Source organism: Alkalibacterium sp. 20, from assembly GCF_001885615.1.
Classification (GTDB): Bacteria; Bacillota; Bacilli; order Lactobacillales; family Carnobacteriaceae_A; genus Alkalibacterium.
Window position 1 is genome coordinate 57,672 of record NZ_LSRN01000056.1, and the last position, 55,058, is coordinate 112,729.

52 protein-coding genes (1 of these 52 only partly in view) are annotated in these 55,058 nt (G+C 38.1%); 10 read left to right on the forward strand and 42 right to left on the reverse strand.

Annotated features, from left to right (window positions below; all coding sequences use genetic code 11):
* The 13 genes from AX762_RS09540 to AX762_RS09600 all read right to left on the reverse strand — a co-directional run.
* A protein-coding gene (locus AX762_RS09540) for an LTA synthase family protein (RefSeq protein WP_071848904.1) crosses the window boundary here: on the reverse strand, positions 1 to 670 show its 5' end (the start). 1,484 nt of this gene lie to the left of the window's left edge; 670 of the gene's 2,154 nt are visible here — the first part of the coding sequence; it begins with the start codon at positions 668 to 670; its stop codon lies beyond the left edge, outside the window.
* Positions 671 to 854: 184 nt separating this feature from the next.
* On the reverse strand, positions 855 to 2,294 hold the full coding sequence (locus AX762_RS09545; RefSeq protein WP_256244696.1) for a HAMP domain-containing sensor histidine kinase: 1,440 nt from the start codon (positions 2,292 to 2,294) through the stop codon (positions 855 to 857).
* Positions 2,272 to 2,982, reverse strand: a complete 711-nt coding sequence (locus AX762_RS09550) for a response regulator transcription factor (RefSeq protein ID WP_071848905.1) — start codon at positions 2,980 to 2,982, stop codon at positions 2,272 to 2,274. The genes AX762_RS09545 and AX762_RS09550 overlap by 23 nt, the downstream gene beginning before the upstream one ends.
* A 235-nt stretch (positions 2,983 to 3,217) precedes the next feature.
* Positions 3,218 to 3,541 (reverse strand): single-stranded DNA-binding protein, encoded by a 324-nt coding sequence (locus tag AX762_RS09555; RefSeq protein ID WP_071848906.1) that lies wholly within the window; start codon positions 3,539 to 3,541, stop codon positions 3,218 to 3,220.
* 165 nt (positions 3,542 to 3,706) lie between these two features.
* Complete coding sequence (locus tag AX762_RS09560; RefSeq protein ID WP_071848907.1) at positions 3,707 to 3,895, reverse strand: DNA-directed RNA polymerase subunit beta; 189 nt, start codon at positions 3,893 to 3,895, stop codon at positions 3,707 to 3,709.
* Positions 3,896 to 3,940: 45 nt separating this feature from the next.
* A complete protein-coding gene (mreB, locus tag AX762_RS09565) occupies positions 3,941 to 4,924 on the reverse strand; it encodes a rod shape-determining protein MreB (protein WP_071848908.1) in 984 nt (327 codons plus the stop codon).
* Between the two features lie 231 nt (positions 4,925 to 5,155).
* Entirely contained in the window at positions 5,156 to 6,457 is a 1,302-nt protein-coding gene (murA, locus tag AX762_RS09570) for a UDP-N-acetylglucosamine 1-carboxyvinyltransferase (protein ID WP_071848909.1), read from the reverse strand.
* 214 nt (positions 6,458 to 6,671) lie between these two features.
* Entirely contained in the window at positions 6,672 to 6,902 is a 231-nt protein-coding gene (locus AX762_RS09575; RefSeq protein ID WP_071848910.1) for a DUF1146 family protein, read from the reverse strand.
* Between the two features lie 153 nt (positions 6,903 to 7,055).
* Positions 7,056 to 7,685 (reverse strand): uracil phosphoribosyltransferase, encoded by a 630-nt coding sequence (gene upp / locus AX762_RS09580; RefSeq protein ID WP_071848911.1) that lies wholly within the window; start codon positions 7,683 to 7,685, stop codon positions 7,056 to 7,058.
* Between the two features lie 93 nt (positions 7,686 to 7,778).
* On the reverse strand, positions 7,779 to 8,789 hold the full coding sequence (locus tag AX762_RS09585) for an L-threonylcarbamoyladenylate synthase (protein ID WP_071848912.1): 1,011 nt from the start codon (positions 8,787 to 8,789) through the stop codon (positions 7,779 to 7,781).
* Positions 8,770 to 9,672, reverse strand: a complete 903-nt coding sequence (gene prmC / locus AX762_RS09590) for a peptide chain release factor N(5)-glutamine methyltransferase (protein WP_071848913.1) — start codon at positions 9,670 to 9,672, stop codon at positions 8,770 to 8,772. Before prmC ends, AX762_RS09585 begins: the two co-directional genes overlap by 20 nt.
* Positions 9,662 to 10,738: a peptide chain release factor 1 gene (prfA, locus tag AX762_RS09595; RefSeq protein ID WP_071848956.1), complete on the reverse strand. Its 1,077-nt coding sequence runs from the start codon at positions 10,736 to 10,738 to the stop codon at positions 9,662 to 9,664. Before prfA ends, prmC begins: the two co-directional genes overlap by 11 nt.
* Before the next feature lie 8 nt (positions 10,739 to 10,746).
* Positions 10,747 to 11,343: a thymidine kinase gene (locus tag AX762_RS09600; RefSeq protein WP_071848914.1), complete on the reverse strand. Its 597-nt coding sequence runs from the start codon at positions 11,341 to 11,343 to the stop codon at positions 10,747 to 10,749.
* Between the two features lie 193 nt (positions 11,344 to 11,536).
* Between AX762_RS09600 and manA the strand changes: the two genes are divergently transcribed.
* Positions 11,537 to 12,487 carry a mannose-6-phosphate isomerase, class I gene (manA, locus tag AX762_RS09605; RefSeq protein ID WP_071848915.1) on the forward strand — a complete coding sequence of 317 codons (951 nt, stop codon included), beginning with the start codon at positions 11,537 to 11,539 and terminating at the stop codon, positions 12,485 to 12,487.
* A 443-nt stretch (positions 12,488 to 12,930) separates the two neighbouring features.
* Here manA and AX762_RS09610 read toward each other — a convergent pair whose 3' ends face one another.
* The 4 genes from AX762_RS09610 to AX762_RS09625 form a co-directional block, all read right to left on the reverse strand.
* On the reverse strand, positions 12,931 to 14,793 hold the full coding sequence (locus tag AX762_RS09610; protein WP_071848916.1) for an ABC transporter ATP-binding protein: 1,863 nt from the start codon (positions 14,791 to 14,793) through the stop codon (positions 12,931 to 12,933).
* The gene (locus AX762_RS09615; protein ID WP_071848917.1) at positions 14,793 to 16,514 is read right to left on the reverse strand and encodes an ABC transporter ATP-binding protein; all 1,722 of its coding nucleotides are present in this window, start codon (positions 16,512 to 16,514) and stop codon (positions 14,793 to 14,795) included. The genes AX762_RS09610 and AX762_RS09615 overlap by 1 nt, the downstream gene beginning before the upstream one ends.
* The gene (locus AX762_RS09620) at positions 16,511 to 17,152 is read right to left on the reverse strand and encodes a TetR/AcrR family transcriptional regulator (RefSeq protein WP_071848918.1); all 642 of its coding nucleotides are present in this window, start codon (positions 17,150 to 17,152) and stop codon (positions 16,511 to 16,513) included. Before AX762_RS09620 ends, AX762_RS09615 begins: the two co-directional genes overlap by 4 nt.
* 137 nt (positions 17,153 to 17,289) lie before the next feature.
* Positions 17,290 to 18,492 (reverse strand): AI-2E family transporter, encoded by a 1,203-nt coding sequence (locus AX762_RS09625; RefSeq protein WP_143139345.1) that lies wholly within the window; start codon positions 18,490 to 18,492, stop codon positions 17,290 to 17,292.
* Positions 18,493 to 18,662: 170 nt separating this feature from the next.
* Between AX762_RS09625 and AX762_RS09630 the strand changes: the two genes are divergently transcribed.
* A complete protein-coding gene (locus tag AX762_RS09630; RefSeq protein ID WP_071848919.1) occupies positions 18,663 to 19,700 on the forward strand; it encodes a lactonase family protein in 1,038 nt (345 codons plus the stop codon).
* A gap of 47 nt (positions 19,701 to 19,747) precedes the next feature.
* Entirely contained in the window at positions 19,748 to 20,371 is a 624-nt protein-coding gene (locus AX762_RS09635; RefSeq protein ID WP_071848920.1) for a flavin reductase family protein, read from the forward strand.
* A 50-nt stretch (positions 20,372 to 20,421) separates the two neighbouring features.
* Here the strand turns inward: AX762_RS09635 and AX762_RS09640 are convergent, their stop codons facing one another.
* The gene (locus tag AX762_RS09640) at positions 20,422 to 20,922 is read right to left on the reverse strand and encodes a PTS glucose transporter subunit IIA (RefSeq protein WP_071848921.1); all 501 of its coding nucleotides are present in this window, start codon (positions 20,920 to 20,922) and stop codon (positions 20,422 to 20,424) included.
* A 203-nt stretch (positions 20,923 to 21,125) separates the two neighbouring features.
* On the opposite strand from AX762_RS09640, the gene AX762_RS09645 reads away from it, so the two are divergent.
* Positions 21,126 to 21,947 (forward strand): undecaprenyl-diphosphate phosphatase, encoded by an 822-nt coding sequence (locus AX762_RS09645; RefSeq protein WP_071848922.1) that lies wholly within the window; start codon positions 21,126 to 21,128, stop codon positions 21,945 to 21,947.
* Positions 21,948 to 22,290: 343 nt separating this feature from the next.
* Here the strand turns inward: AX762_RS09645 and AX762_RS09650 are convergent, their stop codons facing one another.
* From AX762_RS09650 to glgB, 5 genes are all read right to left on the reverse strand, one after another.
* A complete protein-coding gene (locus AX762_RS09650; RefSeq protein ID WP_071848923.1) occupies positions 22,291 to 24,729 on the reverse strand; it encodes a glycogen/starch/alpha-glucan phosphorylase in 2,439 nt (812 codons plus the stop codon).
* Positions 24,730 to 24,955: 226 nt separating this feature from the next.
* Complete coding sequence (gene glgA, locus AX762_RS09655; RefSeq protein ID WP_071848958.1) at positions 24,956 to 26,395, reverse strand: glycogen synthase GlgA; 1,440 nt, start codon at positions 26,393 to 26,395, stop codon at positions 24,956 to 24,958.
* A gap of 8 nt (positions 26,396 to 26,403) precedes the next feature.
* Positions 26,404 to 27,579: a glucose-1-phosphate adenylyltransferase subunit GlgD gene (glgD, locus tag AX762_RS09660; RefSeq protein ID WP_071848924.1), complete on the reverse strand. Its 1,176-nt coding sequence runs from the start codon at positions 27,577 to 27,579 to the stop codon at positions 26,404 to 26,406.
* On the reverse strand, positions 27,569 to 28,714 hold the full coding sequence (locus AX762_RS09665; protein ID WP_071848925.1) for a glucose-1-phosphate adenylyltransferase: 1,146 nt from the start codon (positions 28,712 to 28,714) through the stop codon (positions 27,569 to 27,571). The genes glgD and AX762_RS09665 overlap by 11 nt, the downstream gene beginning before the upstream one ends.
* A 74-nt stretch (positions 28,715 to 28,788) precedes the next feature.
* A complete protein-coding gene (gene glgB / locus AX762_RS09670) occupies positions 28,789 to 30,705 on the reverse strand; it encodes a 1,4-alpha-glucan branching protein GlgB (RefSeq protein WP_071848926.1) in 1,917 nt (638 codons plus the stop codon).
* A gap of 247 nt (positions 30,706 to 30,952) precedes the next feature.
* Between glgB and AX762_RS09675 the strand changes: the two genes are divergently transcribed.
* The 3 genes from AX762_RS09675 to AX762_RS09685 are packed head-to-tail and all read left to right on the forward strand — an operon-like array spanning position 30,953 to position 32,982.
* Entirely contained in the window at positions 30,953 to 31,555 is a 603-nt protein-coding gene (locus AX762_RS09675) for an NfeD family protein (RefSeq protein WP_071848927.1), read from the forward strand.
* Positions 31,556 to 31,570: 15 nt separating this feature from the next.
* On the forward strand, positions 31,571 to 32,560 hold the full coding sequence (gene floA, locus AX762_RS09680; RefSeq protein WP_177244083.1) for a flotillin-like protein FloA: 990 nt from the start codon (positions 31,571 to 31,573) through the stop codon (positions 32,558 to 32,560).
* A 5-nt stretch (positions 32,561 to 32,565) separates the two neighbouring features.
* Positions 32,566 to 32,982 (forward strand): hypothetical protein, encoded by a 417-nt coding sequence (locus AX762_RS09685; protein WP_071848929.1) that lies wholly within the window; start codon positions 32,566 to 32,568, stop codon positions 32,980 to 32,982.
* A 70-nt stretch (positions 32,983 to 33,052) separates the two neighbouring features.
* On the opposite strand, the gene AX762_RS09690 is transcribed toward AX762_RS09685, so the two are convergent.
* The 4 genes from AX762_RS09690 to AX762_RS09705 all read right to left on the reverse strand — a co-directional run bounded on the left by AX762_RS09690 (position 33,053) and on the right by AX762_RS09705 (position 37,045).
* Complete coding sequence (locus AX762_RS09690; RefSeq protein WP_071848930.1) at positions 33,053 to 34,009, reverse strand: aromatic acid exporter family protein; 957 nt, start codon at positions 34,007 to 34,009, stop codon at positions 33,053 to 33,055.
* Positions 34,010 to 34,080: 71 nt separating this feature from the next.
* A complete protein-coding gene (locus AX762_RS09695) occupies positions 34,081 to 35,676 on the reverse strand; it encodes an AarF/ABC1/UbiB kinase family protein (protein WP_071848931.1) in 1,596 nt (531 codons plus the stop codon).
* 66 nt (positions 35,677 to 35,742) lie between these two features.
* Positions 35,743 to 36,045, reverse strand: coding sequence for a phasin family protein (locus AX762_RS09700; protein ID WP_083432913.1), 303 nt, complete (start codon positions 36,043 to 36,045; stop codon positions 35,743 to 35,745).
* Between the two features lie 88 nt (positions 36,046 to 36,133).
* A complete protein-coding gene (locus AX762_RS09705) occupies positions 36,134 to 37,045 on the reverse strand; it encodes an aldo/keto reductase family oxidoreductase (protein WP_071848932.1) in 912 nt (303 codons plus the stop codon).
* Positions 37,046 to 37,336: 291 nt separating this feature from the next.
* Here AX762_RS09705 and spx point away from each other — a divergent pair, with 291 nt between their 5' ends.
* Positions 37,337 to 37,747 (forward strand): transcriptional regulator Spx, encoded by a 411-nt coding sequence (spx, locus tag AX762_RS09710; protein ID WP_071848933.1) that lies wholly within the window; start codon positions 37,337 to 37,339, stop codon positions 37,745 to 37,747.
* A gap of 46 nt (positions 37,748 to 37,793) precedes the next feature.
* Here the strand turns inward: spx and AX762_RS09715 are convergent, their stop codons facing one another.
* The 15 genes from AX762_RS09715 to AX762_RS09785 form a co-directional block, all read right to left on the reverse strand.
* Entirely contained in the window at positions 37,794 to 38,258 is a 465-nt protein-coding gene (locus AX762_RS09715; RefSeq protein WP_071848934.1) for a YrhK family protein, read from the reverse strand.
* Between the two features lie 204 nt (positions 38,259 to 38,462).
* Entirely contained in the window at positions 38,463 to 39,404 is a 942-nt protein-coding gene (locus tag AX762_RS09720; protein ID WP_071848935.1) for a D-ribose ABC transporter substrate-binding protein, read from the reverse strand.
* Positions 39,405 to 39,464: 60 nt separating this feature from the next.
* Complete coding sequence (gene rbsC / locus AX762_RS09725) at positions 39,465 to 40,430, reverse strand: ribose ABC transporter permease (protein WP_071848936.1); 966 nt, start codon at positions 40,428 to 40,430, stop codon at positions 39,465 to 39,467.
* A complete protein-coding gene (locus tag AX762_RS09730) occupies positions 40,427 to 41,911 on the reverse strand; it encodes a sugar ABC transporter ATP-binding protein (protein WP_071848937.1) in 1,485 nt (494 codons plus the stop codon). Before AX762_RS09730 ends, rbsC begins: the two co-directional genes overlap by 4 nt.
* A 12-nt stretch (positions 41,912 to 41,923) precedes the next feature.
* Positions 41,924 to 42,319: a D-ribose pyranase gene (gene rbsD / locus AX762_RS09735; RefSeq protein ID WP_071848938.1), complete on the reverse strand. Its 396-nt coding sequence runs from the start codon at positions 42,317 to 42,319 to the stop codon at positions 41,924 to 41,926.
* Complete coding sequence (gene rbsK, locus AX762_RS09740; RefSeq protein ID WP_071848939.1) at positions 42,294 to 43,199, reverse strand: ribokinase; 906 nt, start codon at positions 43,197 to 43,199, stop codon at positions 42,294 to 42,296. The genes rbsD and rbsK overlap by 26 nt, the downstream gene beginning before the upstream one ends.
* Positions 43,200 to 43,202: 3 nt before the next feature.
* Complete coding sequence (locus AX762_RS09745) at positions 43,203 to 44,180, reverse strand: LacI family DNA-binding transcriptional regulator (RefSeq protein WP_071848940.1); 978 nt, start codon at positions 44,178 to 44,180, stop codon at positions 43,203 to 43,205.
* Positions 44,181 to 44,711: 531 nt separating this feature from the next.
* On the reverse strand, positions 44,712 to 46,037 hold the full coding sequence (locus AX762_RS09750; RefSeq protein WP_071848941.1) for a 6-phospho-alpha-glucosidase: 1,326 nt from the start codon (positions 46,035 to 46,037) through the stop codon (positions 44,712 to 44,714).
* Between the two features lie 31 nt (positions 46,038 to 46,068).
* Positions 46,069 to 47,658, reverse strand: a complete 1,590-nt coding sequence (locus AX762_RS09755) for a PTS transporter subunit EIIC (protein WP_071848942.1) — start codon at positions 47,656 to 47,658, stop codon at positions 46,069 to 46,071.
* A gap of 222 nt (positions 47,659 to 47,880) precedes the next feature.
* Positions 47,881 to 48,660 carry a MurR/RpiR family transcriptional regulator gene (locus AX762_RS09760; RefSeq protein ID WP_071848943.1) on the reverse strand — a complete coding sequence of 260 codons (780 nt, stop codon included), beginning with the start codon at positions 48,658 to 48,660 and terminating at the stop codon, positions 47,881 to 47,883.
* Between the two features lie 512 nt (positions 48,661 to 49,172).
* Entirely contained in the window at positions 49,173 to 49,820 is a 648-nt protein-coding gene (locus AX762_RS09765) for an SGNH/GDSL hydrolase family protein (protein ID WP_071848944.1), read from the reverse strand.
* Between the two features lie 39 nt (positions 49,821 to 49,859).
* Positions 49,860 to 50,759 (reverse strand): ROK family protein, encoded by a 900-nt coding sequence (locus AX762_RS09770; protein WP_071848945.1) that lies wholly within the window; start codon positions 50,757 to 50,759, stop codon positions 49,860 to 49,862.
* A gap of 39 nt (positions 50,760 to 50,798) precedes the next feature.
* Positions 50,799 to 52,415, reverse strand: coding sequence for a gamma-glutamyltransferase (ggt, locus tag AX762_RS09775; RefSeq protein ID WP_071848946.1), 1,617 nt, complete (start codon positions 52,413 to 52,415; stop codon positions 50,799 to 50,801).
* 56 nt (positions 52,416 to 52,471) lie between these two features.
* Entirely contained in the window at positions 52,472 to 52,852 is a 381-nt protein-coding gene (locus AX762_RS09780; protein WP_071848947.1) for a VOC family protein, read from the reverse strand.
* Between the two features lie 278 nt (positions 52,853 to 53,130).
* Positions 53,131 to 53,514, reverse strand: coding sequence for a VOC family protein (locus AX762_RS09785; protein WP_071848948.1), 384 nt, complete (start codon positions 53,512 to 53,514; stop codon positions 53,131 to 53,133).
* Positions 53,515 to 53,613: 99 nt separating this feature from the next.
* On the opposite strand from AX762_RS09785, the gene AX762_RS09790 reads away from it, so the two are divergent.
* Together AX762_RS09790 and AX762_RS09795 are read left to right on the forward strand one after the other, a co-directional pair.
* On the forward strand, positions 53,614 to 54,531 hold the full coding sequence (locus AX762_RS09790; protein ID WP_071848949.1) for an AEC family transporter: 918 nt from the start codon (positions 53,614 to 53,616) through the stop codon (positions 54,529 to 54,531).
* A gap of 33 nt (positions 54,532 to 54,564) precedes the next feature.
* Positions 54,565 to 54,936: an iron chaperone gene (locus AX762_RS09795; RefSeq protein WP_071848950.1), complete on the forward strand. Its 372-nt coding sequence runs from the start codon at positions 54,565 to 54,567 to the stop codon at positions 54,934 to 54,936.
* Positions 54,937 to 55,058: the final 122 nt, after the last annotated feature.

Genomic DNA, 55,058 nt, shown 5'->3' on the forward strand with positions numbered 1-55,058 from the left:
CAGCACTCGCTCGAATCTGATTATTTTGAACCGTTTGAACAATATCATAACCTGTAAAGAAGTTTAGCCCTAAATATTTTACGATATAATTTCTGTCAAACGTTCGTGTCAGCAGTTGAGGTCGATCTATTTCTGCTAACGTCAGATTTCCGACGAATAATGCCAATCCTAAAGCGGTAACTGCAAAAATATCGCGTTTTCTAGCTGGTTTGAAATAGTGTTTAGCTATCGTTTCACGCTTACGTATAGAAATAACCACTAGTAGGATAAAATCAAACCAGTAGAGTAAATCCCATGGTCGCATCATAGCAAACGTTGAGGCTATTAAGCCCGCGGATACATTGTTGGAACCAACCATGATATTCGTTGTAAGGAAATCCGAAAATTCTCTATTATACAAGATGTTGGAATAGAGAAGTAACGTAGTCACAAACAAAATTCCAATCAAAGCTATACTGGACGATTTTGATTTTTTAAAGTAAAGTGAAGCGGAAAAAAGTATCAGCGTGGCAGCTAGTGGATTAATAAACAATAAGAACTGCTGAATAACACCATTCACTCCTAAATCAAATTCTATCCAATAGGCCATATATGTTTTGAGCCAAAACATAACTGTTACCAATCCAAACAAAACATTTCTTTTATTGAAAATGTTTTTGATCTTAAACATAAATAGCCCTCCTTTTTCCATTTTTTTTTATTTTTTTATTTTATGATTAATTTTAAATCAATTTATTCTTCTCGCATATTCTAAGCGAAACTTTAGTATAAGGCAAATCAAACGTATTAAGCAATTAAAAAGTTCTCATAAAAGATTCTTTAAAGTATTAAACCTAAATACTTTAAAGAACCTTTTAATTTTTTGGTTTTTTTGGGAACATCATCTTAAAAGTCGTACCCTTGCCAATTTCACTCTTAACCGTAATCTCCGCTCCATGGAGTTCTACTAACTGTTGTACAATAGCCAGTCCAAGACCAGATTCACCGAATCTAGTCTTGGTTCGAGAGGCATCTGCCTTGTAGTAACGCTCCCAGATATTTTCCAATTGAGTTTCTGTCACCCCGATTCCTGTATCGCTAATGGTGATTTCTGTACCTTCTATAGTATTTCGACTTGATATGTCAATTTCGCCACTTTGAGTAAATTGCATGGCGTTTTTAATCAAGTTAACTAAAATTTGTTTTAGTCGGTCATAATCTGCATATACCGTGACATTATCGAGATCATGAACAATTAACTCGTTCGAAGACTCTTTGATTATCTCTTTCATTTGTTCACTTATTTCATCAACGATCTCTGATAAAGGTATCGCATGTTTCGTTAATACGATTCGATTAGAGCGAATGTTTTCATAATCCATATTCTCATTGACAAGTCGTATCAGTCGTCTTGTTTCTTTTCTCATCAGTTTTATACTTCGTAATTTTTGTGTTTCAGGAATGACATCGTGTTCTAGCCCTTCCAGCAAACCGTTTATAGTAGTTAAAGGTGTTCTCATTTCATGCGCTGCATCTTGCATAAAACTTTTTCCTCGCTCTTCTTGTTTTATGACCTCGTCTTGAGATTCTTTTAAAGCCATCACCATTCGGTTGAAATCCCTGGTCAAGTAATCTATTTCATCTCGTTCTTTATGCTCAAGTTGAATCGTATACTCACCTTCTGCTACTTTATGGGCAGCTTTTCGTAATCGATTCACACGCTTAACTTGATAGTGAGCAAAGACTAAGCTCAACAATATAGCAACAATCGTCGAGATAAGGAAGGCATTAAATAAATTGCCTTTTAAATCTTCCATTTGTTGATTGACATGGCTGATCGGTGCACTTAACGTAACAAACCCGGCATACTCCTTGTTGTTTTTCTGAAAATAAGGAAGATAGACGAGTGTGGTCTCTCTGGGATTTCCTAATAAATCTTCACGATTTGTTGTTAAAGATATGCGTTCGCCCGATTGCAGTTGTTTAATTTGATCAGGAACAATGTTTGCCCGCAGATTCAATGGTAACTCCGGATAGATTATATCTCCTTCTTCATCAAAAACAAAAAAGGAAACTTCCTGCGCCGTTAAAACGCGGTTGATCGTATCTAGTTGCGCCGGGTTCAAATCCTCATTCACTACAGATTCAGCATAACTAAACAATCTGTTTTCGGTTGCATTCAAGGCCGTTCTTCGACCAAAATGTACTAGCGAAAAGATGGTTACCGTCATTAAGATAATGATAACCGCTAAAAAACCCAAAAACTGTTGAAAGAAATACGGCAACTTCATTTTAGTCAATTTTTTCGGTATCATCGAACTTGTACCCTACTCCCCATACCGTCTTTATAACTTGCGGCCCATTTAAAAATACTTTTTGACGTAATTTTTTTATGTGCGCATCCACGGTTCGTTCATCACCAAAATACTCATAATCCCAAACTAATTGAAGCAGTTGCTCTCTTGAAAAAACACGTCTGGGACTATTTGCTAAAGTAAAGAGCAAGTCAAATTCTTTCGGTGTTAAATTATTGAGAGGTTGATCATACAAGACGACCTCTCGTGTCGTTCGGTCCATTTTCAAATGTTCTGTTTCAATGTCAAACGTCAATTCATCTGCATTAGCCGCGTCTTTACTGCTGGCTCTTCTAAACAATGATTTTATACGCGCAACTAAAGTGAGTGGACTGAAGGGTTTGGTTACATAGTCATCTGCACCTATTTCCAAACCAATCACTTCATCACTTTCTGAATCTTTAGCAGTCAACATTATGATGGGGGTCGATAAAGACTGTTTTCTTATTTCTTTACAAATCGTCATGCCGTCCATCCCAGGAAGCATGATATCCAATATAATGAGATCAAACTTATCTGGGGACTCTTTATACGTATCCAGCCCCTCTTTGCCATTGTGAACAAAGGTTGCCTCCCACTCTTCTTTCAAAAAGAACATTTCTATCATTTCACACACGGATTCATTATCTTCGATCATTAAAATATGCATGTTTAACCTTCTCCCTAGATTCATTCATTTTCATTATACACGCCATAGTTGAATTTTCTGTGTAAATCAATGCACTAAAACATGAAAACAGACTAATTGTGTCAACTTTGCAACCAAACAATAAACAGACCTTTTTAAGTTGAAAACTAAACGCAAAAAGACAGCACTTTATCCTTGTTCGTTAACAAACAAAAATAATGTGCTGCGTTTTTATTTTTTCACACTCTAAAATAGCCTATTCTTTTGGTTTTTTCTGGATAAATTCTATATCATCCACGAGCATTTCTACAACATACTTTGTTTCGTCTTCGTTGTTTTGATACGAACGCGATTGCATCTTACCATTTAACGCGATCAAATCTCCCTTGCTGCAATATTTTTCAATGAGTTCAGCTTTCTTACCCCAGGCAACAAACGGTATAAAATCAGCATCCGTCATACCTTCTTTTTTGAACGTCTTCTTTACCGCTAGAACGTTGTTGGTAACAAATCGACTCTCACCTATATCTCTTAACTCAACTTCTTTGACCATTCTCCCTATCAGCGATACTGTATTCATGCTATTCCTCTTTTCATCACATAGTAGGAAAGATTAACATCTCTCCTCTACCAATAATATTATGAAAAGAAATAATAACTCATGAATAAAGTTTTATCAAAAACGAAAAAACACTAAAGCGATAGAGAGAATCCCTATTACCTTAATGCTTTGACACCTCATTTATTAGAAAATATAGTCTAAAATATGCTGCCAGATTTCCGGATTAAATACATCCATTGGCTCTCCGGCCCCACCAACGACACTGTATCCAATCATTGTTCCTACTATAAAAGCCGCAGCAATTAACAGAATCGCAATCAGGACTTTTAATATATAAAAGATTATATCTTTAATTACCGTTTGCCATGTCATTAGTGAGCACCTCAGTCAATTTTCCAGGATCATCAGATCAACGTATTATCTTCGGTTTTTTAAATTTTCAAGCAAAATACCTGTGCCAAGAGCGACAGAGTCGAGCGGATTTTCCGCTTTGAATACAGGCACCTTCAACTCTTCGGCAAAGAGTAGTTCAATACCGTCAAGCATTGCTCCGCCACCTGTAAGAATGACACCGCGATCAATGATATCTGCTGATAATTCAGGCGGTGTTTGTTCTAAGACTGCTTTAGCTTGAACAACAACCATATCCATAGATTCCCGCGTTGCTTCCAGTACTTCCAGTGAAGTAATAGTAACGGTGCGAGGCAGACCGGAAACCATATCTCGTCCTCTTACGTCCATTTCATCATTTCTCCCATGATCAAACATGACGCCGATTTCTTTCTTGATTGTTTCTGCCGTACGTTCTCCTATGAGCAACTTATGTTTTTTCTTAACATATTGCGTGATGTCGTTATCCAGTGTATCGCCCGCTATTTTGATCGAGCGGCTGGTGACAATCCCACCCATAGATAAAACAGCAATATCGCTGGTGCCTCCACCGATATCGATAACCATATTACCACTTGGTTGAAATATATCCATACCTGCACCAATAGCAGCTACTTTAGGTTCTTCTTCTAAATAAATATTTTTACCGCCACTTTTTTCTGCCACTTCAATGATCGCTTTCTGTTCAATTGCAGTGATATTCGTAGGGCAACAAATAAGAATGTTAGGTTTAGATAAAAAGCCTTTTACGTTTAATTTATTAATAAAGTAAGTTAACATTGCTTCAGTTATATCAAAATCGGCAATAACGCCTCCTTGCAAGGGACGAATGGCTTTTATATTACCAGGTGTACGGCCCACCATCATGTAGGCGTCTACCCCTACTGCTAAGACTTCATTTGTTTTAGTATCTAATGCTACGACAGAAGGCTCGTTTAAGACAATACCTTTCCCTTTTACATGTACAAGTACATTCGCTGTACCTAAGTCGATGCCAATATCTCTAGCCATCGTGTTTCTCCTTTCAACTCTTCATTCTACTTTCACTATTTCGAGATGCATAAGTCTAAAAATGTTCTCACTTATTCTATGATACTTAACATAATAAAAAAGAGCAACACTAAATTGATATTCTTAATTATTTATTAAGTAATACTGAAGAGCATACGAAAAAAGAGAGGATCAAGAATGATGGCCTGCTTTATCCTGTTCATTCTGTTCTCTCTCTATAAAGGTTTTAATTTAAACAGATACGGTACTTGATTCTTGGGTTTTTATTGACTCTTCGTTTACTCGTTCAATATCGGCACCTAATTTTTTCATTTTAAGATGAAAATTAGAATATCCTCTATCTAAATGATTTAATTGAGTAACTTGTGTATGACCTTGGGAAACTAAACCAGCTAATATTAGTGAAGCTGCTGCACGCAAGTCTGTTGAAGCAACTTCAGCACCTTGAAGCACTCCCCCGCCTTGAATAATAATACTTTGCCCATCGATTTGAAAAGATGCATTCATCTTACGTAATTCTTCCATGTGCATGTATCTATTTTCAAATACTGTTTCACGCATAATACTTGTTCCCTCAGCAACAAGCTGTGCTATGGTCATCGGTGCCTGAAGGTCAGTAGGGAAACCTGGATAAGGCATGGTTTTAACATTCGTTGGTTTTAATTTTACAGGACCAGTAACTTTTAATCCTTCGCTGGTCTCAATAAATGTAACACCCATTTCACCTAGTTTAGAAATGAGCGGTTTGTTATGTTTACTTATAGCATTTTTTATTAAAATCTCTCCTTGTGTAATTGCAGCAGCAACCATAAAGGTCCCACTTTCAATACGATCAGGAATGATGGAATAATTTGTTCCTTCTAAAGCTTCCACACCCTCTATACGTATGGTCTCTGTCCCGGCTCCAATTATTTTAGCACCCATTTTATTTAAGAAGTTTGCCAAATCAACGATTTCAGGTTCTCTTGCAACGTTCTCAATGACACTGGTTCCTTCAGCTAATGTGGCTGCCATCATAAGGTTTTGAGTCGCTCCAACACTTGGAAAATCTAAATAAATATGAGCTGCCTTAAGTTTGTCTACAGAAGCTTCGATATAACCGTTACCAAATTTCACTTTGACACCCATCGCTTCGAAGCCTTTCAAGTGTAAATCTATGGGTCTAGACCCGATAGCACATCCGCCGGGTAAAGCAACTTTAGCATACCCAGTTCGAGCAAGCAGAGGCCCCATGACCACGATAGAAGCTCGCATTTTGCTCATAAAATCAAAATGTGTTTCATTGTTCAATTTAACTTCTGCATTTGTTCTGATCACTTGATTTTTTTCATCAAATTCAATCTCAACGTTTAAATGAGTCAATACTTCATTCATAGTGTAAATATCCGATAAAAGGGGCACGTTGTCTATGACATTCGTTCCCTTACTTGCTAAAACGGTGGCAGCTAGTATAGGAAGTGCAGCGTTTTTTGCTCCATCTATATCAACAGAACCTTTCAGCTGAGTTCCTCCGCCTACTATAATTTTCTCCATTCTATCTCCTCCATAATTCCTTTTCCAGTAATCATCAACTTATGTCTTGTATTCATACTAAATTCCTGATGTAGTTAAAAATAACGATCATTATATTTGAAACACACCCGACACAGTATATCAGAAAGCTTAACTTAGGAGAACACTATGTAATCCCTTCCTTGATGACATCTTTATAACAATACCAATTGACTTGTCACCGACATGAAATATATCAAATCAAATAAAATAAGTTCTGAATTGAAAGAATAAAATCTATGAAAAAACTACTTGCTGTATAACCGAGTGCAATTGAAATCAGTACATATAGGGTGCGTGCTTGTGGGATATGATATTTTCTTATTAACCTATCTGTTTTCAACGCCTGCATTGCCCAAAAAGCAACAAGTATAAAAAACATATGCGAGACAAGATTAACTATTGATTGTAGCATGACAAGTGGCATACGGTTCATCCTTTCGTAATTATACTAGCACAAACTTCGAAATATTTCATTTATTATGCATATTACATTCATATTACAGGTTTTTTTAAAAAGCCTAATAAAAAAGCTCCGATAAGAAATTTTTCTTATCGGAGCTTTTTTATTTTATCTCTCTTATAATGTTCCAAACAAACGATCGCCAGCATCGCCTAATCCAGGTAAAATGTAGCCTTTTTCGTTTAATTTTTCGTCTAATGAAGCAGTATAGATATCAACATCTGGGTGAGCATCCTGCAATACTTTTACGCCTTCAGGTGCTGCAACTAAACAAACAAATTTGATGTTGGTAGCGCCGCGTTTTTTCAATGCATCTATAGCAGCAACGGCTGACCCACCTGTTGCAAGCATTGGATCTACAACCAAAACTTCACGTTCTGATAATTCAGAAGGCAATTTGACAAAATATTCGACTGGTTGCATGGTATCATGATCACGGTACATTCCCACATGACCAACTTTAGCTGCTGGAATAAGATCTAACATCCCATCAACCATTCCTAAACCAGCTCTTAAAATAGGTACGATCACTACTTTTTTACCTGCCAACTGTTTTTGAACGGTTTTTACTAAAGGTGTTTCGATTTCAATATCCTGTAAAGGCATTTCTCTAGATACTTCATATGCTAGTAAGCGTGCAATTTCATTAACAACTTCTCTAAAATACTTTGTTCCAGTATTTTTATCTCTGATAATTGTTAATTTATGTTGTATAAGTGGATGATCTATAACTTGAAATTTTCCCATAATCCGTCTCCTTCAGTATTCTTTTTCACTTCTTATATTATTGTACATAAAGTAATCGCAAGTTTCCAGAAGAATCCATCTTTATCTTGATGTTCATAAGATTCGACTCGCCGCTTTTTCCAAGCGATTCATATATGCCGTCCCTATTCCTACTTTCAAGTAAGGTTCAACTAATATCAGTGAAATATCTTCATCATCCAATGCTCTTAAAGATGAAAATAATCGAGCAGCTGCCTGTTGGGGAGTTTTTTTCTCGCCCAGTGTTTGTCCCATTCTACTATCGTTACTTAACTGTTCAAACCATTCATCACTAACCAAGAATCCGATTTTTTTTCCAGATTTTTCCAGTTGATCCATTACTTTTATTGTCTGCTCCAGCGAAGCAGGTAAGACCCATACAGGCTTCTCAGGAGAATAATGTTTATATTTCATTCCGGGTGATTTAGGTGCAATCGATGCATCTGTTAAATGATCATCCGTCCAAACTTCCCCTAAAACGTGTTCCAGTTCCTCGAAAGTAACGCCACCTGGCCTTAATATCGTCGGTCTTTCAGGATTGGTGAGATCTAGCACTGTGGATTCAAGGCCTACACCCGTCGCCCCACCGTCGACTATTGCCTGAATTTTACCATTTAAATCTCTCGTAACATGCAGAGCTGTCGTTGGGCTCGGTTTTCCAGACGAATTCGCACTGGGTGCTGCTAAGGGAACACCTGCCTTCTCAATCAGTTCAAGCGCTACCGGATGATCCGGCATTCTTACACCAACGGTATCCAGCCCCCCAGTTACCGAGGGTGCAATAGACCCTTTTTTCCTTAAAATTAATGTGCACGGACCGGGCCAAAAATGATTTATCACTGTCCTGGCAACTTCCGGGACCGACTCAACATAGCGTTCTAACTGGTCTATATTCGAGATGTGAATGATTAATGGATTGTCATTCGGGCGACCTTTTGCTTCGAATATCTTTTTGACCGCTTCTTCGTTTGTCGCATCTGCCCCTAATCCATATACGGTTTCAGTTGGAAAAGCCACCACTTGGCCACTTTTCAAAAAAGCCACTGCTTGATCTATTTCCTTAGAATTAAGAAAGACTGTCTGCATTAACGACTCCTTCTTTCATTATTTTTGTATCCCATTTCAGATGTATTGTCCGGTCGTTATTATTGAAATCTTTTTCTATCTTGATGGCTGCATCTGGAAAGTGATTTCCGAAAATAGTTTTTATTGCAGCTGCCTGTTTATAGCCAAATTCTAAAATCATTTCTCCCTCTGGATTTAATCTTCCTGAAGATTCCACTGCAATTTTTTTGTAAAAATACAATCCCTCTTCTTCTGCAAACAAGGCAAGATGAGGTTCAAAATCAATAACTGATTCATCCATTTCATTTCGTTCGGATTGACTAATGTATGGCGGATTAGACAGGATCAAGTCGAATGTCCCAGTGACCTTCGCTAGCATATCACTCTCGATAAAAGTCACTTCCGCACCTAAAGTCCGAGCATTAGAACTGGCTACAGTGAGTGCCGCTTGACTTATGTCTACCCCAACAACTTCGTCTTGAGGCCTCTCAAGCTTATGACTGATTGCTAAAACACCGGATCCAGTTCCTAAGTCGATGACACGTAATGGTCGTTCTGGCAAGTGCTTGATGTACCGGTCGAACCATTCCTCCGTTTCAGGACGAGGAATCAGGGTTGCCTCTGTGATCTTGAATTGACGGTCATAAAACCACTCGTGTCCCACAATATGCTGGGGTGGTTTGCCCTGACTGGCTTCTGTCACGTCATTAATGAAAATCTCTTTATCGGTTTCATTCATCTCTTGCTTTTGATGCATAACTAGATTGGTCAAGGTTAGATTAAACCGTTCTTTCATCAGCCACTCGGCTATCTGTGGCTCCTTATGCTTCTGTTTTAAAAAAGAAGAAGCCCTGGAGAGGACTTCTGCATAGGTTGTTGCTTCTCGAATAAATTTAATAGTCATTCTTTAACTGCTCCATTTTTCGGGATTGTTCCCACATGAGTAAAGGTTCAATGATTTCATCTAATTTTCCAGCCAGAATTTGATCAAGTTTTTGAATGGTCAAATTGATACGGTGATCAGTAACACGACTCTGAGGGTAATTGTACGTACGGATACGTTCAGAACGGTCTCCTGTCCCTACGGCAGATTTTCTTTCAGCATCCACTTCAGCCTGTGCTTCCCCAGTAATTTTATCATAAACACGAGAGCGTAAAATTTTCATAGCCTTCTCTCTATTTTTAATTTGAGAGCGCTCGTCTTGCATCGCTACAACGATCCCTGTGGGTTCATGCGTTAACCGCACAGCTGAAGATACTTTGTTTACGTGCTGTCCGCCCGCACCACTGGCATGATAAATATCGACTCGAATATCATTTCCAGCGATATCTATTTCGAGATCTTCAGCTTCCGGCATAACAACGACGGTTGCTGTTGAAGTATGAATGCGTCCTTGTGATTCTGTCTGAGGTATTCGTTGCACTCGGTGCGCACCGTTCTCATATTTTAATTTAGAATACACATTCGTGCCTATTATCATCACCGTGATTTCCTTGAATCCACCGGCATTTCCGAAACTGGTACTCAGCACTTCTGTTTTCCAGCCTTGATTGTCTGCATATTTCTGATACATTTCAAATAAATCACTGGCAAAGAGCTGCGCTTCATCTCCACCGGCGGCTCCCCGTATTTCCATAATAATATTGCGTTCATCATTTTCATCTTTTGGTAGCAGCATGAATTTCAGTTCTTCTTCTAGCGTTTCTTTTTCTTCTCTAAGAGCATTACGTTCTTCTTTGGCTAATTCTTCCATTTCTTTGTCCAGAGAATCATTTAGCATTTCTTCGGTATCTTCCAATTCTGTCAAAAGATCTTTGTATTTTCTATATTTTGCGACTGTCTCTCTTAAGTCGGCTTCCTCTTTACTCAATTTCATAAGGCGATCCGTATCGTTGATCACTTCCGGATCACTAAGCAACTCATTCAGTTCATCGTAACGTATTTCTACCTCTACTAATCGATCCATCATACTACTCATTAATTATTACCTCTTTCTAGGTCGTGTTTTATCAAAGGGTTACTGTAGTGTTTTCTACATACCGGGTAATAGGACTCATTCCCACCTATGGCGATCTGCTCTCCCGTGTATATTGGTTCCCCGTCATGTACACGTAAATTCATAATTGCTTTTTTATGACAGAACCAGCAAATGGTTTTCATTTCTTCTATCTTGTCAGCTAAAAGTAGTAATTGCTCAGACCCTTCAAACAACTGATTTCTAAAATCATTTTTCAAGCCAAAAGCCATAACAGGAATAGACAGTTCATCTACTATTTGGGCTAATTGATTGACATGTGTTCTTTTTAAAAATTGCGCTTCGTCGATCAACACGCACGCAACAGGTTTTTCCATCTCTTTTACAATTGAAAAGATATCCGTCTCGTCTTCAACGGGTATGGCTTTCCGTTTCAATCCAATTCGACTCGAAATATAGCCTGATTCATCTCGAGTATCCAAAGCACTCGTAAACAAGACTACAGGCTTTTCCTGTTCTTCGTAATTATGTGCCACTTTCAAAATTTCAATCGATTTTCCACTGTTCATTGCTCCAAAACGAAAATACAATTGCGCCATGAATAATTGCCCACTTTCTTTAGTATACTTCAGTCATCTCTTTTTCGTCTATTTAAATAGACTCCAATCCTTATAAATTATAAGTGATGCTAGTAAAAAGTACAAGTCTACAATAGATACTGCTCTATTTTTTCTGCATGTTTTCCCTTTATATGCTAAACTAAAGAAAAAAAAGTGATAGGAGCATGTATGTATGTCAGAGCCTATATTTTTTAACGGTGAATTTAAAGAAAAATTATGGGGTGGAAAGAAATTAAATGAATTTTTTAATTATCCTATTCCAAGTGAGAAAACAGGAGAATTGTGGGCTATTAGTGCTCACAATAACGGACCAAGTACTGTAATCAACGGACCTTATAAAGGGAAAACCCTAAAAGATTTATGGGATGAACATAAAGAGTTATTTGACTATGCTGAAGGAGCTGTTTTTCCGCTCCTGACAAAAATATTAGATGCACAGACAGATCTATCGGTTCAAGTTCATCCTGATGATAACTACGGCATGGCACACGAAGGTGAATTAGGTAAAACAGAATGCTGGTATATTATTGATGCTGAAGAAGGCGCTGAGATTGTTTATGGCCATCACGCTCAATCAAAAAAAGAGTTAGAAGAACTTATTGAAACGGGACAATGGGATAAGCTGTTACGAAAAAAAGTAGTGAAACCCGGAGATTTCTTTTATGTTCCTAGCGGGACTATTCACGCTATTTGTGGTGGCATAATGATTCTAGAAACACAGCAATCGAGTGACACAACATACCGTGTTTATGACTACGACCGTGTTCAAGATAACGGAGAAAAAAGAGAATTGCATATCGAAGATTCTATTGCCGTCACAACTGTGCCACATATCGACCCAGAACTAGAATTGCAAACCATAAAAAAGGAAGACTCTACAGAAACTATTTTGGTTACAAATTCATTCTTTACTGTAAAAGAATGGAATATAGAAGGTAAAGCCACCTTCCATAAAGAAGCTCCTTATACATTAGTGAGCGTACTAGGCGGTCAAGGACAGTTGATAATCGAAAACACTATTTACAATTGCACTAAAGGTGATCATTTTATTCTTCCAGCATCTGTTAAAACCTGGACATTTGAGGGTACTCTGCACATGATTGCTTCACATCCAGGAAAATAACAATAAAAAGCACCCGGAGAATCAGTATGAAAACTGATTCTCCGGGTGCTTTTTATTGTTAATGACACATTCGGTCAGTTCAGCTGTTGTCACCCTTCCTAAGTGTCGAACCTGGTTCAACTTCGGTCGTTTCAATAAATTTAGTCGCTCCTAACTACCGAACCTGTGCTTATTCGGTAATTACTACAACACTTTCCATCCCTATGTGTCGAACCTGCCACAACTTCGGTCGTTTCAATAAGTTTAGCCGCTCCTAACTACCGAACCTGTGCTTATTCGGTAATTACTACAACACTTTCCATCCCTATGTGTCGAACCTGCTCACAGTAACGTTTTCAATTAAACGAAACACAACTAATATTGGAATTACAATACCTATTAAGTCTTGAGATTATAATTCCCTATACTAAAAAAAGCTGTCTCCTCATGAGACAGCTTTTTCTTTATACGGCTTTTAATTGTGCATCTGGCGTTTGGAATTGTGCGTTATATAAGTCGGCATAAAAGCCGTCTTGTTCCATTAATCCATCATGATCGCCTGTTTCCAGAACATCACCGTGATCCATAACGATAATTTTGTCTGCATCTCTGATTGTAGACAAACGGTGAGCTACCACAAAACTCGTTCTGTTTTCTAGCAGTTTAACCATTGCGCGTTGGATCAAAATTTCAGTACGCGTATCTACAGAAGACGTTGCTTCATCTAATATTAAAATTTCGGGATCGGCAAGGAATGCTCTGGCAATCGTTATGAGTTGCCTTTGTCCTTGAGAAATGTTTGTCCCTTCCTCATTTAATATCGTATCATAACCGTCCGGTAAACGTCTGACAAATTCATCAACGTGAGCAGCTATTGAGGCTTCGAGTATTGTATCTTCACTCGGCTCTTCATCGTGACTACCATATTTAAGGTTTTCCCAAATCGTTCCATTAAACAACCATGTATCCTGCAGAACCATTGAGAATTTTCTTCTCAAGTCATTTCGCTCAATATCTCTTGTATCGATACCTTCATAACGAATACTTCCACCTTTAACATCATAAAACCGCTCAAGTAAATTGATCAGCGTCGATTTCCCTGCTCCAGTTGGTCCTACCACAGCAATCATCTCACCTTCTTTAACGGTTAAATTGAAGTTTGTCATCAGTAATTCGTCATTGTCATAACCAAACTGAACATGTTCAAATTCAACCTTGTGTGGCGAACGTTTTTTGGGTTCCAGACCGGAATGTGTTTCTTCCATCGGCTCCTCATCAAGCACTTCAAAGACTCGCTCACATGAAGCGATGGTTACTTGAATGGTGTTGGCTAAGTTTGCAATCTGTCTGACGGGTTGTGAGAATTGGTTAACGTATTGAATGAAGGCCTGCACGTTACCTAAAGACACAGTCCCGTTAGCTACACCTATCCCACCGACAATAGCAACCCCAAAGTATCCCAAATCTCGTGAGAAGCTAACTAACGGCATCATTATGCCTGTCAGAAATTGCGCTTTCCATGAGGCATCATTTAATTTAGCACTCTGTACCATAAATTTTTCTATTTCAGCTTCTTCTCGATTGTTCGTTTTAACTATTGTATGTCCTGAATACGTTTCTTCTACCTGATCATTGAGTATACCCAATTCTTTTTGCTGTAGTCCGAATTGTTTCTGAGACTTTGGTGCAACATAAGCAATGAGTAAGAAACTTATAGGAACGGTTACGATTGTTACCAGGGACAGTCGAATATCGATAGCGAACATGATAACCAGGACAGTGACAAACTGGACCACACTTAAAATGAATTGTGTCAATGATTGCTGCAGCGTGTTCGCAATCTGATCCATATCGTTAACTGCGCGTGACATAATATCCCCGTTAGAATGGGTATCATAATAACGGATAGGTAATGTCGACATTTTTTCCTTCAAATCTTTTCGCATATCATAAACTGTTTTTTGAGCGATGCGGGCGGTAATGAATTGCTGGAAATATCGGAACACCGCTTCAATGATGTACACAACAGCAACGATATATAAGATGTTTCGAATAAAGTCGAAATCAATAGGGAGAGTTTCCGCTACCGTTCCAGCTTCTCTCAATGCTGTTCCTTCTTGAATGCCCTGATAAATTTCAGTTGTCGCTCGCCCTAAAATGTATGGTGCTATCGTAGCCATTACTGTTGAAGCAATAACCATCAGCAAGGTGCCCGCTAAAGCCCAAGAACGAGTGGACATGTACCGGACAAGTCTGTGAGTCGTTCCCCAGAAATCTTTTGCTTTTTCAGCTTTTAAGTGAGCCGCATTTTTTTCGCTATCTTTCATTAAATGTCCTCTCCTTTCAACTGAGACTCCATTATTTCCTGGTAAACCTTGTTCGTTGCTTTTAATTCTTCATGTGTACCCTTACCGGCTATAATGCCTTTATCCAGAACGATGATTTCATCAGCATCCACAACTGTACTGATTCGTTGAGCAATGATCACAACGGCTACCTCTTTTGTTTCTGGTGCCAATGCTTCTCTCAGCATAGCATCTGTCTTGAAATCAAGAGCTGAGAAAGAATCATCAAACACTAAAATATCAGCATCTGTTACCAGTGCTCTCGCAATACTTAATCGCTGTCTTTGACCGCCAGAGAAGTTTCCTCCTCCTTGTTCAACGCGGGAGTCTAAACCTTCTGATAAACCCGATACAAAGTCCTTGCCTTGAGCTATATTCAAAGCATGCCATATTTCTTCATCACTAGCATCCGGCTTACCGTATTTCAAATTATCTCGAATGGTTCCGGAAAACAAGACCGCTTTTTGAGGAGCAAAACCAATAAGTTGACGCAATTCTCCTTGTTTGACATTTTTAATGTCAATACCGTTAACTTCTACCGATCCACTTTCTACATCATAAAGACGTGGGATCAAATTGGCTAACGTTGTTTTTCCAGAACCGGTTCCTCCGATTATAGCTAATCGTTCACCTTTTTTCAGAGTGAAATCAATATCTTTTAGAGCCAGTTTTTCAGCTCCTGTATATCGATAATTAACATGATTGAAGTGTAATGAAGCATCTTGTTCTTTATTTAATTTGGTCGGATGATCAGGGTCTTTAATAATATTAGGTGTATCCAATACTTCTATGATACGTGCAGCAGCAATCTGTCCTCTCGGCAGGAAAAAGAGGACCATAGAAACCATAAAGACGCCAATAAGAATTTGCATGGCGTAAGTCATAAAAGCGACTAAATTACCCACTTGCATATCCCCTGTACTGATCAATTGAGACCCAAACCAGACAATCATAATATTCGTTACACTTACTGCTAAAATCATTGAAGGCATCATAAATGCCAAGCGGGTGTATGCTTTAATTGACGTTGCAGCAAAGTCCCAGTTGGCTTCATCAAAGCGTTCTTTCTCATACTCATCTTTATTGAATGCTCGGATCACACGAATCCCTGTTAACCCTTCTCGAAACACCTTATTGAGCCTGTCTGTCTTCAATTGCATGGATTTAAAGATAGGGCCCGTAGATTTCAAAATAAATAATAATAGGAGACCTAAAATTGGCATAGAGACCAAGAAAACAAAGGCTAATTGAGGTTCTCTTATAAAAGCCATAACACCTGCCCCAATAACAAGAAAAGGAGCCAGCATCATCATACGCAAGACCATCATCATTACAAACTGAATTTGCATGACGTCATTCGTAGTTCGCGTAATCAATGTAGATGTTCCAAATTTGTCGATTTCCTCGTTGGTAAAATAAGATACCATTGTATAAATTTTTCTACGGATCTTATCACCTAAACCTTGTGATTCTTTTGCCGCGTAATAGACATTTATTAATGCAGCAACAATCGTGATCAACGTGAAGGCTAGCATAATAAAGCCTGTACGTATGATGTAATTTATATCGCCTTCTGCAACACCGTAATCAATAATATTAGCCGTGAATGTTGGCAGGGCTAACATTCCCACAACTTGTATGGCTAAAAATATCAAACTTAATAATATTCGCCACGGGTTCATCCATTTCGCTAATCTAATCATTCGCTCTCCTCTTTCTTATCGGAAATGGCAATGCCATAAGTGATCCATTCCAATCGTTTTGAAAATAAGACCTGGGTCTCACTGACAGATAATTCTTCCCAGAAACCTTCCATGACCGTGTCATTCAGCATGCTTAAAATATATCTTAAAACATCAATAAGTTCTGCTTCAGACGTCACTTTAAGATTACCTCTTTTTACAACATCAACTATGCGTTTACCGTCTGGTAGTTTATGAGATCTTGTCTGCTTAAAATCCACGCGGGCTTCTTGATTTATCTGATAATTCATGTGTAGATACATATTCTCAAAGAAGCCGAATTTTTCAGATTCCATGATGTATTTTATATATTTCTCACTGAATAGTTTATATCCTTCATAGAAATCACCATCTTTTTCCGTAAAACTTTTAAACATCAAATTGCGATAATTATAGCGGAATTTCCCAATCAAAAAGAAATATAAGTCTTTTTTATCTTCAAAATATTGATAAAAACTTCCTCGAGATATTTTAGCATTTTTTACGATATTTGAAATAGATGCTTCATTTAAAGACTTGGCCGAGAACTCTTTCATTGCTCCAGCTATTAATCGTTTCTTCTTGTCTTCGGGTAAATTAAAAAATGTTTGTGTCGGCATATCATAGCCTCCTTCTGCAAATATAAAATGACAAATTGTCACATTAAACTATTATATGTGACAGCTTGTCATAACGCAAGCGATTTTCTCTAAAAAAATACGTTTTAATCCCCGTTCCCAAGAATTAAAACGTCAGCTTATTTAGATGTTTCAATTATTTCCTTTGAAATTTCAGCTGTTTCATCTTCGCTCTCATAAAGACCTGAATACTTTTTATACCATTCAAAAAGCATTGAAACGGCTATTTTAATGATGGCATAACCTGGTATCCCAAAAACAACACCTATCAATCCAAATAAACGACCTGCAATAAGCAATAGAAAAATAATATTGACAGGATGGATCTTCAATGAACTGCCCAAAACCTGAGGAGAGATCACGCGGCCCTCCAGCAACTGTTCGATTCCAAAAACAATAAGGACTTTAAACAACATAAACGGTGAATCGACTACAGCTATAATCAGCGCAGGTATGGTAGCTATAATAGAGCCCAGATAAGGGATTAAATTTAATAAGCCTGCAAATATGCCTAATGTCAAAGCAAAATCTAATCCTATCAGCGAAAATCCAATATAGAACATAAACCCTACAAATATAGCTACAATCAGTTGTCCCCTAACATAATAGCTTACTTGTCTGTTGATATCTGTTAAAAGCTTAATAACCGTTGGTCTCGCTTTAGTAGGTATGAATTTTAAAGCTCTATGTGGTAAATCTTTCCCGTCTTTAAGTAGGTAATATAGAACAAACGGCGTGGTAAACAGCGTTATAAATAGACGAGTAATTATCCCGATTACACTGCCAATCCCGCCAACAGTTGCATTTAAAACAGCTGACATTTGATTCGTGACTGTTTCAATAAAGGGGGTTTCGCCATTTTCATTCATAAATCCTGATAAGGCTTGAGTATTAAAAAGAGATTCTATCTGACCAATAAAATTAGACCAATAAGACGGCCAGCTTTCAAAAAGCGAAGCAACCTGCTGTTGAATAATCGGAACAAGATAATTCATTCCTCCTATTATGAGAAGAATAACAACACTAAAAACGAACGCAATAGCCGAATTTCCAGAAAAACGTTTCTTTTCTAACCAGTCAACCACTGGCCTAAGGAGATGATAAAAGATAACGGCAAAAACGATTGGTGGTCCAATAATGCTAAACGCAATTGCAATTGGCTCAAATATAAAAGAAATACTGGTAATCATATAAATATTTACTGCTAAAAGAAAGATGATCAGAAGAACCGTCACAAATTTATTATCTATTATCTGCTTCCAGAACCAAGTCTTATACCATTGTTCAGTGTTTTTCTTTTTCTCTTTCTCTTTAATTTCCACGTCTTTCACCCACTCCTACTTCCTGCTAATTAGTTATATTTTAGCATATAACCTGGACTAAAAGGAACAGATATAAACCAACCCAAAATAGAGCAGTCTCTTTTGTATCCTGCTTCTTAATTCTGTTATACTATTTAAGTGAATTGAATCGATTTAAGGAGGAATAAAAAGTGAATCAAAAGATCTTGCTAGGTACGTATACTAAAAGAGAAAGTAAGGGTATATATAGCATAGAATTAGATAAATCAGAAAAAAAATTAAAACACTTAAAAGAAGAAGTGCATATAGAGAGCCCTACTTATCTTGCCGGGAATGAAGATTACAGTTTGCTTTTTTCAATTGCAAAATCGCCTGATGGAAAAGGGGGCATTAAATCTTTCAAGAAAAGTACAGACGGTTTATATACTGAAGTAGCTAGCTTGTTCGAAGAAGGCGCACCGCCTTGTTATATCGCATATGATCGGACTAAAAATCTAGTATATACTGCCAACTACCATAAAGGTGAAGTATGTGTATACCAGACATCACCAGAAGGTCAATTGTCGTTACTAGATAAAAATATACATTCAGGGAAATCTGTCCATGAAAATCAAAAGTCCCCTCATGCACATTATTTCGATCTTACGCCCGATGGACAGTTTCTAATTGCCTGTGATTTAGGTACCGATGAAGTGGTGATGTACACGCTTGATGAGGGAAACAAGTTAACTGTTAGTGATATCATCTCTTTTACTCCAGGAACAGGTCCCAGACATGTTGTGTTCCATCCCAACAATCGTTTTGCTTATGTGTTCGGGGAATTAAGCAGTGATGTTTTGGTTTTCAACTATAACAGTCAGACTGGAACATTGAGTCCTATTCAAACCATCTCATCTATACCACAGGATCATGAAACATTTAATGGTGGCGCTGCGATTCGCGTATCTTCTGATGGTAAGTTTCTCTATGCATCAAATCGTGGACACGACTCTATTGTCACATACAAAGTAGCTGACGACGGAACCTTATCCTTAGTTAATTACACGTCAACTGAAGGACAGACACCTCGTGATTTTAATCTTGATCCTTCTGAGGCTTTTATCGTTGTTGGTCATCAAGATTCTGACAATTTAACATTATTTGAAAGAAATAAAGAGAACGGGACACTCACACTCATACAAAAAGACGTATACGCCCCTGAAGTTATTTGTGTCCAATTTGAATCTTAAAAAACAGGTTTGATTAAAGTTTCGTCATACCATTGAAGGAGTCAATTATGCATCATTATAAAACAGGTGACATATCATTGAAGCAACAATACAAATTTTTAACAGGTAGCGTGATTCCACGGCCGATAGCATGGATAACGTCACTTAATGAATCAGGTGACATTATTAATCTAGCTCCCTTCAGTTTCTTTAGTGTGGCTTCAAACCAAGTGCCTTTACTCTCGGTCTCCATCTTGAGAACAGATGAAAAATCAAAAGACACAGCTAACAATATATTAAATCAAAAAGAAGCAGTTGTTCATATCGTCAGCCGGCCACTTACCGAAGAAATGAATGTAACGTCTGCACCTCTGTCTCCAGATAAAAGCGAACTGGAACGAACGCACCTACATTTAGTCGACAGCAATACAGTTAAAGTCCCCGGCATTAAAGAAGCCTTGATACGATTTGAGACAGTTTTATACCAATATATTCCCATAAAAAATGAATCCGGCGAGATTGTTACGGATCATTTCCTCTTGAAAGTGACTGACTTTCACTTTGATAAAGAGGTGTTTGATTCAGAAAAAGATTACATTCTGGCTGATAAATTAGATCCCATGGCTCGCTTATCCGGTATGGATTATTCTGCATTGGGCGATATCCTCTCGTATGATCGGCCCACAAATTAAAAAAAGCGTCCTTGGATATAAAATCTAAGGACGCTTTTTTGAATGCTGTTTTATTTTGAAGAAACGGTACCGATCTCAGTACCTCTGGTTGTTTCACCTGTTGTGTTTAATGTATAGTCATTAACTTGATCCATATTCGTAAAGACCACAATGACAGTGTCTTTCTTGCCAGCTTTATTCAAGCCTTCAAGATCAACAGTAGATACTTTCGTTTCAGGTGTAACTCTGTCGCCTTCTTTAACTAAGGTATCAAAAGGAACACCCTCGAGTTCTACCGTATCTATCCCTATGTGCACAAGAACTTCGATACCGTTGTCAAGTTCTAAACCAACAGCATGTTGTGTAGGAAAGACACTAACAACTTTACCTGATCCTGGAGAATAAACATCGCCATCACTTGGAATAATACCAAAACCGTCTCCCATCATTTTTTGAGAAAAGACTGGATCCTCTACTTCCTCAATTGGAATCACCTTGCCATTTACTGGACTCGTCAACGTTGCATTTGGATCTTTCGATTCTTTACCTTTTCCCTTTAGAAAATCAAACATTCCCATTTTTTCCCCTACTTTCTTTGTATTTAGGTTTTATATTGCTTATATCTATTTGCTTTGTTAGTGTTAATAATAGCATACTTAAGGAGAATCATGAACCAAAAAGAATTTTATATTAAATCATCCATAATTTCTAGCATTTTTACCTTAAGTTCGATATTATAAGGAAGCTAGTAAATTTTACAAAAGGAGTTATCCATGTGTTTATAGAAATTATCAAATCAATTATTTTAGGAATTGTACAAGGCATTACAGAGTGGTTACCTATTAGTAGTACTGGTCACATGATTCTTGTCGATGAGTTTTTAGTTTTGAATACCAGCGATGCTTTTAAAGAGATGTTTCTAGTTGTTATTCAGCTGGCTTCAATACTTGCGGTCGTCATTATCTTTTTCAGAAAGTTAAACCCATTTGATCGGGACAAGAATGATAACCAGAAAAAAGAAACATGGCACATCTGGCTAAAAGTCGTCGTCGGTGTGATTCCCGCTGCTTTCTTCGGCTTGTTGTTTGAAGATGTCATTAACGATGTCTTTTACAATTGGCAGACAGTCGCTGTCGCACTGATTTTTTACGGCATTGCCTTTATAATTATTGAAAAACGAAATGAAGGTAAAGTGCCAAAAATCGAGACCTGGGAACAGTTAACCTATAAAGTCGCGTTAATGATCGGTTTTTTCCAAGTGCTGGCACTCATACCGGGAACATCACGCTCTGGGGCAACCATTGTTGGAGCCATTTTAATTGGGGCAGCCAGACCGATTGCTGCGGAATATTCGTTCTTCCTGTCTATTCCTGTTATGTTTGGAGCCAGCCTGATTAAATTACTTGGCTTCGGCTTCAGTTTTACACCGGAAGAATTGATCATTTTACTTGTGGGCTGTCTCTTCTCATTCATCGTTTCAATCTTTGCGATTAAATTCTTGATGAACTACATCAGAAAAAATGATTTCAGCGTGTTCGGCTGGTATCGCATTATAGTCGGTCTTGTCGTTATAGGCTACTTTGCGATATTAGGATAATCAAAACTTCATATATACGAGAAGGACGGGACAAAAGTTCCGTCCTTTTTCTTATGCTGATCTTTTATCTAAAAGAAACATACTGAACATTCAAAGCCTTTCAACATGGGGAACGAATACCAGAAAAAAATAATCACATACTTAGAAAACAAAAAATCAGAGTCATTACTGGATTACCTCCCTCGTAACTAATCCTAACAGTTTGCAAGAGCAGTAAATCCGTATAGTATTACATCATCCTCATAATGCTTAAAATAATGGACATAAAAAGATCAGAGTAGAAGAAATCTACTCTGATCTTTTTGAGGCTACTGCAGCACCTAATTCATCGTATTAGAACCTACTATGCGAGAGGTTCATCTAGCGGTTGAACCCCTTTATTTTGTTTGATATATTGTTTCACTTTCCAAATGTCGTCCGCGTACCGTTTAATTGTATAATCTGCTGAAAATGGCGCGGATGAGGCAATGTTCAAGAGTGATTTTTTTGTCCACTCTTTCTCGTCTTTATAAAGTTCATCAATTTTCTCCTGCGCTTGAACATAGGAGTCAAAATCTTTCAAGACGAAATACTCATCATTGAAATGAACAAGAGATTCAAAAATAGCATTACCTTCATCATGTAGTCCGGGAATCGTCCCATCTATTAAGGCATCCAAACAACGACGAACTCTATCATTGGAATCATAAATCTCTCTTGCACTATAATTTTGAGCTGCTTTCAGTTCATATACTTCATCACTGGATAAACCAAAAACAAACATGTTTTCTTCACCAACAAAATCTCTGATTTCGATGTTGGCCCCATCTAGTGTGGCTAAAGTGAGTGCTCCGTTAGCCATTAATTTCATATTACTTGTCCCTGATGCTTCCATGCTGGCAAGTGAGATTTGTTCACTGATATCCGCAGCAGGAATTATTTTTTCGGCTAGTGAAACGCCATAATTTTCAAAGAAAACTATTTTCAATTTATCTCCTACATCAGGATCATTGTTGACCAAGTCGGCTAATGAGTTGATTACTTTAATGATTTGTTTCGCGTATACATAACTAGGTGCCGCTTTGGCTCCAAAAATAAATACCCGAGGCACAAAGTCCATTGTTGGATTCTGTTTGATCTCTAAATAACGATGGAGAATATGCAGCATATTTAAATGTTGACGTTTATAAGCATGCAATCGTTTGATTTGGACATCGAATAAGGCATTAGGATCGACTTTTATCCCTTTTACTTCTTCAATATAATCCGCCAATCGCTGTTTATTTTCAAGTTTTATTTCAGCTAATTTCTTGATTGTTTTTTTGTTTTTTTCAAAACTTTTGAACACTTTTAACTCTGAAGGATTTGTCTTCCATTCTTCACCAATTTTTTCATCAATAAGTTGAGTTAATCCTGGGTTGGAAAGATGGACCCAGCGTCTTTGCGTAATCCCATTGGTTTTATTGTTGAAACGTTCAGGATAAAGTTCAAAGAAATCTTTCAATACATCATTCATCAAAATTTCTGTGTGTAATTTAGCTACACCATTGACACTGTGGCTTCCGATGACTGCAAGGTGGGCCATGTTGACTACCCCATTTTGAAGAATTGCTGTTTGCCATGTTATGCGTTCACCGTAAAGAGGCAATGTTGTTTCAACAAAACGTCGATTGATTTCTTCGATAATCATATAAATACGCGGCAACAAGTCTCTCATCATATCTATTGGCCATTTTTCTAAAGCCTCACGCAAAATCGTGTGGTTGGTGTAACTACATGTCTTGAATGTAATTTCCCATGCCTGTTCCCAGGATAAATGTTCTTCGTCCAGTAATATTCGCATCATCTCTGGAATGACTAAAGCCGGGTGCGTATCATTGATGTGTATCGCTACTTTATCAGGTATATTTTTTCTAGGCACATTATACTTACTGAAATGACGTAAAATAGACTGCACGCCAGCCGAAACCATAAAGTATTCTTGCTTTAGTCTGAGTAAGCGGCCTTCGTAGTTTGAATCATCAGGGTATAAAACCTGCGTAATTTCTTTGATCGGTTCAGTTGCTGCCAGTGTATGGTAATTATCTTCTTCTTCAACTGGGATCTCCGCAGACCACAATCTAAGATTGTTTACAGTATCATTTCTATAACCGACCATAGGTGTATCATATGGCACTGCTAAAACATTCAGCGTATTTTCATACTTCGTTTCCATATGACCTAAGTGGTTCTCTTCCAACCAAACATTTCCACCGAATCTGATCATACAGGTCGATTTGACATTACGAGTTTCCCAGACATTTCTGTACCGCAGCCAATTTTCAGGCAATTCGACTTGATAGCCATCGACAAATTTTTGTCTGAACAAGCCATACTGATAGCGAATACCGTTCCCGTTACCGGGAATGCCTAAAGAAGCGAGTGAATCCATAAAACAGGATCCTAAACGTCCCAATCCCCCGTTTCCTAATGCTGGATCAGCTTCAGCTTTTTCTAATTCTTCAAATGACAAGCCCATTTCACTTAATCCTTCTTTGATTGTATCAAGCAATCCTAAATTATAAGCATTGTTTTTTAATTGTCGTCCTGGAAGAAATTCCATTGAAAAATAGTAGACTTGCTTCACACTGTTTTTTACATATTTTTCACGTGTTTCTTTCCAATTTTCAGACAAATAATTTTTCACGTACAAACCGAGTGCATTATATTGTTGTTCGGTTGAGCCCTCTTCATAAGAATAAGCGTACAAACCTTGAAATTGTACTTTAAAATCTTTTATAAACTCTTCAACTGTTAATATCATATGCATTCCTCCATGTGTTGCTAATAAGTATACCTTAATGGTAAAGATAAGAAAAGATACGCTGCATGACGCATTTTCTAATTATTTAGTGGACCGTCTAATTAACAATCTATTTATTCAACACTTTTGTTATAAGTGTTAATCACGTATTAATTGACAGTTTTGTTACTTTTCCCACAAAAGAACCCGAATGATCGGCACGAAGCTAATCATTCGAGTTCAATTATTAATAAACCAAGTGTTTATATTGTTCGATATACTTTTCAGCTGATTTTTCCCAACTGTTGTTTTCAGTCATCCCGCGAATTTGTAATAGTTCAAAACTATCGGGTTTGTCGTAGTAAACTTTCAAGGCATGGTCGATGGTGTCGAGCATGGTTCTCGCATTAAAGTCGTGAAAACTAAACCCATTACCCTCTTCTGTAAATTCATTATAAGGCTTAATCGTGTCGCTTAAGCCACCAACTTCATGTACGATAGGCACTGTGCCATAACGCAATGAATTGAGCTGTGACAAGCCACATGGTTCAAACTCTGAAGGCATCAGGAAAAAGTCCACACCTGCGTATATCCATTGAGCCAGTTCGTTATCAAAATCGATAATTGCTTGACACTTATCTGGATACTTTCCAGATAAATGCCTAAAGGAATCTTCAAAATATGATTTACCCGTTCCAAGTAAGACAAATTGTGCATTCCTAAAGTTAAGCAACTCTTCCATAGCATCTACAATAAGCTGAACACCTTTTTGTTCATCTAATCTTGTAACCACACCAATCAAAGCTATATCCTTATCTTCAGGTAACCCCACTCTTGTCTGCAACGCCTTTTTATTCTTCAATTTTCCACTTAAATCCTCTGTCGAGAATTGATAGGGTATAGATTTATCTTTTTCAGGATTATAAGTATCATAATCAATACCGTTCAATATACCTACAAGCTTATAATTGATTCTTCTCAAATCACTATCCAAACCATAACCAAATTCAGCTGTTTGAATTTCTTCAGCATATGTCGGACTAACGGTGGTCACTAAGTCGGAATAATATAGAGCCCCTTTTAGCCAGCAGACCTTGTCTCCATATTTCAGTCCTTCTTTATGAAAGGCAGCATATCCTATATTAAATAAATCAGATAAGACGTACTGATCATATACTCCTTGAAAGAGTATATTATGGATCGTTATAACTGTTTTGATATCTCTCAAAGGATTGATCCAGGCATACTTATCTTTAAGCAGGACTGGGATCATAGCGGTCTGCCAGTCATTGACATGCAATACCTCAGGGATAAAATCGATTTTTTCCAGCATTTCTATGACAGCCTGCTGGAAGAAAGCAAAACGTTCACCGTCGTCACCATAATCGTAGAGATTGGGACGATCAAAGTAAAACAGATTATCAATGAAATAGTAAGTCACGGATTCTTTCACTAATTTTTTAATACCACAATACTGTTGGCGCCAACCTACGCCTACAGTGAAATCGGTCACATGTTCCAACTGTTCTTGCGTTTTCTTATCCATTTTTTGGATGAAATAGGGTAATACGACACGAACATCGTGACCATTCGCAGCTAGTTCTTTCGGTAAAGATCCCATCACATCGCCGAGGCCGCCTGTTTTAAAAAAAGGTGCACACTCAGAAGCGGCAAATAATAATTTCATTTTTTTATTCACCCTTCCTCTATATTCCCATCTGAATAAATCACGCTGTTCTTAGCTACGACGATTGGGTTCTCACGTGTTCCTTCCAGCTTAGCTCCTTTTTTGACATAGACGTGTTTATCTAAGATGACATATTTCAAATACGCGCCTTCTTCAATATAGGAATCTTGCATAATAATAGAATCTTCAATCTGTGCCTCTTTGGAAACGAAAACTTTACGGAAAATCAACGAATTTTTTACTGTCCCATAAACTTCACAATCATTAGCAAATTGAGCATTTTTAATGACAGCGGTGTCGCCAAAGTACGTTGGTGCTGAATTTTTAGGTTTCGTAAGTACTGGATTTGCTCGATAGAACAACGCATTAAAGTTATCTTCGTTTAACATATCCATATTAGCCTCGTAATAACTAGGAATATCTTCAATCACTTTTAGATAACCTGTATATTCGTAGCCATATATCGGATTATTTGCCTCTACAGTCAAATCAATAAAGTTGTTTACTGTGATATCTAATTTTTTTTGTTTTGCCTTGAATAAATAATCTAAGAAGGTGTTTTTACTTAGAATCATCATTTCCATATTTAAGAATAGTGATTCGTCCCCATTTTTTATTTCTGTTAAAGGATGGTAACCTTCTACGCGATCATTATTGTTTTCACTCATTGCTAAGGAATAGTAAATCGAATCATCGATCAATTCATTTCTTTTCAGTTTCTTATAAATGACTGAAACGTCACTTTCTTTATCTTTATGAAATTGAATCAAAGAATCTAAACGAATATTCGAGAGCATACTGGAACCCATCAAGACCACATACTCTGGATGTACACGAGAGACATATTTGTTATGGTCATCATAATAATTTTCAGTATATGTCTCAGAATCATCTAGTCGTGACTTGAGTTCGATATGCGAATGAGTAAAGACGCCTCCTCCAACGGAAGATTCAAGACCCCATGTGGCTCCCGATCTGATATGATCGTATAAAGAATGGCCCGAGCCCGAAATAAACAAGGCCGCCGAGACAGCTTCTATACTGGATAAGCTTGAAAACGGAAAGTCGATCAAACGATATCTGCAACCAAACGGCAATGCCGCCAATGGTCTTCTGTTTGTTAACGGTTTAAGTTTTTCATCATTTTCCACTAAATTTAGAATAGACGCAACTTTAGTTCTCATCTGAGTAGCCTCCTACTTCTTCATCATAACCGACAACTTCAATACTGTCTTCGGTTCCGATTATTTCGACACCATCATGAATATGTGCACTTTCTCCGATAATTGCTTTTTCAATGGTTACATTCTCTCCTATAACGACATTTGGCATGATGAATGAATCTTTAATCACTGAATTTTTCCCTACCTTAACGTTATGAGATAAAATTGAATGATTGATTTCACCAGCAATGTAACACCCGTCTGTAATCATTGAATTCGTCACTTTTGCAGAAGATGTTAAAAACTGTGGTGTTGTATTTGGATTTTTAGAGAAAACACGCCAATTTCTATCTCTAATGTTAAGTTCATGAGCAGGATCCAAGAACTCCATATTGGCACTCCAGAGACTTTCAATGGTCCCTACATCTTTCCAATACCCCTCAAAGGAATAGGCATAGATAGATTCATTGTTTCTTAGGTAAGTAGGAATAACATTATGTCCAAAATCGGTTAGCTGTCTGTTTTTCGCCTGATTATCCACTAAATATTTTTTCAACGTAGGCCAATCAAAAATGTAGATGCCCATTGAAGCCAGATTAGATTTAGGATTTTCCGGTTTTTCCTGGAATTCAATTATTCGATCTGTTTTATCTGTGTTCATCACGCCAAATCTTGAAGCATCTTCCCATGGTACCGGCATAACACCTACAGTGAGTGTAGCTTTCTGCTTTTTATGATAATCTAACATTTTTTGATAATCCATTTTATAAATATGGTCCCCTGAAAGAATGACTACATAATCAGGATTCTTATCATCTATAAAATCAATATTTTGATACACAGCATGAGCAGTCCCTTTAAAGAACTTTTCACCTTCCATACTAGAGTAAGGTTGTAAAATAGTTGCTTTTCCGTTATTTCTGTCTAATCCCCAGCTCGATCCGTCTCCCACATGATTATTTAATATAAGAGGTTGGTATTGAGTAACTACACCTATAGTATTAAATCCAGAATTGGCACAATTCGATAAAGCAAAATCTATAATTCGGTAATTACCACCAAAAGGTACAGCTGGTTTAGCTATTTGCTTTGTCAGCTTTCCTAATCTTGACCCCTGCCCACCAGCTAAAATCATTGCGACTGTTTCAGTTTTCATTCTACCTCGGAAGTGTCTATTGACCTTCCTTCCCTCCTTATAACTGGTTTTTTTAAATTCTCATTGCTGAGTTTTTACTCGTTTTTTGGTACGCCATACACGCGTTTTGGTTTAAGTACTACAACGCTTAGTGCAGGTAAGATCAGTTCAAGTGAATAATCTTTCCCGTGTGCTGATTCTTCATTTGTTTTAAAAACACCTTGAGAATCTGTCCACGTGCCTCCTAATGATTGCCATTCTGTATTCCAAACCACATCGTACTGACCTTTATAAGGGACACCAACTTTTACATTCTGTCTTTCAACCGGAACAAAATTACATAACACTACCAGGAAATCTCTTGGTTTATTTCCGTTTCGGATAAAATACAAGAGCGTTTCTTCTACATTATCAGCTTGTAAAATTTCAATGCCTTCAGGACGATGATCAACTTCCCATAATGCCCGATTTTCTTTATAAAAAGCATTTAATTGCTTCGTAAACTCTAAATGTTTGGCATTCATTGAGTCATTTAAATCGCTCCATTCTAGCCCCTCGTCAAACCGCCACTCTAGAAATTGTCCGAATTCCGCTCCCATAAATTGCAATTTTTTTCCTGGGTGCATCATTCGGTATGAATCAACGGTTCTCAGTCCAGCGAATTGATTATAACGATCGCCAAACATTTTGTGCATCATCGATTTTTTACCATGGACAACTTCATCATGAGAAAAAGGCAAGACATAATTCTCATTGAACGTATACATAAACGAAAATGTGATCAAATTGAAGTGGTCTTTTCTATACAATGGATCCATTTCAAAGAAACGAAGTGTATCGTTCATCCATCCCATATTCCATTTGTAATTGAAGCCCAATCCACCTTCGTGCACCGGATGTGTCACTTTTGGCCAAGCTGTGCTTTCTTCAGCCATCATTAAAACATCGGGATGTCTTTCAAAAATCTTTTTATTCATTAACTGAATAAATTCCACACCGGCTTTATTAACATTTGTTCCTTCATCATTCGGTGTCCAGTCTCCAATATCATAATCTAAGTAAAGCATATTACTGACAGCATCCACTCTTAGTCCATCTAAGTGAAACTGTTCTATCCAAAATAGAGCGTTGGATATCAGATAACTACGGACCTGATTTTTTCCTAAATCAAAGTTTAACGTTCCCCAACGGTTATTATTCGCTTGATTGGGATCGCTGTATTCAAATTGTGGCGTACCATCATAATAAGCAAGACCGTAAGCATTACGGTTAAAGTGTCCCGGGACCCAGTCCATGATGACTCCGATGTTTTCCAGATGAGCCATTTCTACTAATTCCTGAAATTCTTCAATTGTTCCAAATTTAGAAGATAGTCCAAAGAATCCTGTTGCTTGATATCCCCAACTCGCATCGAGTGGGTGTTCAATTAAAGGCATAAATTCAATATGTGTGTAGCCCATCTCTTTTACATATGGAATCAGCTCATCTTTCAATTCTGATATCGTATACCAGGAACCGTCTTCATGATGTTTCCAAGAGCTTAGATGTACTTCATATATATTAAGAGGCCTATTATAAATTTCAAACCTCTTACGATTCGCCATCCACAAGCCGTCTTTCCAAGATTTGTCTGGTAAATCCCGCACGACCGATGCATCATTGGGTCTGACCTCGAATTGATAGGCATACGGATCGATTTTATAAGCAACGGTTCCGTCTTTCTGGATAATTTTGTACTTGTAACGCTCACCTTGTACAGGTCTCATATCTTTTAAAGTAAAGATACCCGTCTCTCCAACTTTATGCATCTCATCTAATTCAGCCCACTCGTTAAAATCCCCGACTAAATAGACAGCTTGCGCATGAGGTGCCCAGACAGAGAACGCGTAGCCATTTTCAACTTCGTTACAGCCCATAGTGCGGTAACTATCGTATTGTGTGCCTTCGTTAAAAAGATAAAAAGATCCCATAACATTATTACCGTATTCTAATATTTCTTTCCCTTCACTCATAAATATCCCCCTTAGTAAAAATATCGCTTTCAAATCTCACTCACATAATATTTCAGTAAAACTTTTATAATATTATTGTAACTTATTGAACCTACTATACCAAACTTTCTTTCTTGTGAATAGTCTTCAATCACTCTTTTATAATGATTCTTTAATCCGACCTCAGACCGATGACAACCCTTTCTTAAAATGGTATGATGACAATGTAAGATTGTTAGCGAAAACGTAGAAAGGAGGATTCATTTATATGGAAGGATTACTGCTAGGTTTAGGGTTTATCGGTATTGTTTTTGCTATTCTCACACCCTTTTTCAAAAGTGGTGCCGGTTTAGCATTGATCAGTATGGCTGCCTATTTTCATTTTATAGGGATCGAGACATGGTTGCCAATCGTTTTATTTACTGCCGGTTTATTGCTCATTGTCTTCGAAATATTTGTACCAGAATTTGGTATAGCAGGAATCATCGGAGTTATCTTGCTGATATCAGGTTTATATTTAACAATCGGAGATTTGGGACAAACGGTCAGAGATTTAAGTTTATCTGTCGTCATTACGGCAGGTGTAATTATTTATCTCGTCAAGAATGGCTACTCTTTATCGAATGTCAATAAACTCGTTTTGCAGACTAATTTACCAAGCTCGACAAGTGATGAAACAGTTGAAAAAGATAAAATAGCTGTTGATGCTGACGGTATAGCAGTTACTGCTCTGCGCCCATCTGGTAAAGTGACTTTTGGTGATGATCCAACTTTATATGACGTATTGAGCACAGATGGTCACATTTCAAAAGGAGCATCAGTGATCGTAACTAACGTCAGAGGAACAAAAATAACAGTAAGAAAAAAATAGACAGGAGAAATGACTATGGATTTAATTAGTAATGGATATATAGGTGTTATTATAACCGCAGCAATAATTTTAGTATTGATAAGTGTTTTCCTTCGATTTGTGCCTGTGGGATTATGGGTCACAGCCTACTTCTCAGGCGTAAAAGTCAGTATCGGTACCTTGATCGGTATGCGTTTGCGTCAAGTCACTCCCCATTCGATCATTCGTCCGCTAATCAAAGCCACTAAAGCTGGACTTGATCTATCTGTAAATGATTTAGAAGCACATTATTTAGCTGGAGGAAATGTCAATCTTGTTATTGATGCACTCATTGCATCCCACCGTGCTGATATCGAATTAGGCTTTATAAAAGCTGCAGCGATCGATCTGGCCGGACGTAATGTATTTGAAGCTGTTCAAATGTCGGTTACTCCAAAGGTCATTGTGACTCCAGATATTGCAGCAGTTGCTAAAGACGGTATCGAAATCATCGCAAAAGCAAAAGTTACCGTCAGAGCAAATATCGAACGTTTAGTTGGTGGTGCAGGTGAAGATACAATCATCGCTCGTGTTGGTGAAGGTGTCGTTACAACCGTTGGTTCCGCTGATAAACATTCCGATGTTCTGGAAAATCCAGATATGATTTCTAAGACGGTATTAGGTAAAGGCTTAGATTCAGGTACAGCCTTTGAAATTCTATCCATCGATATTGCGGACGTTGACGTCGGCAGAAATATTGGCGCAAAACTCCAAACAGAACAAGCAGAAGCAGACAAAAACATTGCCCAAGCTAAAGCTGAAGAGCGTCGCTCGATGGCGATTGCTCAAGAACAGGAAATGCGTGCTGAGACTCAGAAAATGCGTGCGAGAGTAGTTGAAGCGGAAGCGGAAGTTCCACTTGCCATGTCAGAAGCTCTACGAAGCGGAAACATGGGCGTCATGGATTACTACAAAATGAAGAATGTAAATGCTGATACAGAAATGAGAACGTCTATATCTGGTCAGTCAAATAAAGAAGAAGAGTGATAAATATGCCTTTCGTATTTGTATGGCTCATTCAATTATTCATCTTTTTCGCTATCGTTACGTCAGTTGCCTCTTTCTTGACTAAAGCTACTAAAAGAGTCAATACCCAAGCGAATCGAACAGATCCAAGTAAGATGGATGCTCCGATGCACGAGGTTGAGACAACGAAACGCAACGAACAGAAACCTGCAAAAACAAATAATCGTCCCGTTCGTGAAGACAGATATACGCGTACACCAAGGGTAAGAGACACGATACGTGAAAAAAACAAATCAATAATCAAAGATGTAGTGACGATAGAAGATCCATATCGGGCTGCAGATAAAAAAGTGGTGACCACTTTATTCAACAGAAAAAGTTTGAAACAGGCGGTTATTTACAAAGAAATACTCGATAAGCCTGTATCCATGCGTGACGAATAAACGATTAAAAAGGCTATAAACAAGAGACATTGACTAGTGTTGTCAATTAACCTCTGTTTATAGCCTTTTTTTATCTAGATGGAGAAACAAAGAAATCTCTTTTGATTTCAATGAAACGTTCAATATCTCTTAAAATTTGAAACAGTGTCGCTCGACTTTCAAATTCATCTCTTGTTTTCGGTAATTCGGATTGTCTAAAATAACGATACAGGGTAGAAATATGTTCAAGCAATATCAAGCCAGTATTTTTTTCATGTAGCTGATCAGCAATTTCATTGAATAAATGAGCCAGCACTTTGTTTTGTTCGGTTTCAAGTTTTACAGCGGCAATATTTTTAATCATTACATTTGATAAATCTAACTGCCGTTTCCTCATTTGAGTGTACCGAATGTAATAATCATTTTTATTAGTTAAATGGTTTTCATAATCCATAAGAGCAGTTTTTTCTGTTTCATTCAACAGCTTTGTTAATCTACTTGCTTTCATTTCAAGAGAAGTCTGGTCTGTATTTTTAAGCAAGTAAGAATGAAACAATTTTAGAAACTCTCGTAATTCCTCTTCGATTAAATCAATTTTCTGATTAAGATCTTTCTCGTAAGAGGGCATCCATAAATTAAACCCCACGGCCACAATTACCCCGATGGCCATTATTAATAATCCATTCATCTGCCAATAAAAGGCGATGCTTTCAGCAACGATAAAATGTGTCACAAGAACTGAACAAGGCGCAATACCTGATTGAAGATTATAGCGATAGGCAATCGGCACATAAAACAGTAAATATAAACTGAAAGATACGACTGAATAACCTAGAATATAAAAAACAATAGAAGCGACAAGAAATGCTAAGATTGTGGAACCTAAGCGTGCAAACGCAGTGGAAACAGATTCCTGTTTGGTATCAAGAACGCTTAAAATCGCTATGATACCCGCCGCTAGAGGATACTCAAGATTAAGGGCCTGAGCAATAAGTATTGAAATAAATGTAGCCAAGACCATTTTTATCGTTTTATTCTTGATAGTCATGCTATCCGTACTCCTCTACCTCTCGGTTGTTTTTTTTTAAAATATTTAAACGCATCGTCTGATTGCCTTCGTCATAACGTCCCTGATTTGATAATCGATATCAGTAGCCACAATCCCATTATTCCTGCTCCAATAAATATAATAATAGCAAATAGCGAGACGCCAGTGGCTTCTGCCATCACAAATATTATGGCTGACGCTAAAACAAGAGCCGCAATAATGACAGCAAATACTAACCGGTTTACCATTTTGTTTACTTCACGCCACTTTGATTCAAAGTGAACGATATCAATGTGCAACATTAATCGCCCGTTGTTAACTGTGTCTAAAGCACGTTTGATTGAAGAAGGTAACTTAATCGAATCTGTTGCCAATTGATAAGCGCTCAGTTTTAATTTTTCAGCAGAGAATGAATCGAGTACTTTTATATCGTCACTTGCTTTGATATAATTCGATGCAATTTCCATGATATTTATATCCGGATACAACTCGCTTACGACACCTTCAATTATGGTTAATGATTTTGCCAGTAAAATAAAATCATTGGGCATGACCATTTTGTATTTACGTGTGACATGCAGGACATCTGAAAAGAAGGTGCTTAAGTTTATTTGACCAAAACCTTTAGAGACATAAGACTGATAAAAATCATGCAGATCTTCCGAAAAGGCAAACCGGTCGATTTTCTCTTTAGTAATAGCCATCTGGAGTAATAAATTCATTAACTGGTCAATATCTTCAAAAACAATGGCTCGCATCATTTTGATCAAATCATTTTTTACCGTTTCAGACAGCTCTCCGATTATCCCAAAATCGATGAAAACAATTTGTTTGTTCCGTAAAATAATATTCCCAGGATGTGGATCTCCATGAAAATAGCCATCTTTAAATACTTGAGTTAAAAAAGAGTAAACCAGTTTCTCGGCTATATCTTTTTTCACATAGCCTTCTTTTCTTATTTCCTGAAGATTTAAACCTCTGATCCCCTCTACATAATCTTCAACAAGAACACGCTTGGACGTATACGCTAAATAGGGTGTTGGAACCGCTACAGCATCAATTTCAGTATTCAATCGTTTAAATTTAATGAGTGCCTGTCCTTCATTTCTAAAGTCCAGTTCTCTTTTTGTCGTTTCTTCGATCTCTTTAACGGCCGCTTCGACGTCTACCAGCATTTCCTTAACTGCCTCCGGAGCCATAGAAACAATACGCGAAAACAATTGAATATCACGAAGTAGATTTTCTTCAATTTCTGGTCGTTGAACCTTAATGACGACTTCTTCTCCAGATAGCATCTTGGCTTTGTGGACTTGTGCAACAGATGCACTGGCTATCGGCGTTTCATTGACCCATTCAAACACATCTGAAAGCGGCTCCTTGAAGTCCTCTTCAAATATTCTCTCTATTTCGGAATAATCAAAAGGAGGTGCATCGTCTCTCAACTTGGACATTTCTCTTATGTAACTCGGAGGCAATAAATCTTGTCGTGTGGATATGATTTGGCCAATTTTAATGAAACTTGGTCCAAGTTCTTCAAAAGCTAAGCGCAAGTTTGTTGCATCTTGTTCCTTATGCTTCGTCCTTACACGTGTTCGGTAAATATGACCAAAACCATAAGACGCCAGAACACTGGCAATTTCTGTTAAACGTTCCCTGTTGCTTTTCATTGACTTGCCTCCCTTCTAAAAGATAAAAAGTGGTGCTGACCAAGGATATGATCAACACCACTAACCTTATGCATCAGTAGATTTATTATCTAATTTCTTTTCCAGTTCTTTTACTTTTTCTTCCAGATCATCTATATCTTGTCTTTGAGCCACGTTCATTTCCAGCAGCACTGCCTCGAGTGTTTCTTTATCTTGCGACGTCAGTGTGCTATTTTTCTTTTGTATCAATTCTTCAGTTAATTTTTTTCCCTCAGATACGGTCAACTTTCCACGACTGACTAATTTGTCTACTTGTTCAACGGCTTTGTCAAAAGCTATGGCAGTAGATCCGACTCCAATCAACAGAGCTTTTTTGATATCTTCCAACATATTAAAACTCCTCTCGTTATTTCACAATTATATTATATCATTCATTTCTACTGATGTCAGATTTTTAGAACAACAGAATTAAAACGTATTAAGGTACTGTATTTCCGGCAGCACGATATATGCTGTACCATTCTTCGCGTGTTATAGATACTCCTGATGCTTTGGAATAATTTTTTATTCTTTCTGGCGTCATCGTTCCTAAAATGACTTGCATTTCAGCCGGATGACGAAGTAACCAGGCAATGGACATGGCTTCATTATCCAGACCATATCGTTCGCCAACTTCTGTCAGTTTGTCATTAACTTCCTGATACTCGGGATTGTTCAAAAAGACGCCTTTTTCACTGTGAACAGGCGACCATGGTTGAACAGTCATATTATGAACACGGCTATAATCCAATATAGCACGGTCATGATCAATTGAATTTTCGTTTTTAGTGTTTACGTGCACACCAGCATCAATCATACCTGTATGCATCACACCCAATTGAAGTTGATTGGCTATTAAATCTTGTTTGATATATTTTTTCAACAGTTCAACTTGAAGCGGACTATGATTGCTTACACCAAAATGTTTGACTTTACCTGATGAGTGTAATTTGTCAAAAGCTTCTGCTATTTCTTCTGGTTCTACTAAAGCATCTGGACGATGAAGCAGAAAAACATCTAAGTATTCTGTATCCAATCGATCGAGTATTTTTTCTACTGAATCAATGATATGTTCTTTAGAAAAATCATAAAATCCAGAGCGGATGCCAGCTTTTGACTGCAATAATATGTCTTCTCTTTTTATCGAGGTTTTCTTTAAAGCTTCTGAAAAACGTTTCTCAGATTCTCCTTTACCGTATATATCCGCATGATCATAAAAATTTATACCTTCATTATGAGCAGTTTCGATTACTTTAGATGCATCTTCTAGGTTTAACTTATCCATACGCATACACCCTAAAGCGATTTCAGAAACATTTAAATCTGAATGACCCAATTTGATTTTTTTCACTATAAAACCCTCCAAATTATTGATATATTTTCATTGTACACTCTTTATTTAAATAATGCTAAAATTACACAAATAGAGACGAGCGGTACTTTAATACAAATGTGACAAAAGCGTGACGAAAAGGTTACTTATTTTAAATCGGTGTAAATGTGACGAAAAAGTGTCGAACTCTATTGCTTTTTTTCCTAAATCTATTTAAAATAGGAATTGTAACAAATCGTTCACACTATTCTAATTATCTCAATTGTGTACAGATACTGTCAATGAGACTTTTGAAAGGAGTCATAACTTATGATTACATTATACGTATCTCCAAGTTGTACATCTTGCCGAAAAGCTAAAGCATGGTTAGAAGAACAGGACTTGCCCTTTAACGAAAAAAATATTTTTCATGAACCTTTAACTAAACAGGAAATCAAACAGATACTTAGTTTAACAGAAGAAGGTACGAGTGAATTGATTTCTTACCGCTCACAAGCGTATCAAACTTTATCTGTTGATATTGAAGACCTATCTATGAATGCATTATTGGAATTATTCACTGCACAACCGAGTTTGATTCGTCGTCCAATCATTTTAGATGACAGACGCTTACAGATTGGATATAACGAAGAAGAGATCAGATGCTTCTTGCCAAGAAAAATTCGTGAAATTGAACTTGCTGAAATCCATCGTCAACTAGCTGTAGAAGACTCTGCCTAAGAAAAACGAGTAGATTAAACATCTACTCGTTTTTTTTATTGCTCTCTTAGTAATAGTCGCTGTACCCACTGTCTATTTCTTCTGATTCGTCCTCATTTTCTTCATTATTTTTTTTCACTTCGACTTCTTTTGTCGGTTTATCTTTTTTACTTGATTCTCCATTCTCATCATATTCACCTAATACTTGTTTTCTGTAATCTTTTTCCTTATAGAAAAAGACATTATGAGTGATTTTTAATATCGGTCTCATAAGCAAGAAAAAACTAGCAAAGATATACAAATAGCTTCCCACTAGTTCAAGCTCCGTGAACGTTTGAACCAGGCTGCCTGATAAATACAGTACGCCAGTAATTATATCGTTAGTTAGAGAAATGATCGTATAATAATTTTGGAAATATAAACGAACTCCCCCGACTTTTACAATTACATCTGAATCTTTAGCAGGATTCACATCATGTTCTTTTGTCTCGATTTGAGGTTTTTGAGGTTTAGGAGGCATCTTAGGTTTCATTGTTTCTACACCTTTCACTACACTAATTATTTATAGAATAGCAAAAGAAATGAAGCAAGTCATTAAATATGACTTGCTTCATTTCTTTATTTATCTTTTTCTGTACTTGGCATGATTCATTCATATTTTTATTAAATATAAGCGAAAAAAGAACTCGTATTTTTCAACGAGTTCCTTTTAATAACCTAACTATTCTGTTATAACTTATTCATTTATAATTAATTCTAAAGGTGATGCAATGTATTCTTCAATCTCTCCACCTTCAAAATATTCATAGGCTGTTTCCATTGCGATACGGCCCATTTCGTCTGGTTGTTGTGCAATGGTTGCATCCAGGCGTCCTTCCTCCACTGCTGCTAAAGCATCGTCATTTCCGTCAAAACCAATGACTATAACATCTTCTGCTAATCCAGCAGCTTCGATTGCTTCGATTGCTCCTAATGCCATTTCATCATTTTGTGCAAATACTGCTTCAACATCAGAGTTACTTTGCAACATATTTTCCATAACTGTCAAACCTTCTGAACGGTTGAAGTTAGCGGTTTGACTATCCACAACGTCCAATCCATCTTCTGCAACGTTCATGAACCCTTCTCCACGTTCACGTGTAGCAGAAGCCCCAGGTACGCCTTCCAGTTGAACGGTTATTGCCCCTTCACCAACTAGATCGATAATACGTTGTGCAGCCATTTCTCCGCCTTCTACGTTGTTAGAAGCGACTAACGTGATCACTTCTCCACCTTCACTTGAACGGTCAATGGTGATAACAGGTATCCCTGCATTATTTGCTGATTCAATTGCCGGTTCGATCGCTGCAGAATCGACTGGATTGATAAGTAAAACATCCACACCTTGTTGAATCAAGTCATTGACGTCGTTCAATTGCTTAGCTGTATCATCTTGCGCATCTACAGTACGAACATCCGTCCCTTCTGCTTCAGCAGCAGTTTCGACACCTTCTTGTAGTGAAACAAAGAAAGGATTGTTTAAAGTGGAGAGCGATAATCCAACAGTCATTTCGTCACGTGCCACGCTTTCTACGCCTTCCTCACCGTTATCTCCCGTGTCGTTGCCTTCTAATCCTGTTGTACCACAAGCTCCTAAAAGTAATGCAGATGCACCAAACAAAGCGACTAATTTTTTCATTTTTATTTCCTCCTAAAATTTTTTATAAATTTTATTAATTAATTTTAATTATTATTTTTATTAATCATTCTTACGGTCTAGTAAGACTGCGATAATGATAACGATCCCTTTAACCACTTGTTGATAAAAACTGGAAACACCGATTAAATTCAAACCGTTGTTCAAGGTCCCAATGATGAGAGCACCAATAAGCGTCCCAAATAATCGACCACGTCCACCAGAAAGACTAGTTCCACCTAAAACGACAGCTGCGATAGCGTCTAATTCGTAAGTCGTACCAGCAGTTGGTTGAGCTGAATTTAAACGTGAAGTTAAAATTAAACCAGCTAAGGAAGCCATCAAACCAGAAATCGAGTAAACAGCAATTTTGATCCAATCACTTTTTATCCCCGCTATATAAGCCGCATTTTCATTACCTCCTATCGCAAAAGTTTTTCGACCGAATGTCATCTTGTGTAAAACAACATATAATATTCCAAATGCAATTGCCATCAATATGACTGGAAAAGGAATACCGAAGAGATAACCTTTGCCGATAAATTGGAAAAAGAAACTGTCACCAATTCCGGTTATCGGATTTCCGTTTGTATACACTAACGTTAAACCCCGATAAATGGTCATCGTCGCTAAGGTTGCAATAAAAGGAGCTGTATTTCCTTTCGCAATCAGCGTCCCATTTACAGCACCCAAGAGAGCTCCGATAACTAAAGCAGCAAGTGTTGCTACAACTGGGCTCCAGCCACCAGCAATCATACCGGCACCTAGTGCACCACTTAATGCTAAGGTGGATCCGACTGACAGATCAATTCCGCCTGTAATAATGACAAACGTCATTCCAAATGCAATCAATCCATTAATGGATACTTGTCGTAACAAATTCAAGATATTTCCCATTTGAATAAAATTAGGATTCATAATAGTTACAAAAACCATCAATACTATCAAGGCGAAAAATGGACCTAGCTTCCGTATCATCTCACTGCGTTTTTCTTTTTTCTTTTCTATGCTACCTGCTTCTGTATTCATTTGTATCCTCCTGTCGCTAACGTCATAATTTTTTCTTCGGATAAATCCGCCTTATCCATTTCACCAGCTATATGTCCTTCGTGGATAACTATCACACGATCACTGATCCCGATGATTTCAGGTAAATCACTTGATACCATGATAATACCCACACCCCGCTCAGCTAATTCTTTCATTAACATGTAGATTTCACGTTTAGCACCCACGTCGACTCCTCGAGTTGGTTCATCAAGAATAAGGACACGGGAACCTGCCCCGATCCATTTAGCCAGGACGACTTTTTGCTGATTACCTCCAGAAAGTGTCTTCACTGGGACATCCCCGCTTACCGTTTTTACCGTAAGCCGTTTTATTAATAGTTCCGCAAAATCTTTTTCTTCTTTCGTGTTGATCCAGCCGCTGCGACTAAATTCTTCAATCGATGGTAAAGAAATGTTCCCTATCAATGAATCATCCAAAATCAATCCTTCTTCTTTACGGTTTTCCGTTAAGAAACCAATGCCTTGTCGAATAGCATCTGACGGTGACTTAACGTCTATCTTTTCATCATCTAAAAATAATTGTCCAGAAGTTAATTTATCAATACCAAAAATACCGCGCATGATTTCTGTTCGTCCGGCACCCATCAATCCAGAAAACCCTAGAATTTCACCTTGGTGAACATGAAAATTGATGTTTTCATAAACTTTGCCGTCGCTCAAGTCTTTTACTTCGAATAATACATTACCGTTCTCAGTTTCAATATTTGGATAGTAATCTTCCAAATCCCGTCCTACCATTTTCCTGACCACTTCATCCTTATCTGTCTCGTTGGTTGGTTTTGTATCTACACTGATCCCGTCTCGCATAACAGTGATGCGATCACTGATTGCAAAAATTTCTTCCATTCGATGTGAAATGTAAATGATTGCTACATTCTTTGCCGCTAATTTTTCGATTGTAGTAAACAAGACTTTAATCTCACGGTCCGTCAAAGCCGCTGTCGGTTCATCCATGATGATAACTTCCGCATTAGACATCAATGATTTAGCGATCTCAACTAGTTGTTGCTGTCCTACGGATAACGTACGCATTCCACGGTCTAGCTCAATATTCACGCCTAATTCCTTGAACAATTCACGAGCGATTTCACGCATTTCTTTTGTCTTGATCCAACCCCAGCTGGTTTTCTTTTCTCGTCCCATAAACAGGTTTTCCAATACCGTTAAATCAGGCCATGTAATCATTTCCTGGTGAATAAAACTGATGCCTTCTTCTTCGGCGCGTTTTGGATTCTCAAAGGTTCGTTCTTCCCCATTGATGATAACTGTTCCTGAATCGTATTTGTGTAACCCGGTTAAGATGTTCATTAAAGTAGATTTCCCAGCGCCGTTTTCGCCCATCAAGGCGTGTACTTCACCGGATTTAATATCTATATTGACACCTAAAAGTACTTTGTTGCTTCCAAAACTTTTTACGATGTCTTTCATTTGAATTTTCACTGCATACACCTCCTAAAAAATGACGCCAGATTGTAAAATGATATTTGAATACGGCGTAGCTTCACCTGTCCTGATAATTGCTTTTACTCTTTGTGATTGTATTTTCAACTCTTCATGAGAAAGCCAATCCATTGCGATCTCACCCGTAAATTGGCTGATGGCTTTTAATTGTTCTGGATTTTTCTCTTTAATTTCTTGCGCCAGCATGTATTTCTCGACTTGCATTTCTTTTAATAAGACTGCCAAAACATGAATGAATTTGGGTTCTCCAATTTCAAGTGCCAGATCGATTTTTTTAACATTCTCAGGAATAGGTAAACCACAATCGCCAATCATTATTTGATCGGTATGTCCTAAATCGGCAAGCACCTTGCTGATTTCACTATTTAAGATGCCATTCTTTTTCATACTTCTCGCTTCCTTTCATTTCATCTAGCGTTGGAATACCCGTTTGGGCACCCATCTTCTGAATGGATAACGAGGCCGCTAAATTGCCAAAGCGAATACTATCTTCTATAGATAATCCATTTGACCAAGCGACTGCAAATGCCCCATTGAACGTATCTCCAGCACCTGTAGTATCGACAGGCACCACTTTATTTGCTGGAACCAGTTTAACTTTTGTGCCGTCATGATAATAGACGCCTTCAGATCCCGCTGTCACCAATAATTTATTAGGATACCGTTCCAATACATCTTCCATCTTTTCACCTGGAAATAATACAGAAAATTCTGTTTCATTTGGAGTGATGAAACGTACCTTTTCAATAGCTTCAGCACTCATTCTTCTTGCAGGTGCGGGATTGTATAATACCGGAACCTCTAGTTCCGTGCAGACACGAACCAATTCTTCAATCGCATCCACCGGAACTTCATTTTGGACAACAACCAGGTCGCTCGTTTTCAAGTCTTCTCGCGCCATAGCAATGCGTTCGGGTGTTAATGCGTTATTTGCTCCCGGGATATAAATAATGGCATTATCCCCATCTTGAATCGTGATAACTGCCGAACCAGAAGGCAATTGTGTAACCCGTTCCACATTGTTTAAAAAAATTTTATTTGCTTTCAAGTTCCTTTGAAGTTCTTCTGCGAACGTATCGTTCCCTACTGTCCCTATCATAAAAACATCAGCACCTAAACGCGCCGCAGCTACCGCCTGGTTGGCTCCCTTACCCCCAAATGCAGTGGAAAAGTTTTTTCCTTCAACTGTTTCACCAACTTGTGGCCGTTTGTCTGTTTCAATGACGAAATCCGTTGAAATACTACCTGCTACTGTGATTTTTACCATTCATTACTCCTCACTTTCTCTTAAAGAATCTCGAACGACGAGTTCAGGATCCAACTTTATTCGTTTGTTACTGATTGTATCTTTCCTGATTTGGCGAACCAACAAATCCGCAGCTTGATAACCTGCTTGAAAGGCCGGCTGAGATATCGTTGTTAATCCCGGATACACTAATTGACTAAAGGGAATATTGTCATACCCGATCACTTGAATGTCTCGTGGGATCTGATAGCCTCTCTGCTGTGCTTCTTTCATTACTGCTAAAGCAAACAAATCGTTACTCGCGATGATGCTATTCATCTTGCCATATAAATCAAAAATTTCTTTGGCAGTCGTTTCTGCTTCTTTAATCGTATACGATCCTGTTTCAAAAATTTCATATTCAACGTCAGTCGGATTCAATACGGACAAGATACCAAGTAAGCGATCAATTGCTCCAGGAACTGATTTAGGTCCTGCAATAATCAATACTTTGCCAGGTTTCCGATCAATAATAGCTTGAGCGGCTAGAATACCCCCTTTAACGTCATTGGTATAGACTGCATAGTCATCTCCCTCTAGTACCCGGTCCAGCATAACAATAGGCATGGGATGATGATGACTAAGTGTGCCTTCGACAGCTGACAAGACGCCCGCGACATTTTGTTGTGCAAATAATCTCATGTAATTATCCCCAGCTTTACTGCCTTCTTCGACATTACCCAGAATCACGCTGTATCCATTCTCACGGGCACTTTCTTCGATTCCTTTCATAAGTAATGGGAAGTAGGGGTTAGAAATATCAGGCAACAACAGTCCAATCATTTTGGACGTTTTTTGAAACAAAGAGCGCGCCACTTCATTGGGATAATAATTTAATTCATTAATGGAGGATTCTACTTTTTCCCGAGCTTTCTCGCTCACATACCCATTTTTATTTAATGCACGAGAAACAGTTGCAACTGATACTCCCGCATGCTTCGCTACATCTTTGATTGTTACCATTACTTTCACCTACCTCGAATCCAGTCATCATCTTATATCGATTACTACTGTTTAGGATTCCCAAAAAAATGAAACCTAGAATGTGTAACCGATTACAGAATAACAATATCATACTATACAGATAATGCAAGCGTTTTTATTCGAAACGACGAAAAATATTTTTTCCGAACTTTAGGTTACGCCTTTAAGTTCGTCTCCACGTGCATTGTAGGTTGAGAAGTCAAACAGTTTCTGATAACAGATCAATTATTCCAGACCTTAGCTACTTTTCCTATATCAATATCATATTAAGCGTGCTGCTATACATTAAGTTTCTCTCCTATTGATTACAGCATTCCGTATTCTACACCATTATAAACCAAGTTCAAGTGATATCCGCTACCACTTGGGGCACCACATTTTCTACTAAATTCAATCTCATTTTGCCTGATTCGATTATCCCCCCTGATTTTTCCATGAGTAAAGGGCCGGAAAATATCCGGCCCTTTACTTATTTTATTTAACTGACTTACCACTATCCATCAGAAAAAATTAATGTAATTCTGGCCAGTACTTTTTATTGGCTTCAATTAAATCATCCAAAATGTCTTTAGCAACTTTTGCACTCGGAATAGTTTTCGATAATGTCAGCGCCTGCCATAATTTCAGGTAACTACCTTCAATATATGCTTCGACAACAAGTTTTTCTACTGTCACCTGCTGGAACATCAAGGCTTTTTCAAATGCAGGGATTTCCCCTTGAGTTAGCGGTTCCGGACCGTCGTTTCCGACGATACACGGTACTTCCACCATAGCGTCATCTGGAAAGTTCGCGATCGCACCGTTATTTTCAACGATCATCAACATCCGTTCATGGGTGTTGAAGGCAATAGCACGTGCCAAATCAACGATAAAGGATGCATGACTATCAATGTGGAAGCCGCCCTCTACAGCAGTTCCTTTTTTGACAATATTGCGAGCAGCCGTGAAGACTTCTTTTTCACGTCCATCCATGACTTCATTGGCACGCGTATAATCCGGGTCGGAATGGGCCACTTCATAGTCAGGATACAGGTAATATTTCAAGTACGTATTCGGCAAAAAATGCGGATTGACTGCTAATATGTCTCTTGCTTTCTTGTGTGTTTCTTGCCAGCTCTGATCCATATGCTGCTTATCCACTTCGACTTTTGTCAAGTACCCATTTTCAGCAACGTATTCACGAATCTGATCGATATATTCATGTCCTTCTTTGTCTTTGACACTTGTCCACCAGCCAAAATGATTCAACCCAAAGTAACGCACTTCTAAATCTTCAGGATTTTTTTCAATGATTTGAGACATTCTGCGCAAAGTTCCCACAGGCATATCACAAATATTCAACACTTTAGAATCGGGACGTAAGACACGACACGCTTCTGCCACAATGGCAGCTGGATTGGAATAGTTTAACATCCAGCAATCCGGCGAATAAGTTTCCATATGATCTATGATTTCCATCATCCCAGTAATGCTGCGCATACCATAAGCAATCCCACCGGGTCCACACGTTTCTTGTCCAATGACACCATGGCGTAAAGGAATCTTCTCATCTTTTTCTCGCATATCGTATTTCCCGACACGAATATGGGCCATGCAGAAATCTTTGTCGCTGAACGCTTCTTTTGGATCAGTCGTATAAGAAAATCTCAAGTTTGGTGCTTGTTCTTTCAGCAAAATTTCTAAGGCTTCGCCTAATTCCGCTTGACGTTCTTTATCGTTATCATACAAAACTAATTCACGCATCGGAAAACGGTCCATATTGTCCAGCATCATCATGACAATTCCCGGCGTAAATGTGCTGCCTCCACCGGCGATGACTACAGAAAACTTTTTCATAAATATTACATCCTCACTTTTTTTATTTTATTTATTTTTCTACAGGTTCACGATTCAATACAGTATCGACTGCTTTGCGAATTTTATTTACTTGCAAGCCATACACCACTTGAACATTCTGACCTCTTTTCATAACTCCACTGGCACCTGTCTCCCCTGTTAAGAGTCCTTCATTTACTTTATCCGGATCTAGCAAAGTTAAACGTAAGCGAGAGTAGCAGTTATTTACTGTCTGAATGTTTTCGTCCCCGCCAAGCGCAGTAATTATGGTTTGCGCCAGTCCTAAATCACTTGCGGGTTCGCCACCTTGAGCTTGTTTTTCTTGATAATCTTTTTTCGAGTACAAACGTGTTTCTCCACCCTCATCTTCTCGTCCAATCGTTTTATAATTAAACATGGAAATCAAGAAACGGAATAAGAAATAGTAGATTGCAAAGAACACGAGTCCTACTGCAATATACATTGGCCAACCTGTACGTTCTGTTCCTAGAGGAACATTATATAACAAGAAGTCTATGAATCCATTAGGACCAATGGCACGAACATTAAACAGATTCAAGACAACCATACTTAGCCCACTCAGACCTGCATGGACGACGAACAGTAAAGGAGCCACGAACATAAAGGCAAATTCGATAGGCTCGGTTACTCCGGCAATGAAAGAAGTCACTGCAGCTGGAATTAAAATCGCACGTGCTTTTGCTTTGTTTTCTGGTTTAGCTCTGTGATACATAGCTAAACACGCACCGATCAGTCCAAACATTTTAGAAATTCCGCGAGCGTCCCAAATAACACTTGGGGCTAATAAGCCGCCATCAGCATTGGCAATTTCTGCAAAGTAGATGTTACGCGCTCCTTCAAAAATTTCGCCACCCACTTCAGCAATGCCACCTAATTCAGTGTATAAGAATGGCGTATACACTAAGTGATGTAATCCAGTTGGGATAAGCAACCTTTCCAGTGCACCGTATAAGAACAGTCCAAAGTTGCCACTCTGGTTGATCAAAATCCCTAAACTGCTAATACCCGATTGGAAAAATGGCCAAATACTTGTAAACAAGATGGCTAACAAAACGACAACCGGAATCAACACGATAAATACAAATCGGGAGCCACCATAAATTTGGAAGGCGTTGTTGAATTCTTTATCAGCAAAGCGATTATGTACAAGCGCTGTGACGATTCCTAAGAAAATCCCAAGAAACACTCCCATATCCAGTATCTGTACACCGAGCACCATTGTTTGTCCGGTGCCCTGAAGATCTCCTTCGATTAACATCCCTTGAATACCCATAAAGCCATTCATCGCATTGATAAAGACTAGGTATCCGAGTAAAGCAATAAACCCAGCTTCTGATTTTTTCTTGTTGGCTAGCCCGACAGCCAACCCGACAGAAAAGACTAAGCCTAAATTAACTAAGATTGAAACAAGCGAGCCTGACAGAATTGTTCCAAAACCAGTTGTAACTGGATTATCTAAAAAAGGAACAACTTCCAGTAAACGTGCGTTGGTAAATAAATTTCCTATCGCGATTAAAATCCCCGCAATCGGTAAAATTAAAACAGGTATAAACATTGCTTTGGAAAAATTTTGCATCGTATCCATTATTCTTTCTTTCATTTTCTTTCCCTCCAATATTTTTAAGTTAATTCAAGTGTAGCGTTAAGCTGTCTGGAATAAAAGGCTTTCATAATAAGAAAAAACGTGTTTCGCCAGAACGAAACACGTTTCAAAAAAATGAATTATTTATCAAGATAACGCGGTTTGACAACTAATAGACACTATGTTCTCTATCAATTAATAACACACATGACTATAACTACTTAGGTGATGCCTTTAAAATCATTCCAGCTCTGAATAATCTCTTACTTCATTAATTCCTTTTAAATAGCCACTGAGTAGATACTCGATCAATAATAAAGTAAAAGGAAAAAAGGTGTTTGGGAGTAAATTACGATCGTCCAGTTTATGTTTATCGGTAATTTTGAAGTTCAAATCACTGTATTCACTTAAACGATTAGACGTTTCTTTTGTAAAGGAAACAGTGTATACTCCCGCTTTTTTAGCAGTATGCATCTTGTCCAGCACACCTTGCGTTTCGCCCGATTTGGAAATTGCCACAAAGGCGCCGATGTTTTTTAGATTATTTTCCAAAACACCTACTGAATCAAGTGAGGTTGCAATAATTACTTGTTTTCCCAATAGCAATAATTTTTTATATAAATATTCTGCTGTGATTGCAGAAAAACCTGCTGCATAGATGAAAATGAACTTCCCATCTAAACACAGAACGTTTTCAATAAATGCATCCATGTCTTCTGTTGAATTATGTTGCAAGACTAACGATCGCTCAAGATCAAAAAAATCCGTTTCTGTTGTTTTATCGGTATCTTTCCCGGCATTGATTAATGGTACTAAATGGTAATACAGATCAATAAAACCGGTATAGCCCAATTTTTTTGATAAACGAATGACACTTGCCGGAGATGTGTAATTATCTTTGGCGATTTGACGCACACCTTTTTGAAGTACGCAATCCATATGATCCAAAATGTAAGTAAGTAATTGCTGATCTAACTCTGATAGCTCTTTGCCTTGTGTTAATTTAGCGATATCGAACACATTTATCTTCTCCTTATTTCATTCTCACCATCAGTATAACTAAAATCCCGAAGAATAAAAGGGCTATCACTAAGATTATTGAGAACAAATAGAACTCTTTTTCCATCATTTTAAATAAATTTGCCTTAATCATTATGAACATTGAAAAAAATCATCACCACTAAGTTATCGCTCATTTCGAATACACAAAAAAGGTTCTATCATTAATCGAATCAGCGAGTTCGATAGAACTTACCAACACGATTAATGATAGAACCAAAAAAGTCCAACTTTTGTGGGTCACTATAATAGCCAGAAATATTTAAGTGCATAAAAAAAAGTGCGGACAGTTTGGCCTGTCCGCACTAACGCAACCTACATTGTAAGCGAGATCTCGCGTTCACAGCGTTCGATCTCCAATACCAACTTCCCGTTGTGATGATTTAACATCTGTATCGTGCATGAAGTTTCCACAAAAAGTGGAAACATTCGACTCATCGCATAAACATTATACTAACATATAACTCACTGCTTTACAACATCTTTTTTTCTACAATGTAATCAATCCAGGCCTTAGCTATCAAACCGTGCCCTGCTAAGGTTGGATGGACACCATCTTTACCTGTATAATAACTAAATCCATTCTTTATTCCCTGCGCATTGAGCAATCCATCTAGTGGGATCAATTCCGTTTGATATTCTTTCGCCATTTTTCTGACAATTTGGATGCGTTGATCCAAATCTTTTCGCCAATTCACGCGATCTTTCGGATAAGGAAGAACAAAAGGTTCCATTAGTATCACACGTGCATCCGTACGCTGGATAAGCGACTTAAGTAAAAAACGGTATTCGGATTCAAATTCTTCTAGTTCTGCTTCAGTCGCTATGTGGTTACTCTCCTGATTTCTCGACGTATCATTGATACCTATGAGCAAGGTCACGATATCTGGATTCAAATCTAAACAATCTTCTTCCCATCTGTTTTCAACATCACTCAGTTTATTTCCACTAATGCCTCTGTTTAAAATGGTTAATCTTTTTTCTGGAAATAGCGTTTGAAGATAAGCAGAAATCAATAACGGAAAACCCTGTCCGAGATCAGTCGGATCAAGTCTATCACGACCTGCATCAGTAATGCTGTCTCCAATAAATAAAAAAGTATCATCATTCATTATTTTCATCTGAATCCTCCTCGTATAATAAGTTTATTACTAATAGTTTTAGTTTATTTCGCTTGTTAACGGATCATTGGTTTTTTGTAAATAATTAAATACAGCACCGATTAAATTTGCATCATTTCTAAATGTGCACAAATCTAACTCCGGAAGGAATGTATTAGAATTAATGCGCTTTAGTAATTGTTTATATTCAACATTAAGCCGATCAAGGAGACCATCCAGATTAGATACCCCACCACCGATAATGATTTTTTCGGGATCAAACGCATGAGCAACGTTATACAGACCCATTGTCAGGTATGAATAGAATGTATCAACTTCTTCCTTGGCTACTGGATCCCCTTCTTTGGCTAACTCAAAAACGCGTTTTCCGTCAATCTCACCATAAGATAACCCTTTTCGATCAGCATAGCGCATAGCCATTCCAACGGCCGTACCTAATTCGCTAAAGCTCTGCGTTTCATTAAGTAACATAAACCCAAATTCTCCACCAGACAGGTGCGTTCCGTGATGCACTTGTTTATTGAAGATAACCGCTCCACCTATACCAGATCCTATGACGACAAAAAGAACCGTATCATTATCTTTTGCTGAACCTTTCCATACTTCGGCTAGTCCGGCACTATTCGCATCATTTTCAAACGTTACCGGCAAATCGAAAGCCTCTTCGAGTTCATCATAAATAGGAAAAAAGTGCAGATACTTAATTGCACTTACACCTTCTATCTGCCTTGCTTCCTGGTTCACTGCACCCGGAGCTGAAAAGGCAACACCTTCCAAGTTGAAATTCTGCTCTACTCTCTCTTTAACAGCTATTAATTGTTCCTTCATTTTTTCCCAATTTTTGGGTGTTTTGAATTTATCTTGCTCGATCAACTGCTCTTCGTTCCATATGCCGTATTTAACGGCTGAACCTCCAATATCAAATGCTAAAATCGCCATGCATTTTCCTCCAACTTTTCAAAGAATAACTAAATAGCGTTACCATACCGAAACTGATCCATCTGTACGTGGTTCTGTCGCACCTACATATGTATTCTCTGATGTTTTTAAAATGATTTGACCTCTGCCAAAATGGCCTTTTTCTAATTCCACTTCAACCGCATGTCCTTTACGCTTCAATTCATTGATAAGCGCTAAGGGCATCGTTGGTTCTACGATGACTTTCTTATCTTTAACCCATTGCCACCTTGGCGCATCCAAGGCGTCTTGGGGATTCATCCGAAAATCGATCATGGATTGCAACACTTGCAAATGTCCCTGAGGCTGCATGTGCCCGCCCATCACGCCAAACGGCCCAACAGCTTTATTATTTTTTGTCAAGAACCCCGGGATAATCGTATTGAACGGTCGCTTGCCTGGTGCTAACGCATTCACGTGTCCTTCCTGCAAATTGAAACCAAGAGCACGATTATTCAAACTGAGCCCATACCCCGGAACGACTGCTCCGGAACCAAACCCCATATAATTACTTTGAATATAAGAAACCATATTCCCTTCGTTGTCTGCCGTTGCCAAATAAACTGTTCCCGAGTTGTCCTGTAACCCGGGCTGTGCACTGATGGCTTCATCAGTTATTAACTTTGCCCGCTCTTTAGCGTAGGTCTCAGATAAAAGATCGGAGATATTCATTTTCATATGATTCGAATCAGCAATGGTCAATTGACCGTCAGAAAAGGCTAATTTAATGGCTTCGATCTGCTTGTGTATCGTCTCGGGATCATCTTTCCCGTTCAATTCTATATTATTCAATATATTCAAAGCCATCAACGCGACAACACCTTGTCCATTCGGCGGCATTTCCCAAACATCATAACCTTTGTAGTTCACTTTAACAGGCGTGACCCATTCCGGCTTATAACTTGCCAGATCTTCATTATCCAAATAACCATTGAACTCTTTTGAAAAAGAAGCGATGGCTTCGGCTATCTCTCCTTTATAAAAAGCTTTTGCATTTGTCTCGCCAATGAGACGCAAAGTTCTGGCATGACCTTTGGAAGACCACACTTCTGTGACGTTAGGTACGCGTCCTTTCGGTGCAAAAACATCAAACCAGGAATTCAATTCCGGAAACTGTTCTTTTTCTTGATTGAACCGGTTAAATGACCTTTTGAAGGCATGATGGACTGTATCGGAAATCGCGACACCTTCTTCAGCAATCTTAGCTGCGGGTTCCAAGACTTCTGCTAATGATAAGTTACCGTGTTTTGTTATTAATTCTGCCCAACCGGCGGGGACACCTGGCACCGTCACGGCTTTTAAGCCATAAGTCGGAAAAGGTTTCGTCTTATCTAGATAAGCCGCCGGTTCCAATCCCTTGGGCGATGGACCACTCGCATTCAATCCAAGCATTTCATTATCTTTCCAAATGATGCTGAAACTGTCTCCCCCTATTCCGTTTGATCCCGGTTCGACCACTGTTAATGTCGCTGCTGTAGCAACGGCCGCATCAATAGCGTTCCCGCCGGCTTTCAATATATCTCGCCCCACTTGTGCGGCTATGGGATGAGACGTGGCGACCATACCGTTTTTACCATAAACAAGTTCTCTTCTCGAGCCATAATGAAACGTGCCTGTATTAAAGTTCAAATCCCCCATTAGTTGTTTATCCCCTTTTAATATGTACCACCGAGCAATTACTCGGTGTCTCTTCTCTAAAGTTGAACGATTTCAATCTTGTATCCATCTGGATCTTTAATGAAAAAGTAAGAGGTCGCACCATCTGACAAACCTTTAAGATTTGTCACATCATAACCTGACTGACTCAGCTCTTCATGTGTATCTACTAAACCATGTACGCCGATGGCAATGTGACCATATCCATTTCCTAAATCATACGATTCTGACTGTTCATAGTTATATGTTAATTCCAATTCCATGTCATCACCGGGTAAAGCTAGATAGACCAGCGTGAATTTATTTTCTGGATAATCCCGGCGTCTGATTTCCTGCATACCTAATACTTCTTTGTAAAAAATAAGTGATTTTTCCAAGTCTTTTACACGTATACACGTGTGAATCATTTTCTTGCTCATTTATTATTCCTCCCATCCTATCTATACTGTATTTTGCCTTACTTTTAACGAGGCGTCAAGCCTGATTGAATGTTCAAACCTTGACAGAAGCGTAAAGTAAGCGGTTATAGTAAATTTAGAAAAGCCTCAAATTAGTTGTTGACTTAACTATATGTATGCGTTATCATCTAAGTAGAAACAAAGTTAGTAGCAGTACTACTAGTTTTCTTTTTCATAAATCATCTCCTTTCTATGCAGGTACCCTTGCGGAAACAAGGGTGCTTTTTTTTTGCCTTCAATTATCTTTCATAGACCTCTAGCGGCAACCCATCTGGATCTTTAAAAAATGTGTAGCTCTTCCCTGTATAGGGATCACTTCTAATTTCTTCACATCGTATGCCTTTCTTCTTTAGGTCACTGACTGTCTGTTCGATGTCCGTCACACCAAAGCACAAGTGTCTCAGACCAGCTGCTTCAGGCTGATTCGGCCGTTTCGGCGGAGATGGAAAAGAGAACAACTCAATCTGACTCTCCCCCACTTTAAAATCGCACTTGTACGACTCTCTTTCTTTTCTGTAAACCTCATTAATGATTGGAAACTCAAGTAACTCTGTATAAAAATGTCTTGATTTTTCATAATCACTCGCAATAATGGCGACATGGTGGATATAGGATAGATTCATTTTTTCGCTCCTTTTGCAAAATTAGAGGTGAAAGGGTATAGTAATCGATGAGAGATTTATTTCTCTTACTATAAATAGTACAGATAGAAGGCGTTTAATATGCATATTTCTTCAGTCGTTTTCAACCAGCTTCTTGAAATGTTTTTTATCATGATGTTTGGTTACGTTTTAGTCAAGTTGAAGTTCTTAAATATGGAAGGCACGCAGCAACTCGCTAACATTGTCACGAAATTCATCATACCTATTGTCCTTATGATGTCATTTCAGCAGGATTATGATTCAAGTCAACTCTACATATTGTTTACATCATTTATCGGGGCACTCTCGATCATACTTTCTCGTATCATTTTGGCCCATACCTTACTCAGAAACCGCACCAAAATCGATCGCTACGCCATTGTCTTTTCCAACACGGCTTATATGGGTATCCCGATCGTTCTGACCCTACTCGGTTATGAAGGTATCTTCTACCTTTCTATGTATATCGTTACTTCTGCTATTTTTCAATTTACCTACGGAAAGTGGATGTTATCAGAAGGAAAAGAAATCATCACCCTACGCTCTATTTTAACAAACCCAGCAAGTCTTGGCTCGTTTGTCGGTTTTGGCTTATATATTTCGCGCCTACCACTCCCAACCGTTCTTTATAACAGTTTAGACTCGATCGCTGGATTGAGTTCACCACTTGGTATGATTCTACTTGGCGGATACCTGGCACGCAGTAAAATCAAAGATATTTTCCTAGTGAGGTCCAACTATTGGACAGTTTCTATCCGTTTAATTATAGCACCAACGATTGGCATCTTCCTACTATGGCTGCTGCCGATTACAAACCCGTCAGTACTCCTGGTGCTGTCCATCGCAAATGCGACACCAACAGCCATCAATACCGCGTTGTTCTCACAACTTTACGGCGGAGACTACGAGTATGGTGCCCGAATCATTATCCTAGCCAGTTTCCTGGCCATCGTAACCATTCCGCTTATGCTTAGTTTCGCTTCAGCAATTTTGTTATAATATAGGTAACAAAAAAATAAGGAGTGGCTTAAAATGAAAACCTTTGAGAACTATTTGCACTCACTAGATGATGAGACGCATAGACAAAAGTTAAGTGACCTGTTTAACTTTATAGATAGTGAATTTCCAGATCTTGATAAACGCATTGCCTGGAACCAACCGATGTATACAGATCACGACACGTTTATCATCGGATTCAGCGTCTCAAAGAATCACATCTCGGTAGCCCCTAAAAAAGTGGAATTGAGACAGTTTAAAAAAGAAATCAAAGAAAATAACTATGACTTTCTCAAAGAAATATTTAAGATCAAAAAGTCTCAACCGATCAATAAAGAATTGATCAGAGACTTGGTGGCATTCAACATTGAAGATAAGAAAGACTGCAAGACGTTTTGGAGAGAATAATAACCAGACAGACACTATTTAATCATTTTAAGATGATTGATCAATGTCTGTCTGGTTAATTGTGCTGACAAATAGAATTTTTTCGATGAGTTTAATTGACTCATCTATATTTATCATTAGAG

Excerpts from the sequence above, each read along its gene's own strand:
- AX762_RS09545 (WP_256244696.1), bottom strand. The coding sequence starts at position 2,294 with ATGATACCGAAAAAATTGACTAAAATGAAGTTGCCGTATTTCTTTCAA.
- AX762_RS09550 (WP_071848905.1), bottom strand. The coding sequence starts at position 2,982 with ATGCATATTTTAATGATCGAAGATAATGAATCCGTGTGTGAAATGATA.
- AX762_RS09555 (WP_071848906.1), bottom strand. The coding sequence starts at position 3,541 with ATGAATACAGTATCGCTGATAGGGAGAATGGTCAAAGAAGTTGAGTTA.
- AX762_RS09560 (WP_071848907.1), bottom strand. The coding sequence starts at position 3,895 with ATGACATGGCAAACGGTAATTAAAGATATAATCTTTTATATATTAAAA.
- mreB (WP_071848908.1), bottom strand. The coding sequence starts at position 4,924 with ATGGCTAGAGATATTGGCATCGACTTAGGTACAGCGAATGTACTTGTA.
- murA (WP_071848909.1), bottom strand. The coding sequence starts at position 6,457 with ATGGAGAAAATTATAGTAGGCGGAGGAACTCAGCTGAAAGGTTCTGTT.
- AX762_RS09575 (WP_071848910.1), bottom strand. The coding sequence starts at position 6,902 with ATGCCACTTGTCATGCTACAATCAATAGTTAATCTTGTCTCGCATATG.
- upp (WP_071848911.1), bottom strand. The coding sequence starts at position 7,685 with ATGGGAAAATTTCAAGTTATAGATCATCCACTTATACAACATAAATTA.
- AX762_RS09585 (WP_071848912.1), bottom strand. The coding sequence starts at position 8,789 with ATGCAGACAGTCTTTCTTAATTCTAAGGAAATAGATCAAGCAGTGGCT.
- prmC (WP_071848913.1), bottom strand. The coding sequence starts at position 9,672 with ATGACTATTAAATTTATTCGAGAAGCAACAACCTATGCAGAAGTCCTC.
- prfA (WP_071848956.1), bottom strand. The coding sequence starts at position 10,738 with ATGATGGATCGATTAGTAGAGGTAGAAATACGTTACGATGAACTGAAT.
- AX762_RS09600 (WP_071848914.1), bottom strand. The coding sequence starts at position 11,343 with ATGGCGCAATTGTATTTTCGTTTTGGAGCAATGAACAGTGGAAAATCG.
- manA (WP_071848915.1), top strand. The coding sequence starts at position 11,537 with ATGTCAGAGCCTATATTTTTTAACGGTGAATTTAAAGAAAAATTATGG.
- AX762_RS09610 (WP_071848916.1), bottom strand. The coding sequence starts at position 14,793 with ATGAAAGATAGCGAAAAAAATGCGGCTCACTTAAAAGCTGAAAAAGCA.
- AX762_RS09615 (WP_071848917.1), bottom strand. The coding sequence starts at position 16,514 with ATGATTAGATTAGCGAAATGGATGAACCCGTGGCGAATATTATTAAGT.
- AX762_RS09620 (WP_071848918.1), bottom strand. The coding sequence starts at position 17,152 with ATGCCGACACAAACATTTTTTAATTTACCCGAAGACAAGAAGAAACGA.
- AX762_RS09635 (WP_071848920.1), top strand. The coding sequence starts at position 19,748 with ATGCATCATTATAAAACAGGTGACATATCATTGAAGCAACAATACAAA.
- AX762_RS09640 (WP_071848921.1), bottom strand. The coding sequence starts at position 20,922 with ATGTTTGATTTTCTAAAGGGAAAAGGTAAAGAATCGAAAGATCCAAAT.
- AX762_RS09650 (WP_071848923.1), bottom strand. The coding sequence starts at position 24,729 with ATGATATTAACAGTTGAAGAGTTTATAAAAGATTTTAAAGTACAATTT.
- glgA (WP_071848958.1), bottom strand. The coding sequence starts at position 26,395 with ATGAAATTATTATTTGCCGCTTCTGAGTGTGCACCTTTTTTTAAAACA.
- glgD (WP_071848924.1), bottom strand. The coding sequence starts at position 27,579 with ATGAGAACTAAAGTTGCGTCTATTCTAAATTTAGTGGAAAATGATGAA.
- AX762_RS09665 (WP_071848925.1), bottom strand. The coding sequence starts at position 28,714 with ATGAAAACTGAAACAGTCGCAATGATTTTAGCTGGTGGGCAGGGGTCA.
- glgB (WP_071848926.1), bottom strand. The coding sequence starts at position 30,705 with ATGAGTGAAGGGAAAGAAATATTAGAATACGGTAATAATGTTATGGGA.
- AX762_RS09675 (WP_071848927.1), top strand. The coding sequence starts at position 30,953 with ATGGAAGGATTACTGCTAGGTTTAGGGTTTATCGGTATTGTTTTTGCT.
- floA (WP_177244083.1), top strand. The coding sequence starts at position 31,571 with ATGGATTTAATTAGTAATGGATATATAGGTGTTATTATAACCGCAGCA.
- AX762_RS09685 (WP_071848929.1), top strand. The coding sequence starts at position 32,566 with ATGCCTTTCGTATTTGTATGGCTCATTCAATTATTCATCTTTTTCGCT.
- AX762_RS09690 (WP_071848930.1), bottom strand. The coding sequence starts at position 34,009 with ATGACTATCAAGAATAAAACGATAAAAATGGTCTTGGCTACATTTATT.
- AX762_RS09695 (WP_071848931.1), bottom strand. The coding sequence starts at position 35,676 with ATGAAAAGCAACAGGGAACGTTTAACAGAAATTGCCAGTGTTCTGGCG.
- AX762_RS09700 (WP_083432913.1), bottom strand. The coding sequence starts at position 36,045 with ATGTTGGAAGATATCAAAAAAGCTCTGTTGATTGGAGTCGGATCTACT.
- spx (WP_071848933.1), top strand. The coding sequence starts at position 37,337 with ATGATTACATTATACGTATCTCCAAGTTGTACATCTTGCCGAAAAGCT.
- AX762_RS09715 (WP_071848934.1), bottom strand. The coding sequence starts at position 38,258 with ATGAAACCTAAGATGCCTCCTAAACCTCAAAAACCTCAAATCGAGACA.
- AX762_RS09720 (WP_071848935.1), bottom strand. The coding sequence starts at position 39,404 with ATGAAAAAATTAGTCGCTTTGTTTGGTGCATCTGCATTACTTTTAGGA.
- rbsC (WP_071848936.1), bottom strand. The coding sequence starts at position 40,430 with ATGAATACAGAAGCAGGTAGCATAGAAAAGAAAAAAGAAAAACGCAGT.
- rbsD (WP_071848938.1), bottom strand. The coding sequence starts at position 42,319 with ATGAAAAAGAATGGCATCTTAAATAGTGAAATCAGCAAGGTGCTTGCC.
- rbsK (WP_071848939.1), bottom strand. The coding sequence starts at position 43,199 with ATGGTAAAAATCACAGTAGCAGGTAGTATTTCAACGGATTTCGTCATT.
- AX762_RS09745 (WP_071848940.1), bottom strand. The coding sequence starts at position 44,180 with ATGGTAACAATCAAAGATGTAGCGAAGCATGCGGGAGTATCAGTTGCA.
- AX762_RS09750 (WP_071848941.1), bottom strand. The coding sequence starts at position 46,037 with ATGAAAAAGTTTTCTGTAGTCATCGCCGGTGGAGGCAGCACATTTACG.
- AX762_RS09755 (WP_071848942.1), bottom strand. The coding sequence starts at position 47,658 with ATGAAAGAAAGAATAATGGATACGATGCAAAATTTTTCCAAAGCAATG.
- AX762_RS09765 (WP_071848944.1), bottom strand. The coding sequence starts at position 49,820 with ATGAAAATAATGAATGATGATACTTTTTTATTTATTGGAGACAGCATT.
- AX762_RS09770 (WP_071848945.1), bottom strand. The coding sequence starts at position 50,759 with ATGGCGATTTTAGCATTTGATATTGGAGGTTCAGCCGTTAAATACGGC.
- ggt (WP_071848946.1), bottom strand. The coding sequence starts at position 52,415 with ATGGGGGATTTGAACTTTAATACAGGCACGTTTCATTATGGCTCGAGA.
- AX762_RS09780 (WP_071848947.1), bottom strand. The coding sequence starts at position 52,852 with ATGAGCAAGAAAATGATTCACACGTGTATACGTGTAAAAGACTTGGAA.
- AX762_RS09785 (WP_071848948.1), bottom strand. The coding sequence starts at position 53,514 with ATGAATCTATCCTATATCCACCATGTCGCCATTATTGCGAGTGATTAT.
- AX762_RS09790 (WP_071848949.1), top strand. The coding sequence starts at position 53,614 with ATGCATATTTCTTCAGTCGTTTTCAACCAGCTTCTTGAAATGTTTTTT.
- AX762_RS09795 (WP_071848950.1), top strand. The coding sequence starts at position 54,565 with ATGAAAACCTTTGAGAACTATTTGCACTCACTAGATGATGAGACGCAT.